The sequence below is a fragment of the Methanobrevibacter sp. genome, assembly GCF_017940815.1.
Taxonomy (GTDB): Archaea; Methanobacteriota; Methanobacteria; order Methanobacteriales; family Methanobacteriaceae; genus Methanocatella.
On sequence record NZ_JAGAXX010000022.1, the window covers coordinates 1 to 53,524 of the forward strand.

The window sequence follows — 53,524 nt, forward strand, 5'->3', positions numbered from 1 at the left end:
ATTTAAGTAATTTACTATTTTTTAACCATTTATTTTCAAATTAAAGAAAAATTAGAACGAATTTTTATCGAAGTGAAATTTCAAGTGTAAAAAAATAAAATTTGAAAGAAGCCTATAAAATTTTACAGACTCATTTTTTTTAGTAAATTTTATATGCCATTCTTTTCATAAATTATTAATGAACTTTTTTAAAGTATAATTTATTTTTTATAGGGGTATTTACTTGAAAAATTATAAAGTTTTGATTATTTTATTGATTGGGTTAATATCAATGTCTGCAGTAACTGCAGCTAATTTTAATGAAAATAGTAATTTAACCCATATGGAAGATGATTCTAGTTATTCTGCTAGTCCATCTGCAATATATGTTGATGATGTCAATGGGGATGATGAAAATGATGGCAGTTCCCAAGATTCATCATTTAAAACATTCCATAAGGCTTTAGATGAAGCTAATGATAATGATACAATTTATTTGTCCGATGGGGTGTACAGTGGATTGGACAATACTAAGATACTCATTGAAAAATCAGTTAATGTTGTCGGGTCAGGCAACACCGCTTTTGATGGATTATATGAAAACTATATTTTTTTAATTAATGGCAATGTGACAGTCACATTTAAAAATATCAAATTCATCAACGCATATAAGACAGAACCCGACATGGACTTGGTTGATGATTATGAACTTGAAGGAATTTATGGATCTGCATTGGATATCAAAAATGCAACCGTTACATTGGATAATTGTTATTTTAAAGATAATATGGTTAACTATGGGGATGACGAAAGTCAATTTTCCTATGGTGGGGCAATAAGCAACTTCGGAGATTTAACAATTTTAAATTCCTATCTTTATGGAAATGCAATAGGTGCCACAACTGACGTTTATGGCTATGGTGGAGCATTGTATAATAAGGGAAAGGTATACATTGATAATTCATCATTCATAAATTGTAGGGGAAGCACTTACAGTTTTGGAGGTTCCATATACAATGACGGCGAGCTTCTTATGAATAACAGTGTCATTTCAAATTCCTATTGTTGGGAAGAATCCAAAGGTGGAGCAATTTTTAACAATGGAAGGTTCATTCTTTTAAATTCAATCATCGAAAATAATACAATTGAAAGGACAAACTACAACTATATTTACGGAAATATCTTTAACTCAGGAACATTCGTAGCAACCGGAAATATTTTCAGAAACAACACAGGATTTTATAAGCAACCTAACTCCCAGTATGTTGGAGGAGCTACAATATACAATGTAGGCAACCTTGACTTGTCATACAATGCATTCATTGACAATATAGGCTTTAATCAGGTTTTCACAGACATTTATCTGAATGGAGGAACTGACGTTAAAATAGATAATAACTGGTGGCAGACTAATGAAAATCCATCCACATTAAATAAGATTAGTCAAGACAAGGCAGCTTCCTGGATAATATGGGATTTAAGTCCTGCATATTCATCTTTAAAGATTAATGACACTATAGATATTCTTGCATCATGGAAATTAAGCAATGGTGAGGAATTCAAAGAGGATATATTGCCTGTATTCAAAATAACCTTATTCACAATTGTTGACGGAAATAATGTCACTCACACTTATCTAACTAATGAAACAATAAAATTCAACTTTAACAACACCAAACAAAATGGTGTTTATCAAGTTACAGCTGTTATGGGTTCATTCACTACAAAAGCAACCATCGACGTTGGAAAATCCCAGTCCCACATCAATTTCAATGTAAATGATGTGACTTACTATAATGAAACAATTCTTTTAGACATTTCATTATTTGATGATTATAACAATCCTATTTCAGACAATGTGACTGTCACATTAAATAATAAAGTGTACTCCGTTGAAATCAAGCAAGGAAAAGGAACAATCAAATTTAACAACACTCTACCTGGAAATTATACTTTAAAATTAACTTATGATGGAAACGGATTATATTCAAAAGCCAGTAACCAGACAGAAATATCCGTAAAAAGAATTCCTGTCAAACTATCAATTGATGAAGTGGGAGATATAAAAACAAGCGATGAGTTAAACTTGACTGTTTGGTTAGATGGAAATGTTGAAGGAATTGCATATCTTTATATGAACGGTGCATTTAAACAAAAAATTTATCTAAACAAGGGAAACTCTTCATTCAAATTCTCTTACTTTGATGAAGGACAATATAACATTACAATAATATTCCCAGAAGACTCAATTCATGAATCTGCAAATGCAAGTGTTTTCGTAAATGTTGGAAAATCATCAGCTTCAATTAAAGTTTCAGCTGTTAATATAACATCAGGCAGTGATGAGACAATAACTATAGAGGTTTCACCGGAAAACTTCAAAAGTGAAGTGATTCTTTGCATTAATGGTGTAAACAATACAGTATTTTTAAAAGATAAGATCAATAACATTACCGTTTCAGGATTGACAAATGGAACTTACAATGTTTCAGTGATATTCAATGGAAATGACAGGTTCTTCAAAACAAATGCTTCAACATCATTCACAGTATCACAATCAAAATCTAGCCTGGACGTTACAATCGATAAGAATAACATGACTGGAACTATTGTGGTTAGTGCAATTCCGAATAAATGTACTGGAATGGTTTATCTCTTTGTAAATCAAAGAAATTATACTGCATATCTCAATAAGGGAAAAGCTAGTTTTAAGGTGGAATTCGATAAGGGAACAAATTATATTTATGCAATATACAATGGTGATTTGTTCTATGCAGGATCAACATGGAATACTTCAATAGGAGAACCTGAAGATATTTTCATCACAGCTAATAATCAAACATGCTATGGATACAATGACTTTAACTATACTGTAATATTATTTGAGGAAAATGGCTATGCTGTGCCGAATAAAAACGTTTCAATTGAGTTTTTAGGAAAAGTCTATTCTGTTGCAACAAATAATCAGGGTATCGCTAGTTTGGCATTAAATCTAAAACCTGGAACTTATGATATTAAATCCACTTATGGGAACAAAACGGTGTCAAATAAAATCACCGTTAAAGAGATTAAGTTCAGTTTAATGTCTGATGATATCGTTTACGGTGAAACTGAAAGTATAAAAGTAATATTTGAAGACAACATTACTGGAAAAATCAAATTTAACTTTTCCGGCAATGAGGTGTTTGTCAAAGAGATTAATGGAAATGAAATATCTCTTGATTTGTCAAGCTTAAATGCAGGCAGTTATGATGTTGAAGCTACATACTTCAATGATTTATTCAATTCCTCCACTGAAAGAACTGCTTTCAATGTTAAAAAGGCAGATGTGTCTCTTGATGTTAGCATAACTGGAATGGAAAAAGGAAAAACTGGTGTCATTTCAGTTTCCTTGCCTAATGCTACTGGAAAAATCATCTTTAAAATCGATGATGACATTCATGAAAAGGTCATTGATGGTCAAACAGTAATACTATCCGTGACTGACTTATCCGAGGGAAGTCATAATCTCTCTATTGTCTATTCAGGAGATGTAAATTTCAATACTGCAAGCTTAAACACTACATTCTCAGTTAAAAGCGTTAAAACAGAAATGTCATTGTCAATTGGAGATGCATCTTATGGCGAATATTTAAAAGTTATTGCAACATTAAACGAAAATGCCACAGGTAATGTCAAATTCAGCATAAATAATAAGATCAATTCAGTTCCAATAAGTGATGGAAAGGCCACTTGGACTTTTAATGGACTGGATGTAGGCAATTATAAAATAACTGCCGTATATGATGGTGATGATACCTTCTTATCAGTTGACAACGAAACTTCATTCAATGTATTGAAGGCAAATTCCACCATTACATTATATGTCAAGGAGGTCTGCTTGGATGAGAATATTAGGATTTACGCATCATTAAGTCCGAATGCAACAGGAACAGTTTCATTTGAAATGCCGGGATATTACACTCCTAGGAATAAAAATGTTGTCAATTCCGCAAGTAGCTGGTACATTTCCCCATTAAAGTACGGACAATATAAGGTCATTGCCAATTACAGCGGTGATAAAAATTACAATCCTTCAAGCACTACTTTCGTTTTGGATGTAAGTCAGCGCAAGTCAATCTTGGATGTTGTAATCAATGATGTATTTGTTGAAAATAGGGTTGTCGTCAATGTTAAGTTGACTTCCGATAAAGGGGAAGGAATAAGTGGCACTGTTGTCTTAAAGCTCAATTCCAAAACATACAACATCAAGGTCACCAACGGTAAAGGCTCATTGAATGTGGGTAAATTCAACATAGGAGAATATTCATATTCAGCCACCTATGATGGAAATGAGGAATACGCTAAAAGCACTGATGACGGTAAATTTAAGGTTGTTGACAGTCTCATAAAAACCGATTTGCTTTATACAAACGTTACAAAACATGTTGGCGGCAGCGAAAAGCTAATCATATCATTGGTCGACTCTAGCGGAAAAGGACTTTCAGGCTATGAAATCAATGTCAATTTGAATAATAAAAATTATGCTCTTGTAAGTGATGAAAACGGTGACGTTTCATTGGACATTAATCTAAAACCAGGAATTTACAAGGCATATGTTAAATTTAATGGTGCAAACAGTTACAACGGAACTGACGCTAATGTCACTATTGAAGTTTTATCCACAATCCAATCAACAGACCTTACAAAATTGTATGGTACCGGAGGACAGTATTTTGCAATATTCTGCGATTCCAATGGAAAAGCGTTGGGAAACACTCCAGTCACATTCACTATAGGATCCAACTCTTACACATTTAACACTGCTCCTAATGGTATCGCCAGGGTAAACATTAACCTTAAGCCTGGAGTTTACACAATTATTGCTAAAAATCCTTCCACCGGTGAGGAGGCCAGGAATAAAATAACTATTTTCGCATATATTATGGGAAATAATGACTTAACTAAATATTTTGGAGCAAATAAGGATTATACTGTACGTATCTATGATGATAATGGTAAGCCTGTTGGTGCTGGCAAGATTGTGATATTCACAATAAACGGCAAAACATATAAAATAAAAACCGACAAGAACGGTTATGCTACATGTAAGATTAATTTAAAACCTAATTCCTATGTGATAACCGCATCCTATAAAGGATTTAAGGTTTCAAATAAGGTTGTCATTAAACCTGTCTTGACCACTAATGTCAAATTTGTTAAGAAAGGAAAAGTACTTAAAGCCAAGGCAAAATTGGTCAATGTTAACGGAAAGGCAGTTAAAGGCAAAAAAATTACTTTCAAATTTAAAGGCAAGAAATATAAAGTCAAAACAAACAAAAAGGGCATTGCAACTTTAAAATTGAAACCTAAACTTAAGGTCGGCACCCATAAGCTTGTTTCAAAATACGGAAAATCAAAGTTTATAAACACAATAAAAATCAAATAATGGAAGTTTTCATTAACTTCTATCTTTTTTTATTTTTTCATGTAGATTTCCTAATTCAACATTTGTTGTTTCTACACTCTTTTTTAAATTTTTAAATTTACCAGTTATAATTTTATTTCATTGCAGTTAAACCATTTAAAATATTAATCGTTTCTTTTATTAAATTCAATGAAAACTTTTATTAATTTTCCACTCTAAATTATATTTATGATTTTCAAACTTAAAAGCAAAGGCCATAAGAATGTGACCTCACTTCACAAGTCCACATTTGAGGTGACAAAGGATGTTGAAATTGGCCCAACTGCGGACTGTATTGTTGGAACTTCTGCAGATAAGTCAATGCTGAACTTTCCTGAGGAGTTTAAGGACAAGATTGCCGATTCAAACACTAAAATAACTGTAATTCTTGATACTGAAAACGGTCATGATGAAATCAACGGATATGGTCATGAGAATTTGACATTGACTCATCCGACAGACATCGTTTGCAGAACCAGTGACTACACCTGCTCACGCACATTGATGATTAATGCCGATAAGGCTGCACGTGATCTTGACAGTGACCTGATTGAGGATTTAAAAAATGAAAAAATCATGGAAGTCACCATAAAATTATGCTAAAAATAGTTAACTTTATATAAGTTGAAAAATATATTCATTAATAACTACTTTTGTTTTATGCGGGGGTGGTCGAGCGGTCAAAGGCGCTAGGTTGAGGGCCTAGTGGGTCAGTCCCTTCGCGGGTTCAAGTCCCGTCCCCCGCACCATTTAATAAAATCTTTTTTTAGAAGTAATTTTTATATTATATTTCTTCCATAACTATTATCATGAATCAAATTGCTCAGAATTTTTTTAAAAGCAAACTTATATTCTTTTTGTTATTGTTCCTGGCATTCATGACAGTGGCAACTGTCAGCGCTGGGGAAAATATCACTGCTGATTCTGATGCCATGGATGTACCATCTTTTGATGATTTGTCATTAAAAATTAATCAAAGTGAGGATACATTGACATTGGATTCAGATTATGAATATAAGAACGGTACAAATAAGGGAATTGTCATCTCAAAACCGATAACAATCGATGGTGCAGGACATACTCTTGACGGTAAGAAATCCTCAAGGATATTCAATATCACTGCAGACAATGTCGTTCTTAAAAACATCAAGTTTGTCAATGGAAACATTTTGGGAAGATACTACAGCTCTAACATTGGTGGGGGAGCCATCTACTGGAGCGGAGCAAACGGTATTCTGGAAAACTGTACTTTCATTAACAATACTGGCAGTGGAGTTGAAGACGATCCATTTGATAAGGAAGAAACAATCGTTAATGAGGACGGATCAATAATGCACATTGTCAGAGTTCGCCCAATGGGTGTCCGCATTAATGAGGGAGGAGCAATTCTCTGGGCTGGTGACAGAGGTACTGTTGCAAACTGTAGCTTTTTTGATAATAGTGTAGGCTATCCAGATGGAGGCGGTGCAATTTGTTGGAGAGGCAATGACGGTAAGGTTATTGACTCCTTATTCATGGATAATGGAGCATGGGCAGGTTCAGCTATTGAATGGAGAGGTGCTAACGGATTAATTGATTCCTCTAAGTTTTACAATTGTGGAATAAGCGATAACGGAATCTTTTGGGACGGTAAAAACGGCACCATAAAACATTCAATCTTATTGTCTCCTGATGGAAGAAGAGTTGTCAACTACTATGGCGGCACTCTGAACGCTAACTATAACTATTGGGGTGATTCAATTGATCAACCAAATCTATACCTAAAACCGGATGATGTCGATTATTGGTATGTATCCACTGAAGACGTAACATCTTTTGATGATTTGGAATTGAATGACTCATTTGTTTTAATAAAAACTGTTGAAAAGCTTTCTAATAAAATTGTATCAAAAGACTTGAATGCCTATTACAAGTCAGGTACCTTCAAAATCAAGGTTTATGATAAATATGGTGATTTGGCCAGATATCAGGACATTACCTTTTTCATTAACAATCATGAGTACTTTGCAATGACTGATTCTGATGGTGTTGCAACCTTAAAAATCAAGGAAAAACCTGGAAAATATACAATATTTTCACAATATGGTGATGCAATTGTCAAGAATAAAATTACTGTGAAAAATGTTTTATTCACTAAAAATATATCCAAAAAGGTAAAAAAATCTGCCAAATTCAAGGTTAAAGTATTGAATTCCAAAGGAAAAGCTTATAAAAACCAAGTTGTCAAAATTCAATTTAAAGGCAAGACCTATAAACTCAAAACAAACAAAAAAGGCATTGCTACATTTAAAGTTCCTAAAAAATTGAAAGTTGGAAAATATGCTATTAAAACAACTTATAAAGGCTTGACAAATTCAAATAAAATTGTAGTTAAAAAATAACTACATTTATCTTCTTTTTTTCAATTAATAATTTATTTATAATATCTAAACCAAAGATTATATTAATAAAATTTTTATGGTGATAATTTATGAAAGCTGTAATTCCAGCAGCAGGTTTCGGAACCAGATTCTTGCCTGCTACTAAAGCACAACCTAAGGAAATGTTGCCTGTTTATGACAAGCCAACTATCCAATATGTTATTGAAGAGGCTGTGGCTTCAGGCATTGATGATATTTTGATTGTAACTGGTAGAAATAAAAGGTCCATTGAAGACCATTTTGACAAATCATTTGAGCTCGAACAAACCTTGCAAAGTGCTGGCAAGGATGACAGATTAAAACAAGTTCGTGCAATCACTGACCTTGCAGACATTTGCTATGTAAGGCAAAAAGAGCAAAAAGGTCTTGGAGATGCAATCTACTGCGCTAAAAAACACGTTGGTGGAGAGCCATTCGCTGTTCTTTTGGGAGATTCAATCACTAAAGGACCTACTCCATGTACTAAACAATTGATGGATGTTTATGAAAAGTATGACGCTTCAGCAATTTCCCTTGAAGCTGTTCCAAGAGAAAAAGTGGAAAGGTATGGAATCATTAAGGGAACTGAAGTTGAAAATAACGTTTACAATATCGAGAAGTTAGTGGAAAAACCATTGGCTCATCAAGCACCTTCCAATCTTGCAATAATGGGTCGTTACGTATTGACTCCGGACATCTTTGATAAGATTGATGAAACAGTTCCAGGTGTGGGAGGAGAAATTCAACTCACTGACGCGCTTCAAAAATTGGATGCAATCTATGGTGTAACCTTTGAGGGCAAAACCTATGATATTGGTAACAGATTTGAATGGTTGAAGACCTCCATTGAGTTTGCAATGGATGATCCTGAATCCAAGGATGATTTAATCGATTACATGAAAGAAATGATTAGAGAAGCTTAATTAAGATTTCATATGCAGAATAGATTAATCAAAAAGACAGGTGATGAAGTTTCCCCATTAGGTTTTGGGGCGATGAGATTGCCTTTAAAAAACGGTAAAATCGATAGGGATAAAGCACGACAGCAAATCTATTATGCAATAGATAATGGGATTAATTTCATTGACACTGCTTACCTATACGGTGACAGCGAGAAGTTTTTGGGTGAAGTCCTTCAGGGGGAGTACAAGGATAAAGTCAAGATATGTACCAAACTCCCTTCAATTAATGTAAGAAAGTATGAAGATATGGAATACTTCTTGAATGAGCAGTTAAAGCGCCTTCAAAGGGATTGCATTGATTATTATCTTATTCATTCAGTTGACCTGAAAACAGTCAATCGACTTCTTAAAAAGGGCTTGATTAAATTCTTAAATAAGGCTAAAAGTGAAGGAAAAATAAAGTATGTTGGGTTTTCCTATCACGGGGTTAAGGAAGAGTTTGATTTGCTGATTGACGGCTATGACTGGGATGTGGTCATGGTTCAGTATAACTACTTTGATGAGAATGTTCAGGCAGGCATTGAGGGAATTGAGTATGCCGCTTCAAAGGGAATGGGCATTTTTGTAATGGAACCTTTGAAGGGAGGAATCCTTGCAGGCAAGATGCCGAAGGATGCTGAAGAGATTTTTAAAAAGGCTGATCCCAACAAGACCACTGCTCAATGGGCTCTGCAATGGGTTTTGAACAATCGTAATGTAAGTTGTGTATTTTCTGGAATGAACTCAATCGAGCAGATTGATGATAATATCGCCATTGCTAATGAAACCACTCCAATGTCAATGTCCTTTGAGGAATTGGAAACAATTGAGCTTGTCAAAAGGGTCATGAAGAACTCATTAAGAATCAATTGTTCCACTTGTGGATATTGCATGCCTTGTCCGAGAGATGTCAATATTCCTGAATGCTTAAAGATTTACAATGAGAAATACTTATTTGAGCATAAGGGTTTGTTCAATGAGTCTTTCATGGATTATTATCAGTATGTCGGCGGAATTATGGGAAAAGCTGGAAATGCAGGCCTTTGTAATGTTGTGGCAAGTGCTTGAGAAAATGCCCTCAAAAACTTGATATTATTTCTGAACTTAAAAAAGTCAAAAAAGAATTTGAAATACCTGGATTTAAGTATATTTTGCCAATTGCTAAATATATAGGCATCCCGGTTTATAATGGAATAGTTAAACTCTTAAATCGTTGATTTGTTTATTTTTGAATTAGTGTATATCATTATATATTTTGAAATCAAAAAATAATACTAGGTGAAAAAATGAAACTTGAAGAATTATTAGCACCATGTCCAAAATGTGGTTCAAAAGATAAAGTGGCTCACAGGAAAATGTTAGACAATCACAGGGCTCACGCAGAAATGGATACTGTAAAATGTGAGGATTGTGGTTACATATTTTTCGTAAATGAGAACATGGACCCTGATGAGAAAAAAGAATTATTAAATGAATTAAATAAGATTTACGGTTAAAATGACATTTCATGTGATGATTATCCCTACTCTTAACTGTCCATCAAACTGCAAATATTGTTGGGGATCTGAAAATAAAAAGGAAATGATGGGCTTGGAAATAATTGACCAAATTGTCGAATGGTTAAGTGATTTTAGAGATGATAAAGTTCATTTCACATTCCATGGTGGGGAACCTTTGCTTGCGGGTTATGACTTCTATAAGTCCGCACTGGAGAAGCTTTCCATTTTAGACAATCTTGAAGGTTTTTCACTTCAAAGTAACATTTGGCTATTGACAGAAGAGCTAATCGACTTATTCTTGGAGTATAATGTCGTTGTAAGTACAAGTATTGACGGGCCAAAGGAAATCAATGATTTTCAAAGGGGAGAAGGTTACTTTGATAAAACCATGGCCAAATTTGAGCTGGCTAAAAGTAAGGGGTTAATCATTAACTTTGTTTTGACTGTTACCGACTATTCAAAAGACTTCTCCGATGAATTGTATGAATTCTTTAAGGGAGAAAAAATGAATCTGAAAATCCATGCTGCACTGCCTTCCCTTAGAGGGGATAATGCAGACCCTTGGGCGCTTGACCAGGAAGAGCATGGTAAGCTGCTCATAGATTGGCTTGACAAGTACCTTTATGATTTGGATAAGTTCACTGTAATGGATTTGGACCATATCTGTAAATCCTCACTAAGGAGAAGAGGAACCCTTTGTACATTTGCAGACTGTATTGGAACAACCTTGGCAGTGGGTTCCGACGGTTCAATCTATCCTTGCTACAGGTTTGTAGGAATGCCTGAATATGTGTTGGGAAATGTTTCCACCAATCCAAGTTTTGATGATTTGAAATCATCTGATGCTTGGTCTAAACTCATGGAATTCAGGGATTATGTGGATGAAAACTGCAAGAAATGCAGATATGTCAAGTACTGTGAAGGAGGATGTCCTTATAATGCCATTGTGGCTTATCAGACTCCTCAGGCTGTTGACCCACAATGCACTGCGTATAAGATGATTTTTGGAGAGGTTTCAAAAAGGATGAACAAGGAATTCGCAAAATCTGCATTTGGAATGGGTGCTCCTGAACCTAGAAAAGAGGGTGAGGCATTCAGCATTATGGATTTGGCTATGAAGCCTTAAATTGTGTGATAATATGATTTGTGATGATTGTAAACATTTGGAGTTAAGAAACAAATATAAGATTGTTTGTAAAGTTCATGAACATCAACTTTTGGATGTTAAGGAATGTATGAATTATGAAAAAATTGAAGAAGAATGATTTTTTTCTTCTTTTTTTTAGTTAATAATTGAAATTATCTCTTTTTTTACACAATAATTTTTTTATATTGTTAATATGAATTTTATCTATTTTTACAGTTAATTTCATCATAAGATGGGATTTGCATTACTTTTTTTGTTATTATTTTTTAGAGGTAATGCCTTTTAGTAATACTTAGTATATAAATGAATTTGAAAAAAGTAATACTTTTATATATTATGACTTTCAAATTATAATATAGTAATACTGAGTATTTAAATAAATTAAAAAAAAGTAATACTTTTTACTATTAAAATAATTATTAAGAAGGTGTGTAATGTGATTGATGAAATTACTGATTTTCTATTCAGCTTGAAAATGACCATTATTTCAGGTATATTTCTATTGATTGCAGTAATTTTTATGATATTTGGAATTAAAACACCTATTTACTTAGATCCCGCATGGGGAGCAGTAATAATAAGTGGTATTCCAATGTTACTTTTAGCAATGACCAGATTGATCCGTGAAAAATGGATTTCATCTGCGCTCTTGATTGCTATTGCAATGGTTGCATCACTATTGATTGGTGAAATATTTGCAGCCGGAGAAGTTGCATGGATTATGGCATTAGGTGCTCTTTTAGAAGACTGGACTGTCGAAAGAGCTAAAAAAGGTTTAAGAAACCTAATTAACTTAACTCCACAGACCGGAAGAAAAATCGTCAACGGTGTTGAAGAGATGGTTCCTGTAGATGAGATTAAACTTGGGGACACTTTAAGGATTCTTCCTGGTGAAAGCGTACCTGTGGATGGTGAAATCATAAGCGGTACAACTTCACTTGACCAATCAATCATGACTGGTGAATCCCTACCTATAGATAAGGAAGTGGGTGATGAGGTATTCTGTGGAACAATGAATATGTACGGTGCTATTGACATTAAGGCTACAAGTCTAGGTGAAAACTCTTCACTTCAAAAATTGATTGACCTTGTTAAGGCTGCTGACGAAAAGCAAGCTCCTACCCAAAGGATTGCAGATAAATGGGCAACCTGGCTGGTTCCTGTTGCATTGATAGTTGCAATTGCTGCATGGTTGGTAACCGGCAATATTGAAAGAGGAGTAACCGTTCTGGTTGTATTCTGCCCATGTGCATTGATACTTGCAACACCTACTGCTATCATGGCTGCAATCGGTCAGGCAACCAAATATGGTGTATTGATCAAATCCGGTGAGGCCTTAGAAACATTAGGTGCACTTAACACTTTAGTGTTCGATAAGACCGGTACTTTGACTTACGGTAATTTAGAGGTTTCTGATGTTATCTCTTTAAATGACGATTTGACAGAATTGGATTTGCTTAAGCTCACAGCATCCTGTGAAAAGTTAAGTGAACACCCATTGGCTAAAGCCGTTGTAAATAATGCAAAAGAACTTGAAGTTGAAATCGAAGAGCCACAAGATTTCAAGATGTATCCTGGAAAAGGAGTATCATGTATGAATTCTTATGGTAAGGTATATGCTGGAAACTCCAAATTTATCAGTGAAAACGGCATTGAATTCAATGTCGATAGCGATTTAGATAAACTTAAAAATGAAGGTAAGGCTTCAATCATCGTTGCATTGAACGGCATGGTTGTTGGTTTGGTCGGTTTGTCTGATGTGATTCGTGAGGATTCAAAGGGAATGATTGAAAACCTTCATGAATTGGGCACTGAAACCATATTGCTCACAGGAGATAACACAGAAACTGCTAATTACTTTGCTTCACAGGTTGGAATAGGCAAGGTTTTCGGTAACTTGCTTCCTGAAGAAAAGCTTTCATGGATTGAAAAGCTTAAAGGGGAAGGCAAAAAGGTATGTATGATTGGTGACGGTGTAAACGATGCGCCTGCACTCAAGACCGCTGACGTCAGTGTTGCAATGGGGTCTGTAGGAAGTGACGTTGCAATCGAGGCAGCTGACATTGCGCTTTTAGGTGACGATATCGGTAAGATTCCATACCTTAAGAAACTTTCAAATTCAACCCTATTCACAATCAAGGCAAATATTGCAATTTCAATGACAATCAATGCAGTGGCGATAATATGTTCTGTTTTAGGACTTTTAAATCCTGTAACTGGAGCTATTGTGCACAATGCAGGTTCCTGTTTGGTGGTTTTAAATGCTGCATTGCTTTATGATAGGCATTTCGACGATTCAATTAAAAAGATCGACACTGAAAATGTGGAACATTCCCACTATCACTTCCACAATGACGGTGAACACACTCACTCTCATGAAGGAATTGAAATAATTGATGAGATTGAAACCGAAAATGGAATCAAGCATATGCACGCACACAAGCATGCATTGAACAGACAAAGTTGTGAACCGTATCACAACTAATATTTTTCTTTTTTTGTAAATTTTTTATTACTTATTTTTTTAAATTATCCAAATTATTATATATTAAAATGAATAATCTTATTTGTAGGTATTAATATGAATGGAAAAATAATTTTAGGGCTTCCAAAGGGAAGTTTGAATAATGTTAAAAGAGGTAATACTTATCAGTTGTTTGTTGATGCCGGTTATGAGGTTAAAGGATACGAACCTGGTGATGAATCTTATGAAATTGAAATTTTAAACGATGAAGATATCGTGGCATTCCTGACCCGTCCACAATCCACACCTGTTGAGCTAAACAGAGGAATGGTTGATATTGCAATTGTTGGTGAGGACTGGATTAAAGAGGAATCTGTTTTAAGAAAAACAAATACCGTAAAGATTGGTGATTTGGATTATGGTAAGACCCGTTTGATTGTTGCTGTTCCTAAAGATTCACCATATGACAATCTATCTGATTTGTTCAGGGCAAACAAGGATAGGAAAACTCCAATATTATGCTTTACTGAATATCCTAACTTGACCAGGAAATTCATCATGGAAAATGAGGTTTATCAAGAGTTATATGGTGATGCAGTGCCGTTCGTGCAGGTTAGAGGTTTGACCGATGGTGACAATGAGATGGTTCAGGTCATCAACTCAGACGGTGCAACTGAAGTCTACATTGCAAAGGGTGCAGACTTGATTGTTGACAACACCCAAACCGGAAGCAGCCTTAAAAAGGCAGGATTGAAGGAAATCGAAACAATATTGCACTCTTCAGCAGGCCTTTATGCGGGAGTTAGCTGCACTGGAGACAAGCTTGAAAAGGCAAAGATGATCTATGAGCAACTGCTTGGTGCAATCACCGCAAAAAGATTCTTTGATGTGAAATTCAACATTGCCAATAATAAGATTGAAGAGGTTTCAAACTATTTGATTGACAATAAGCTATGTGCTGATGAACCTACAATCACTCCGGGTTCCGATTTCTCACAAATCAACGTATTGATTCCTAAGGCGAAATTCCCTGAAATGGTTGATGCAATCAAGGGATTTGACGCAACTTCAATTATAAGAAATGATTTAAAACAATTGATTGAATAATCATTTCTCTCTTTTTTTCTATTTTTTTAATAAATTATCAACCTTGTAGAAACCATGTTAAAATTTAAGTGAATATCGATGTTTTTTGCTTGTTTTTGTTAAAGAAGTGATATTTTCTCTTTGTTTTTGATTTTGACATGTTATTGTTCTTTTTATTTTACACTCGAATTTGTTCTTCGCAAAAAAATTTTTACTAAAATGCTTGGATTTTAATTTTAAGCGATTTTATCCTTTTAATTTTTTTACACATGAAATAATACTTCCAATTCATTGTAAAAACGAATAATAATTTATAAATAGTAGAATGGAGAATAATTATTAATATGTACAGTAAAATAAACTATTCTCCATATTACTATTTGAATTCAAGACATTTAAACCTTTTGGATTTTGGACTTAAGATTGGTGGAAAGACTCGGAAAGAAAAACTATTTAAAATTGGTGAAAATCAAAATAGATTATTGTACTTTGTTGAATTAACATTTAACTATGCAAAATGGATATTTCCAAAGTATTCCTGTGATTATAGCAATCATATTTATAATCAACCACAATTATTCACTATTTTGGCAATGAAAACTTACTTAAAAACAACCTATCGTGAAATAATTGAAATTTTAGATGTTTCTGATAAAATAACCACATATTTGAAACTTAACAAGCTACCACACTACACAACAATTCAGAAATTCTTTATAAGAATGTCGGACACAAAACTGAAAGATTTAAACAATCTAATATTGTTCATGCATCCAATAGATTGTGAATTAGCAGCAATGGATGGAACCGGTCACACAAGTGACTATGCGGATCATTATTACGCAAAAATAAGGGGTAAATGCAGAAAAAGCTACATTAAAAATCATATCGCAATCGATGTCGACACAAGAATGATCCTAAATTACGCAGCAAATCGAGGTCCAAAATACGATACACAATTCGCAATCGCATCAATAAGACAATTAAAACCCTACAAACCACATTACATCCTTGCAGACAGAGCATACGACACAGAAGCAATAAGAAAATGTATAAATGAAGAAGTAGGTGCATTCGACCAAATACCATTAAAAACAAGAGCAAAAACAGGATATTACAGATTGAATAGTGCAACAATCTTCTGGCACGACGTTTACACACGAAGAATGAACGTAGAAAGTGTAATTTATGTAATAAAAAGAAGATTCAACGGAGGGAACTATAGTAGAAGCACAAAACTCCAAAATAAAGAAACAAAACTCAAAGATGTATTATACAACATCTACAGAGCAATTCAAGTATTTTAAATGAGGGTTTCTACAAGGTTAAATTATCATTATTTATCATTAACATTTATAAACTATACTTAACATAAATAGTAATATTATTTTAGTTTATAAGGGGATAAAACATGTTAACTTCTGTTCAAAAGGAAATCTTACAAACATTGATTAATTTATATCAATCCTCTAATGGTAAATCTATTAAGGGCGAAGACATTGCTGAGGTGATGAATAGGAACCCAGGAACAATACGTAACCAGATGCAATCGTTAAGAAGCCTTAGTCTAGTTAAAGGTGTACCTGGACCTAGAGGAGGATATAAACCAACAATTGAAGCTTATCATGCATTAAACATTTCTGTTTCAGACAATGATTCCATAGTCCCAATCTTCAAGAATGGGAAAAAAGTGGAAGACATTTCCGTTGCAAAAATTGAATTCACAAGCGTTCCTCAGCCAGGAGAATGTGAAGCCGCAATCAAGGTATTGGGAAGCATCAAGGACTTGAACTTGGGTGATACCATAAGGATCGGCCCGACTCCAGTGAACAATTTGGGAGTTATAGGAAAGATTGTGGGCCGTGACGATATGGACAATATCCTATTGGTCGACACCACTACCATCAGAAGCATTCCTAAACAGACTGTAGGAGACATTGCAAGCAGGGATGTAATTTCATTTGCTTTGGACTGCTCAGTAAAAGAGGCTGCAAAAAAACTTGTGGATAATGGAATTGATGGTGCTCCTGTAATAAAAGATGGAAAGGTTGTTGGAGTGTTCACACTAACAGACTTGGTCAATGCAATAGCTAATGATAATGAGGACAAGTGTGTTGGAGAATTGATGTCCAAGAATGTTGTCATTGTAAATGAGGATTTAAAGATAGCCAATGCAATTGAGGTTATGCGTAAAAAAGAAATTTCAAGATTGATTATTGCAGATAACAACCAAGTTCTATTGGGAATCGTTACAAGAACCGACTTGATTGAAAGCATAACTAATTTAGAACAATTCCCAGTCAATACAAATTAATTTTTAAGTGATTTAATGAGAGTAAACCAGATTAATGTAGACAATGGTATGAAGATAATTGACTTGATAGATCAGTTTGACCAGTCAGGCGTTTTAGGTGCAGGAAGGGTGGCACGCGCTTGCAATGTCATGGCAGACATGATTCAGGACGAGGACATGAGCGTGTTCATGAGTCTTGGAGGGCCTCTGATACCGGGTGGAATGAGAAATGTTGTCACAAGAATGATTAAAGAGGGACATGTCAATCTGATTATTTCAAGCGGAGCCAACATAACTCATGACCTTGTTGAAGCTTTTGGAGGAGCTCATTATCGCCACGAGGGCAAGGATGATGAGGAACTGAATGAGGAAGGAATCGGAAGAATAGCTGATATCAATGTAGGGTCAGATGATTTCACAGTCTTTGAAACAGAAATTATAAAAATCTATGAAAAGATAGCCTCTGAAAAGCCAATAGTTTCAATTCAGGAACTGCTTTATGAGGTGGGCCTTTTGGTTGATGATGAGAACTCATTTGTGGCTGCCGCTGCAAGAAATAACATTCCAATTTTTGCTCCTGGACTAATCGATTCAATGATGGGTCTTCAGCTATGGATATTCTCACAGGACCATGAATTTGTTGTGGATGCCGTCGCTGATATGCATTATCTCTCAGACATCGTGTTTGAATCCGAAAAGGTCGGTGCAATCCTTTTGGGAGGAGGCCTTACCAAACATTACACATTAGCATCCAATGTTATCAAGGGAGGCCTTGATGCTGCAATTCAGATTACCATGGACAGGCCTGAAGCCGGAAGCTTAGGCGGAGCTCCATTGGAGGAAGCGAAATCCTGGGCAAAAGCCAAATGCGGATCCAACCTTGCAAGTGTTGTTGGAGACGTTACAGTTATATTTCCATTAATCTATGCCGCTGCCTTGGATAAAATTAATGGTGATTAGATGAGTTACATTATTTTAGCAATCTTATTCATATTGTCTGGATTTTTCATGAAATATTCAGATGACTTATTCGATGTTAATAATGATTTGAAGTTTGCCACTATCTGTGGAGTTCTATGCGGAATAGCTTCAGCCGTTGCGGCAATTTATGATGCTGGTGCGGCATATATTTTCATAGCCATACCTATAGGTAATATTCTGGCCCTAAAGGTGGATGGAACTCATCATATAGTCACATTGATAGTATTTATAGTGATTTGCCTCGCATTTGGAATTCCAGAATTGAGCCTTATAGTGCTGTTAATCTGTATCCTTGCGGCATTGGCCGATGAGGTGGGTCATGAGATGGTTTCCAAAGTGACTGAAAACAGGTTCCTTAATCTGTTCTTTGAATACAGGTTTGTGATGAAAATAGTCATTTGTCTGCTTGCAATTACAGGACAATTCAGTATCTGGATATTTGTCTGTTTCCTGCTATTTGAAATATTCTATGTGATTGCAGGAATTTGTTTTGAAAAGTTCAATTAAAAAAAGAGTTAAAAAAAGGAATATAAAATTCCTTTCTATTTTTTATTTATTCTAATTCTACGCCCATTTTACCTGCTACTCTAGCGAGGATAACGGTAACGAGTACTGCAACAATGGTTACAACAATAGCGTATACGAATAAACTTGGTAAAGCATCACCGGTTCCAATAACACTTTCGATTAATTTTTGGATTGCATCGTTCCATGCTAAACCTGCAACGAATGCGAATGCAGTGGTAATTAATCCAAGAATAGTTTCCATGATTAATTTTGTTACTTCAGATGCCATACTTTTCACCTCCATTTAACCTATATGTTCCCTCTACTAAGAACATTTATATATTTATTTTTTGTTATTAAAATAATTTTAGTATTACTCAAGTGATTTGATTAGATTTTCACATGCAAGTTTTGGATTTTCAGATTCGTAAATGCTTCTTCCAACAATTATTGCATTTGAGTATTCCAAGGTCTTCTTGCCGTCTCCGCCTTGCTTTCCAACGCCCGGTGAGATGATATATGCCTCATCTCCAACAATGTTTCTTATGTCTGACAGGCGGTCAAGTCTTGTTGCCGGTGCAACATAGTTTTTGATTCCCATCTCGACTCCCATTTCAGCTATTGCGTCTGCATTCTTTTGCAGAAACATCTTGGCTCCTGGGTGGGACATTTCAGTCAGTAAGAACAGTTCCTTTCCATGTTTGTTTGCCATGTCAAGACATGCCTGAACGCTGTCAGATCCGACGAATCCGTGGCATATTATTGCATCGGCTCCTGCCTTGAAGGTTTCGTCACATATCTTGGAGTTTGTTGCATCGATATCTGCAACCTTGAAGTCGCATATCACTTTGAATCCGAATTTGTCCTTTAATTTATTGATGATTTCAAGACCTTCCGCAAGTGCGAGTGGGTAGCCTATTTTTATTGTGTCAATATAATCCTTAATGGAGTCACACATGTCAATGGCTTCACTTTCACTCATTACATCGAGGGCTAAAATTAAACTATTTTTTACATTCATGGTATCTACTTTGTTATTTATTCTATTAAATTATTAGGTGTGCCTAATTTTTTAGTATTACTTTTTACTATACATTTATATGTAATAAGTGATATAATAAGATTATCAATAAAACTTTATTAAATTTTAATTATAATTTAAATTTTTATTGAGAATTTTATCAATTCGTTTTGATATATTTGGAGGAAAAAATTTATGCATATTATGGAAGGATACTTACCATTAGAATGGTGTATTGTATGGTTCGTTGTAGCAATCATCTTTGTCGCTTATGGTATTTATCAAATCAAAAAAATCGTAGATGAAACCCCTGAATCCAAGGCATTACTCGCTGTGAGTGGGGCTTTCATGTTCATCTTATCATCTTTGAAATTACCTTCTGTTACTGGAAGTTGTTCACACCCTTGTGGTAACGGATTAGGTGCAGCATTATTCGGTCCTGCTGTAACTGCAGTATTAGCAACTATTGTACTTATTTTCCAAGCATTATTACTTGCTCACGGTGGATTAACCACTTTAGGAGCAAACATTGTTTCAATGGGTATCGTTGGACCTGTCGTAGCTTGGATTGTTTACAAAGCTTTTACCAAAGCAGGCATATCATCAACAATTGCAATATTCTTTGCAGCATTTTTAGGTGACTTGTTAACTTACGTTACAACCTCATTCCAATTAGCATTCGCATTCCCTGCACCAACATTCAGTGCAGCATTAACTAACTTCTTAGTTATCTTTGCGGTTACTCAAATCCCATTAGCTGTTGGAGAAGGTATTTTAACAGTAATCATCTGGGACAGATTAAAAGCTTACAAACCAAAATTATTAGATAAACTTGGTGCATTAGCTCCTAATGAAGCATAAGGTGATAAATATGAAAACATCAACATTAATTATTTTAGCTATAGTTTGTATCATTATCTTCATCGCACCATTAGTGATGTTCAGTGGTCATGGAGAAGATGACGGTTACTTTGGTGGATCCGACGATGCAGCAGGGGAAGCTGTAGAAGCATCCGGTTTCCAACCATGGGCTCAGTCTATATGGGAACCACCTAGTGGTGAAATCGAAAGTTTATTATTCGCTCTTCAAGCAGCAATAGGAGCAATCATCATTGGTTACTTCTTCGGTTACTGGAGAGGACAAGGTAAAGAAGAATAAATATTCTTCTTAACTTATTTTTTTTAGTGATTTTTTATGAAATTTGATATGGATTATATTGCTCATCATAATGAGTTGACAGAAACAAATCCTTATTTTAAACTGTTCCTGACAATATTCCTGTTGATTTTAACTTTAGCTCTTGATAATCTATATTTCGACATATTCATTTTTGTAGTGATGTCCATTGTCATTTTGGCAGTGGCCAAGATAAATTTCAGATCATATCTTAAGTTCTTATCAATTCCGATGGCATTTGTAGTCATAACATGTCTGTTCCTGATATTCTTCTTTGGAAATGGAGAAGTCATATACGAAACAGGAATATTTGGCATAGTGGTCACAACTGATTCCCTTCACTATGGGGTCTATACATTCTTTAGAGTTGTTGGATGTTTGCCTTTGCTTGGATTTTTGGCATTGACCACACCAATTGCAAAGATTTTGCATTGTCTGGCCACATTGAAGGTTCCAAGAATTGTAATTGAGATTGCACTTTTGATGTACAATTCAATTTTCATATTCCTAAATGAGATTGACACTATGCAGAAGGCACAGGAAACAAGACTTGGATATCATTCCTATTGGAATTCATTTAAATCTCTAGGAGCACTTGCAAGTACAATTTTTCTACGATCTCTTGATAAGAGTGAAACATTACAGCATTCTCTTGATTCCAGAGGGTACACTGGTGAATTGCCAATTTATGAACCACAAAAAAGGGAGTAATCAATCATGTTAGAAGTTAAAAATATTAAATATTCATATAATGCGGATTATCAGGCATTGAAGGGAGTTAGCTTAAAAGTAGAAAAAGGAGAAATGGTTGCTCTTTTAGGTAAAAACGGTGCTGGAAAGTCAACATTGTTCCTGCATTTGAATGGTATTTACGAACCTGATGAAGGGCAAGTTTTCATTGACGGTGAAGAATTAAAGTATGACAAAAAGTCCCTGCTCAAGTTCAGGCAAAAGGTAGGAATTGTATTTCAAAACCCTGATGACCAGATTTTCGCTCCAACAGTTGAGGAAGATGTAGCATTTGGGCCTTTAAACTTAGGGCTTTCTATGGAAGAGGTCCAAGATCGTGTTGAAGAGGCTCTTGCTCGTGTTGGAATGAACGGTTTTGAGAAAAAGGCACCTCATCACTTGAGTGGAGGTCAAAAGAAAAGAGTTGCTATTGCAGGTATTCTTGCAATGAAACCTGAAATTATGGTTTTGGATGAGCCTACTGCAGGTCTTGACCCACAGGGTGTAACCAATTTAACAAAATTATTAAAAGAACTCAATGATGAAGGAATTACAATCATAATATCAACACATGAAGTTGATTTGGTTCCAGATTATGCTAAAAGAGTATTTGTTTTGGTGGATGGGTTGTTGATTGCTGAAGGAACACCTAAAGATATCTTTTCTCAACCAGAAATTTTAAAGCAAGCTAACCTTGAAGTTCCAATTGTCACTGAACTGTTCCAAAGGCTTGAAGCCGAAGGCATAGATATGGAAGATGACTATCCGTTGACAATTGACGAGGCAAAGGATAAGTTTCTAAAACTTTTAGATAAAAACTAATTTTTTTTTAACTCAAAAATTTTTCATAATTCTATAGCTTAAAGTATTACTCGCAGTAATAAAAAATAATACTTTCTTATTTTTCAACTAAACTTTTATATTTTAAAAAACATATTTTTTCATAAGGTGAATTTACATGAGAATTGGAATTTGTGACACAACTTTCGCTCGTTTTGATATGGCCAGTGCCGCCATAGACGAGCTTAAAAAGAACGCTTATGATTTGAAAATAATCAGGGAAACCGTTCCCGGCGTTAAGGATTTACCTGTAACCGCTAAAATTCTCATTGAAGAGGAAAATTGTGACATTGTGATGGCACTTGGAATGCCTGGACCTATGGAAAAGGACAAGATGTGCGCTCACGAGGCATCAACCGGTTTGATTAATGCACAATTGATGACCAATACGCATATATTGGAAGTTTTCGTTCACGAAGATGAAGAGGAAGACCCTGTGGAGCTTGCAAAGCTTGCAGAAAACAGAGCACGTGAACATGCGCAGAATCTAATCAAAATGATGTATTCCAGAAAGGCAATGAGAAAAGAGGCAGGAATGGGTATGCGTGAAGGAAAAGAGGATGCAGGACCTTTATAAGTGATATAAAATGGAATATGAACTAACTTCAGAAGATAGAAATGCAACATTTGTTGTTCTTCCAGCATATAACGAAGCAACAAGAATACAGCCGGTAATCGAATCCATTGCAGATAAGGGCTATAATATGGTCATTGTCAATGACGGTTCATCAGACAATACCTTGGATGTTATTCTGGATTCCAAAAGGAAATATCCGGATAAGATTCATGTATATTCTTTAATGATAAATCGTGGTGTAGGAATCGCAACACAGACTGGTTTTGATGCAGTATTGAAATATGATCCAAAGTATGTTGTGAGCATGGACTCAGATGGACAGCACTCAGCTGATGACTTGGATAATGTAATAACTCCACTAGTCACTGGCCAAGCTCATGCTGTAATTGGCGTTAGGCCACTTAAGGACATGCCTTTTACCAGAAATTTTGCAAATGCCATCATGAACTTGCTTACAAGAATATTTTATGGAGTTAATGTAAGTGATTCTCAAACTGGTTTTAGGGCAATAACCCAGGATGCATTGAAAAAAATCAAAATCAATGCCAGAGGATATCTCATTTCATCAGAGTTTATTCGTGAAGTCAATGACAAGAATATTCCATTTGCAGAAGTTCCAATTCAAACAATCTACACTCCTGAAACTCAAGCAAAAGGAACTAATGTCAAAGAGGCATTAAAAATTTTAATTCAAATGATAAAACATCAGTTTTAGGTGATTAAATGTTATTATATTCAATATTATTTCCAATAATCTCAATATTAGCTATTCTATGGTTTGTTTATAGATACATGAAGCAAAAACAATCCTTGATAACTGTAATACTATGGACTGTACTTTGGATGTTCGTAATATTGTTTTCAATATTTCCAAAAGCAAGTGAGAGGTTTGCAAGCCTATTCGGTATAACAAGAGGTTTGGATTTCATTATCATTGCAGTATTTTTAGTGTTATTCTACATCATATTCGGATTATTCAATAAAATAGATATTCTAAATGATGAAATCAACAAAATAGTTAAGGAAGTGGCAATCAATAATGAAATATCTCTTGATGATGAAGAGGATGAATAATGATTTACTTTAGAGGATGCACTGCAAGGGAAAAGGAAACCAGCATTCAGGAAGCAACTGAAAAGCTATTGGGCCTTGCAGGTGTTGATTATCATATTTTGGATGAGGAGGCTTGCTGTGGATCAGTGCTCCTCAGAACTGGTTTTTTAAAAGATGCACAGGAACAAATCAAAAGGAACACTGAGTCTTTTAAAGATGAAACCATTTTGGTTTCATGTGCTGGATGCTATAAGACTCTTAAGGAGGATTATGAAGGCTTGGATGTGATTCACATTTCCCAATTATTAAATGATTTGATTGAAAATGGCAGTCTTAACATTTCTAAAAAGGATTTGAATGTCACTTATCACGATTCATGCCATCTGGGCCGTCATATGGAAGTTTTCGATGCCCCTAGAAATGTCATTGAAAGTGTTGCAAATCTGATTGAAATGGAAAACATCAGGGAAAACAGCTTATGTTGTGGAGCTGGAGGTGGGGTGAAATCCGCTTATCCTGAAATTGCTTCACAAATGGCAAGTACAAGAATTGCACAGGCTAAAGACACAGGCTGCAAAACCCTTATTACTGCATGCCCGTTCTGCAAGCTCAACTTGTCAAATGAGGAAATGGAAGTCATTGACTTAACTGAATTTTTAGTGAAATATGGTGATATGGATGAAACCCAGTGAACTTGAAACAATGAGAAAGTCATTCAACACTGTCAAAAGCAGGTCCGATTCCATTAAGGATTCCCCATCCACAAAAAGGCTAAAAAATAGGGTTCAGGAAATCAAAAAAGAATCAATTGAAAATAACGATTACTATTTGAATCAGGCATTGGAGTCATTTAAAAGGAATGATATTGATGTTTTAATGGCTGAAAACGCACAGGATGCATTGGACATTATTGACGAATTGCTTGATGAGTATGATGCAAAAGTTATCGCAAAGGCAAAGTCAAATACGTTGGGTGAAATAAATCTCAAGGGTCATTTGGCAGACAAGGACATTGATGTTGTTGAAACCGATTTGGGGGACAGGATTCTTCAGCTTAAAAGAACAGACAACAAGCCGGTTCATCCAACAGGTCCGGCTTCACATTTGAACGTTTCAAACATAACTGATATAGTCAACGAGTCATTGGACGTTAATGTCAATGCGGTTCCAAGGGAAATCATGGAAGTTGTAAGGGGTGATGTTCTAAATCGCCTAAAAAATGCCAACGTAGGTATAAGTGGAGCCAATGCAATTGCCTCTGAAGAGGGGTCATGTGTAATGGTGCACAATGAGGGCAATATTTCAATAGTTTCACTAAAGGATTTGCATATAATTGTAGCTGGAATCGATAAAATAGTACCTACACTGGAAGACGCAATCTCCCTTGTGAAACTTGAAACAGTATTTGCAACAGGCAACTATGTGACTTCATATATGAATGTAATATCAGGTCCGTCAAAGACAGCGGATATTGAGAAAAAGCTTTTGAAAAACATGTATGGTGCTGAAAGGGTTGTCTTGATTCTATTAGACAACGGAAGGAGTGAAGCAACTGAGGAATGCCTTTACTGTATCGGATGCGGTAACTGTGTTGTTCACTGTCCGGTTTACAATGCGGTCGGAAACGAATTCGGATTCAACAACTATTTGGGTGGCCGTGGAGTTGCAATGTCAAAATTCATCGAGGATGATGAGACCTGCTTTAATTCAGGTCTTTACATGTGCACATTGTGTGGATTATGTACATTAAACTGTCCTTTGACAATACCAACTAATGAAATCCTTGAAAACATGAGGAAATTGTCAACTGAAGTTGGGTTTTACCCTAAGGCACATGGCAAAATCAAGGATAATGTTTCCAGGAACAATTCTCCTTACTAATTTTATTTTTTTTAATTTTTCTCTTTGATTTTCTTAAAACCAATAATATTATAAATAATAAAGAAGTAATATTATTATATTATAAAATTATATTTTATTGGAGGAAATTTATGCTTCTATTAATAAGTCCTATAAATCATGAAGAAGCTCTTGAATCAATCAAAGGTGGAGCAGATATTGTTGATGTGAAAAATCCTAAGGAAGGTTCTTTAGGCGCTAATTTCCCTTGGGTCATTAAAGAAATCAGGGAATTAACTCCTGAAGACAAGCTTGTTAGTGCAACTTTAGGTGATGTGCCTTACAAACCAGGTACAGTTTCACTTGCAGCAATGGGAGCTCACGTTTCCGGAGCAGATTATATTAAAGTTGGATTATACGGAACAAAAAATCATGACGAAGCTGTAGAAGTCATGGAAAACGTTGTAAAAACTGTAAAAGATATTAGTGAAGATACAATTATTGTAGCTGCAGGTTATGCAGACGCTCACCGTGTAGGTGCAGTTGACCCTATGGAAATACCAAAAGTTGCAAAAGACGCTGGATGCGACCTTGCAATGCTTGACACTGCAGTTAAAGACGGTCATACTTTATTCGATTATTTGGATATCGACCAATTGAAAGAATTTGTTGACGAAGCTCACGGATACGGTTTGAAAACCGCACTTGCAGGATCTGTTAAAAAAGACCAATTAAAACCATTACATGACATTGGTTGTGATGTTGTTGGAATCAGAGGAGCTGCTTGTGTAGGTGGAGACAGAAATACTGGTAAAATCCACCACAGTGCTGTAGCTGAGCTCAAAGAATTATGTGATTCATTTTAAATAGGTGTAAATTATGTCATTTTCTAAAAAAGTTCAAGAAGCAAGAATGTCTTATACTTTTGATGATTTTCTCTTAACTCCAAATGCAAGTTATGTAGAACCAAAAGACATAGACACTACAATCGAATTAGGTAAAGGAATTAAATTAAACATCCCAGTCTTAAGTGCCGCTATGGATACAGTTACTGAAGCTGACTTGGCAGTAGCTATGGCACAAGAAGGAGGTGTTGGTGTAATTCACAGAAACATCACACTCGAAAGACAAGTTGAAGAAGTAAGAAAAGTTAAGAATGCTGAAGACTTGACCATCCGTGATGTTGTAACTATTGCTCAAGATTCCACTGTTGCTGAAGCTCAAGACATCATGCGCAATGAGCTTATCAGCGGGTTGCCTGTTGTTGACGGTGATGAAATTCTTGGTATTATCTCAAAAAGGGATATCAGACCATTCTTAAAATCAGAACCAAAAACTGAAATTAAGGATATCATGACTTCCGATGTTGTAACTGTCGAGGAAGGGGTTACTGCTGAAGAGGCATTGAATATCGCATACGACAATAAGGTTGAAAGACTCCCTGTTGTACGTGACGGCAAGTTAGTTGGAATCATTACTATTAAAGACATTTTAAATCAAGCACAATATCCTAATGCTGCTCGTGATAAAAACGGCGACTTTTTGGTTGCTGCAGCATGTGGTCCATTTGATTTGGACCGTGCAATGGCATTGGATCAAGCTGGTGCTGACATTATTTCCATTGACTGTGCTCATGCACACAACATGAACGTAGTCAAATTTACAGAAACCATTAAAGATAATATTGATGCTGAATTATGTGTGGGTAACATTGCAACTGCAGAAGCTGCAGAAGACTTGATTTCCATGGGTGTTGACGCACTTAAAGTGGGTATCGGTCCGGGTTCAATGTGTACCACTCGTATTGTAGCTGGTGTTGGTGTGCCACAATTGACTGCAATTTCAGATGTTGCAGATGCCGCAGCTGACTCAGGCATTCCGGTAATTGCTGACGGAGGTATCAGATACTCTGGAGATGTTGCAAAAGCTATCGGTGCTGGAGCAGATGCAGTAATGCTAGGTAACTTACTTGCAGCTTCCCTTGAAGCTCCAGGTGACATTGTTGTCATGAACGGTAAACAATACAAGAAATACCGTGGAATGGGATCAATGGGTGCAATGACCAGTGAATTTGATGGTGGAGCAGACAGATACTTCCAAGGACAAAAAAGTAAAATGAACCATACTAAATATGTTCCTGAAGGAATCGAAGGTGCTGTTCCATATAAAGGAACCGTTGCAGAAATCCTGTTCCAATTAGTGGGCGGTTTGAAATCATCCATGGGTTACTGTGGTGCTAAGGATATTGCTGCAATGCAAGAAAAAGCAAACTTCGTTAGAATTACAAGCAGTGGAATCAAAGAATCCCACCCACATGACTTGTTAATAACTAATGAAAGTCCTAACTATCCAACTCTTGACTAGTTGGATTCATTTTAATTTTTTTTGATGGGAATTTGAATAATGGCATAGGATTTATAGGTATAACTTTTTTTCTCATCAAAAAATGTATTTTTTCGCTTAAAATGCTAATTTTAAGCAAACCTTTAAATATTAGATTATCTTATATTATATTATTAGATAATTTTATGATTATTTTACATAATCAATGTAAATTCTTTAATTAAATTATTATTATTACGGAGAGAATATAAATGGCAAGAACTAAAAAAGTGGGTATTACAGGAAGGTTCGGTGCAAGATACGGAAGAAAAGCAAAAAGATCTGTAAAGATCATCGAAGAAAACATGAAAAAGAATCATGTTTGTCCTAAATGTGATAGACCTTACGTAAAAAGAGAAGCTGCTGGAATTTGGAAATGCAGAAAATGTGGTGCAGTATTTACTGGTGGAGCATACGTTCCACAAACTCCTATGGCAAAATCTGCAGCACGTAACATCAGAGACATTCGTGTGGAGGAATAGGCCTTGTATAGGTGTCCACGTTGTGGAGCAGAAGTAGATCATAAAAGCTACATGGAAAACAAATGTCCTAAGTGTAGATACAGAATCTTATTTAAAAATGTTCCAGAAACTACTAGAATTATAAAAGCAAGATAAATCATTATCTTCTTTTACTAAATTTTTTATACTATTTTTGATTTAAATGTTAATTTCAACTTCTAGAAAACCTTCTCAAAAAACTAGGAAGTTTTGTAAGAATTTAGCACATGCTACCGGTTCAACCTCTGTCAATAGGGGAAAAATGAACATGCGCGAGCTATTGTTAAAGGCGTTGGAAGTTGACGAGTACAATGTAGCCGTTGTAAATGAGATTAAGGGAAATCCTAGTAGAATTTCTTTTTATTCCAATAAGGGGGAGTTGTTGTTGACAATCCTCATTGGAGCAACCCTTGACAATGAGAAAATGAATATTGCTCCATCAAAATTGAAAGTAGTTTCCGAAGTAGACAATCTTAACGTGTTAAGCGATATTTTGGATTTTGATTTAGTGGATAAGGCTGAAGATAATTATATTTTGATTGCTAAAAGTGATGATTCACAGGCAAGAATTCGATTCATTAACAAATTTGGAGACATGATTAATTTCCAAATCAACGTTAAAAAGATTTTAGAGGTTTCAAATGATTGAAGACACTCCTCTTGAATCTGTTAAAAGTAATATTGTTGTCGAATTCGATAGTGGTGACCAGGCTCAAATTGTATATGATTCCATAATCTTGGAGTTTGAAACCGCCCCTGATTTCAGATCATCAATGACTATTGATTTAGTCGGCTCTAGTATCCATATCAATATTGATGCAGAAGACTCTACATCTTTTAGAGCTTCCGTCAACTCCGCAATCAAGTGGATTAACTTAGCATTGCAAATAAATGATTTGACAATTTAATGTTTATATAATAATTAAAAATTAATTAGGTGATATTATGGAGATTCCTGAAAACATTCAACAACAATTAAATCAGTTTCAACAATTACAACAACAAGCTCAAGCTGTAAGCATGCAGGTTCAAAACGTTGAAGTACAAATTCAAGAAACTGAAAAAGCATTAGAAGAGCTTAAAAAGACTGATGAAAACACTGAAGTATTCAAACAAGCAGGTACTTTACTCATTAAAGTAGAATATGCTGATGCTTTAGCTGACACTGAAGACAAATTAGAAACTCTTCAATTAAGAAAACAAACCATGACCCGTCAAGAAGAAAGAGTCATGAAAAAACTCGAAGAAATGCAAGCAACCATTCAAGCTGCAATGCAAGGTATGGGCCAATAGGCTTAGACCTTTTATCTTTTCTTTTTTTAGATTTTTATGTCAAAACTTAAAGTATTAACTCAAGATGATCTGGCTGAAATTTCCGACAAGTTCGGTGAAATTTTAGAACATGAAGTTTCAAAAGCTTTGCCTAGCAAGGAAATTGAGGATTTGGACTTGGACATCGTTCTCAATTATGAAAATGAGCAATTAGATGTCGATGTCGATGTTGGAGTCATGTTCGATGAGTTATCTGAAATCACACAAGACCAAGTAATGAAAGCTATTGATGAAGCTTATTTAGGCTTTGATTCATTCATTGATGAGAATTACAGAGTTTAATTATTTTTTTTAAATTTTTGAGTAATACTTATATTATATTTTTTATTATATTAAGTAATACTTTTTTATAAAAAAGTATTTATATCATTAGGGCCAACTATTATATAGAGTTTGGAGTAATCTCAATAGCTTAGCAATATTAGGACAAACACGTAATACTATCTTTCAAATTCCCTCTTTCAATTACTTCAAACTTCACCTATTATTTTTTTATCAATTTAACTTTATCAATGTCATTTTATTAAATTTGGAATATTTTTAAGTCGTTAAAATCTTGCGTTTTACGATTTTTAATTTTTATTGGACAAATGTTAATTTTTATATGTTTGATATTATGTCATGTTTAATTATTTGATTAGTTTATTAAAATTTATATATTCAAGTATACTTTAATTTTTATAAATTATAGTAACATTTATATACTATGCAAAATAACTTAATTAATAGAGGTTCATAACGTAATCGTTATCGACTTAAATTGATCATTATTTTTATACTCGAGAGGGGCTGAAAAACACGTATGTTCCTCTCACCTCCTTAAGTTTTAATACTATTTTTTACTAACTATTTAATATGATTAAGAAAATTCCAGTAATAGATTTAAAACAACACCAAGCCGTAAGCGGCAAGTCAGGCATGAGAGACACATATCAACCATTAAAAACAGTTTTTGCATCATCTGCAAATCCAGTTGAAATCGCACAGGGATTGAAGCTTAACGGTGCAGACGAGATGTACATTGCAGACCTTGACTTGATTGAGTCACAGGGCCACAACATAAACGACATCAAGATGGTAAACACAATAATTCCTGTAATATTTGATGGTGGAGTCAAGAACCTTGAAGGGTTCGAATTCTTCCTTGACTATGCATACAAGGTAATCGTTCCGACAGAAACATTGGAAAGCATCGATGAGCTTAGAAAAATATTCGAAAAGTATCCTAAGGAAAGGATTGTAGTGAGCGTTGACACTAAAAACAATGAACTGCTTGCAAAAAACATGGACTTGACATTGTCTGAATTCAGAGACATTCTTGTTGAGCTTGATCCAAATGACATAATCCTTTTGGACATTACTGGTGTCGGTACAGAAAAAGGCTACAATGAATATCTACTTAATGAATTTGCTGATTTAAAAGATAAATTAATTATTGCTGGTGGTTTGAATAAAGAATCTCTAGGTGAGTTGGATTCTTTAGGTATAAAAAGAGTGTTGATAGGAACTAGCCTACATTCTGGTGAAGTTAAACTTCTAGATTAAAACACTTAACACTAAATAAGGGAATATGCATGCAATAACAAATAATGCTATTCCTAAACCTAATTTCGGATTGTTGTCTTCAAGAGATCCAGAAATTATTAATATTAATGCAAAAAATCCAAAAATTACTGGTAAAATATGTGAAAATATTGTTGTTCCCATAACTGCCATTTTTAATCACTACTATAATTTACTTTTTTTAATTATATAAAATTAACTTTATATTTTCTATATTGGGGAAATGATAATCTTTTTTTATAATAACTATAAAATATTAAACCAATGAGAATAGATACGCATCATCACCACAAGAAAGCTGGTGAAAATTTAGCATTTGTATTTTTTATGAATTTGGCGTTTAATATAATAGTGGTTATAGGAGCCCTTGCAACAAACAGTATGGCAATACTTGCGGATTTCATTCATGACGCATCAGACACAATTTCAATTGCAGTCGCATGGATTCTGGAGCATGTTGCCCAAAGAGACTCAACAGACAATTATTCCTATGGATACCAAAGGTTTTCAATTCTTGGTGCAGTAATCATCTCCATTTTCGTAATCATCATGGCATTTGTGATTTTATCTGAGGCAATACCAAGGCTTTTTGCACCTGAAGGTGTCGATGCAGGTAGAATGCTGGTTGTGGCCATTATAGGTATCATTTTCAAATCAATTTCAGTGTACAGGTTGCATGATGGTGAAACATTCAACGAAAGGGCAATCCTGTTCCATCAGCTTGGGGATATTTTTGAATGGGTTGCCATTTTGATATTGAGCCTTGTGTTGATGTTTTGGGACGGTGCACAATACCTTGATCCATTCGTTTCAATTGGAATTGCATTCTGGCTGATATTCAACCTTGGAAGAAACCTCTACAAGTCAGTTGAGGTTTTGCTTCAAAAGACCCCTAACTATTTTGATGTAGATGAGTTCAAGAAATCCATTGAGGGAATTGAAGGCGTGAATGCGGTTGAGGATTTCCATGTATGGTCACTTGACGGAATAGATTCAGTCATGACCGTGAAGGTTGATGTGGACTTCGGCAAGAATGTCGAGGAAATCAAAAAGGAAATTTACGATATTTCAGCGAAGTATCATGTTGTGGACATCACAATCGAACTTAAATAATTAAAGAGGATTATCTATCATGACATTGGTTGCAATAGGTCCCGTTACAAAGGATCTAATCGTCATTGGCGGAGAAAAGTCTTTCAAGGTTGGAGGAGCCACATATTATCAATCCTTCGTATTCGAGGAATTTTTCGGGGATTACTTGGCTATCGTCAATTGTGCGGATGAAAGCCTAATTAATGATTTTCCAAATTTGGACAAGGTCAGGGTAATCAAAAAAGACGACACTCATTTTTTCATTAATGACTATCCCGATAGGGATGACAGGGACACTCGCCTGCAGTTGAGCAATTTTGCAGACATCCCAATCCTGCCGTCTGATTTGGAGGAAATCCTGCCTGATGAGATTGACGGTTTTGTGATAAACCCTCTCAACAGACATGACTTTCCGGCTGAAACGGTTGAATACCTGAAAGGTTTCAATGTTCCCATATTCCTTTCGATACAGGGTTTTTTAAGGATTCCTGACGTTGAAGTAAATGAAAATTACACTCTTAAATTAGAGTACTTTGATGAGTTAAGTGGCATTTTAAACGGTGCCTCTTCAATATTTATGGATGAGTCAGAAGCAAACATCATAGGCATAGACTTTGATGTGGATGAGGTTGTCATAACTGACGGTTCTCATGGGTCAAGAATTGTGGGTGATGGTGAAATCAGGATAGATGCTGTGGGATGTGATAATGTCGTTGACACCACCGGCTGCGGAGACACCTATATGGCATCATACATTACACAAAAATTATTGATGAAATCATCTGAAACTGCCGGAAAATTCGCATCAAGGATTGCCAGTGAAAAAATAGAAAATTTTGGACCATACAATTTAAACAGGTACTTGTAATTTTCATATTTTAATGAATTCTTTTAAACATTAATCATTTCCTATTTTTAAATGATTTAACCTAAATTTACATTGTTTAGAAAACTTTATTAATTAACATGATTATAATTATATATGCATTTTGAATTTTTTTTAAACACTACAAAGGGTCATCATGTTAAATAAATCATCAAATATAATCGAAAAGGAATTTAAAAATTTACGTAAGGAGCTATTGGATTTAACCTTAAGAAATCAACTTCTTAACTTCAAATCAAGAGCTAAAACTATCACTATAGTAAATCAATCCCCTATAAACCTTTATCAGACATTGGTCCTGCAAGAGAACAAGATGTATTTTGTGGCCAACAAGAAGGACAAAAAGGAAGACAAGTCATCCGTATGGGATCATATTCCGTTTGACTTTTCCAAGTTTTCAGAAGGGGATAAGAAATTAGCTACCGATTTGACTCCAAAAGAGCTTCAAAAAAGATTATATTACATAAATAACCAAGCTAAGACAATGCTTCAAGAGCAAGGTTATAACATCTTGTACTTGGCAATTGGATTCTTGCAATGGAAGGACAAATCCAAGCCAAGACAAAAGAACAATGCTCCCTTAGTGTTGATTCCGGTTTCAATGGAAAGGAAAAAGGTTGGTGAGTCATTCAACCTTGAATGGACCGGAGAAGATATTCAAACAAACATTTCACTTAAGGCTAAATTATTGGATGCAGGAATAGAACTTCCCGATTTCGAGTTTAAAAAGTATGGTGAAGTAATCGACCATTACATTGCCAGCGTGAGAAGGGCAGTGTCCAGAATGGACGGTTGGGAAGTGAACAATAATGTGGCTTTAGGTTTCTTTAGTTTTACAAAATTTGTCATGTACAATGACTTGAACCCTGAAGCATGGGAGGATAATGTCGACTTGACCAAAAATGAGTTGATTCAAGCTATTTTCAATCCGGCTAAAAACGATCAGGAATCATTTAAGGAAGAGGATATTGACTCAAGGCTTGAATATCAGAACATGTATCAGGTTCTTGATGCGGATTCATCCCAGATTGCTGCCATTCAGGATGTTAAGGCAGGACGCAATCTTGTTGTGGAAGGTCCTCCTGGAACCGGTAAGTCCCAGACAATTGTGAACTTGATAGCAGAGCTTTTGGCTGAAGGAAAATCCGTATTGTTCGTATCAGAAAAGATGGCAGCATTGGATGTTGTAAAAGACCGTTTGACTGCCGTTGGATTGGGCAAGTTTGTATTGGAATTGCATTCACACAAGACCAGACGTAAGAAATTCCTCAAGGACTTGCAAAAGGCAACTAATGTAAGGGCTCATGAGCCTTTAAACATTGACCAGACAATCAGGAAATTGGAGACATTGCGTCGCCAGCTTGATGACTATTCACAAATCATTCACAAGCCTGTGTTTGCTGTCAACTTGTCAGCATTTCAATTGTACGGTATGAAAGAGTCTGCCGATGACCACTTTGCACGCAAAGACACTTTGATGCCTTTGGTCAGGTTTGAAAGTCCTGAAAGCGTTACCTTAAAAGACTTGGATGACATGAAGATTGCCCTTGAAAACTTGGCTGAGCTATATCAAACCATTTCTAAGGAAAACCCTTGGAGCAAATGCGCTCCAAAAAGCCTCTTGCCGGCTGATTTGAGGGAAATTGAGATGCTTATTAATGATACTCTATTGGCATTGGACAATTTCCTGGTAGAACGTGGAAGGGTGTATGACATTTATGGAATCAAAAAGCCGGACACATTAAACGAATTCCAGAATTCATTGTCCGCTTTTGAAATTATCAAATCCCAAAATGCAGAATTGATTGACGGAAGCATCCTGAAATCAGGTGCATGGGAAGGCAATAATGATGATGCGTTCAGATTAATCCAGGAACTTCAAAAGTATCAGAAGTATTCTGTGGCCCTAACAAAATTCAACCAAAGCATTTTCCAAGCGGATATTGACAGGTTAATCTATGAGTTACAGCATCTTTCAACCAAAAAATTCAGGTTCTTTAACAATAAGCAGCACATTGAATTGGTCGAAAGGTATTATGCAGTTCCTGTAACCGGCAGTGTTGAAGAAATCATTAGGGACTTGCAGGAAGCGAAAGTGGTTATCCAAATCCGTAAAAATCTGGAAGCTAATGATGCTCTGGGAAGAAAATATTTCGGAGGATATTGGCATTTAAACGCTAATGTGGATGACTTGAAGACTATTGCTCGTTGGATGCATGAGTTCACTGCGCTTGTACGTGATGGAACATTTTCACAAAATACAATTGATTTGATGAGTAAGGACCTGTTTGACATAAAGCCTGAACGTGACCTTGCAGAATACATCGATTCAGGTGAGGAATTCGTACGCGTTTTATCAAGGCTCAAGGACAAGTTAAATCCAAGAAGTAAATTAATCTTTAAAAGGGAAACCGGTGATGTGCCATTTGAAGCATGGAAAGAACAGTTGTATAATTGGAGAGGACAACTATCAAGCCTTCACTTATGGTCCCAGTACTTAAGTACAAAGCAAGCATTAAGCGACTCTAACGCTAAAATGTTTGTAAGCTCAATCGAGAAAAGAAACATTAAAAAAGATGACATTGCTGCATTGGTTGAAGGAAACTTTGCAGATTCACTCTTAAACATATTATTTGTTGAAAATCATGAATTGGCAACATTTGTTGGAGAATTGCATGAGAATAGAATTCGCGAATTCAAAGATTTGGACAAGAAAATACTGACTTTGAACCGTAAAAGAATTTACCATAAGTTAAACAGCAACATTCCTAAAATCTTTGGTGGAACAGAAAATCCACAGGCTAAAATATTGGCTGGGGAATTCACACGTAAAAGCGGACACATGCCGGTTAGAAAACTTCTGGAAAAAGCCGGTGGAATGATAAAGCAAATCAAACCTTGTTTCATGATGTCCCCATTGTCCATTGCACAATATCTTGACCCTACAAATGAAGAGTTGCAGTTTGATGTTGTTATTTTTGACGAAGCAAGTCAGGTGAAACCTGAAGATGCATTAGGTGCATTCATGAGAGGTAAGACCGCTGTGGTTATGGGAGACACCCAACAACTGCCTCCAACATCATTTTTCGACCAGATGTCAGATGCCGACAGCGATGAGGAGGAAGCAACCTCTTTAGATATGGAAAGTATCTTGCATTTGTGTAAGTTGTCATTCCCGGTCAAGATGCTAAAATGGCACTACCGTTCACGCCATGAATCCTTGATTACCGTATCAAACAGGGAATTTTATGATGATGACTTATTGGTTTATCCTTCACCTTCACATTCAGACCCAGAACTTGGTTTGAAGTTCCACTATAATCCTAACACCCAATATCTAAGGGGAGCATCCTCTAAAAATCCATTGGAAGCAAAGGATGTTGTGGAAGAAATATTCAATCATTTTGAAAAGTATGGGGATACCAAGAGTTTAGGTGTTGGAACATTTTCCGTTGCACAGAAAAACGCAATATTGGAAGAATTGGAAGTGAAACGTAAGGAACATCCTGAATATGAACCGTTATTCTCAGACAACAAGGAGGAACGTTTCTTTGTTAAAAACCTTGAAACAATCCAAGGGGATGAAAGGGACGTTATATTGATCAGTGTAGGATACGGTTACGACCAGGACGGAAAAATGTCACTCAACTTCGGCCCTCTAAACCAGGACGGTGGGGAAAGAAGATTGAACGTATTGATTACTCGTGCAAGGGAGAAATGTGTTGTATTTTCAAACTTTAAAGCTTATGACATGAACTTGACCGCAAACCCTCCATATGGAGTCAAATCCCTAAAAGAATTTTTGGAATATGCTGAAAACCTGACATTGGGAACAAATGGAATTAACGAATATTCAAAAGAGCCATTTGAAGATGCTATTGCAAGCTTTTTGGAGGAAAACGGTTATACTGTAGACAGACAAATCGGTTGTGCAGGATTTAGAGTAGATTTAGCTATTGTGGATGATGAAGATCCTGGAAAATATATTTTAGGAATAACAACCGATGGAAAAATGTATTCCTCAAGTAAAGTGGCTCGTGATAGGGACAGGTTACGTGAACAAGTGCTTACAGGACTTGGATGGAAATTATATCATTTATGGTCCACTGATTGGTATAGGAATCGTGATTTGGGACGTAAAAAACTGTTGGAATCTGTTGAAAAATCAATCAGAAAAACACGTGAAGAAGAAAAACGCAGGTCCGAAGAAGAGAAAAGATTGGCTGAAAAAAGAAGATTGGAAGCCGAGAAAAAAGCTGAAGAATTGCGTATTGCACGTGAAAAAGAGGAAGCTGAAAGAAAGGCACAGGAAGAAGCGGAATCCGATGAAATTAATCCGGAAGATATTGGTCCGGCAGACTTTGTTGAAGTTGAAAAAGCCGGTGAGGATATTTTAGAAAAACCAATTGATGTTTCTGAACTTGATCCTGATGAATTCTTTAAGGAAGTTGCAGCTGAAGAAGTAAGACATTCCAATGATTCAATTAATGATGACAGCATTCCTCATGAGTCTGAGTTTGTTGAGGTTGAGACTCCTGAGGAAAGTGTTGATTATTCTTCTCAAGAAATGAAATCTGATATTGAAGAAGGTCCGATTAATGAGGATGTTGTTGAATCCTCAGTTGGCGAGACTGTTGAAGAGGTCTCTTCTGCTGGAGAATCAGATGATGCTGAAGTTCATAATGGGGTTGATGAGGAAATTTCTGAATCTGAAGAAAATCCTTCTCAAGATGACGATGCAGAAGTGTGGGAATCAGATGAAGGAGTGGCTCCTGAAGACAATGCTGAAGTTTGGGAGAATGAAAAGGACTATTCCGATGGAGAATCTTCTGAAAAACAGCACAAGTCCATTAAAGAGAGGTTCAAATCATTTATTAATCCGGGACATTCCGAATTGGATGATTCCATAGTTGACGATGATGAAAGTGATGAAAAAGAGTCATTCTTAAGTTCTCTTAGATTCAAAAAGGATTTGGATAATGATTCTGAAGAGTTGGAAGATTCAAATGACTCTGCTGATGAAGAAATCACAGAAAATATTTCTGATAACTCTAAATCAGACAATGTTGAAACTGAAGATGAGTATGTTGATTTAGGTTCTGATGAAGATTATATTATTGTAGACCATAGCAATGATGAAGTAACAGAGGAGATTGGAGAGATTCCTAAGGCCAAATTTAAAAAACAAGTTAAAAAGCCTGTTAAAGAGGAAATGTTCGATGAGCCTGAGGTTGTTGGTGAACCTGTTAAAGAGGAAGTTGCTGATGAACCTCGTAGGGAGGAGTTTGTTGAGCCTGAGGTTGCTAGCGAACCTGTCAGGGACAAGGTAGTCGAAGAACCTATTAAACCTAAAGATGAACCTGATGAGGAAATAGTTGATTTAGGTTCCGATGATGATTATATTTATGTAGATCACAGTCATGATGATGAAAGGGTTTATCCTGAAGATGAGCCAATGGATTTCGGATTTGAAGAGTCTGAACATGACGATAAAATGAATTTGGAGTCTGAAAATAAGGTTGATTCTCAAGATGAAATTCCTAATGAGGAAAGTACTTCTAATGATATTGGTGAAAGAATACGCCACAAACCAAGAAGAAACAGTTTCAAGTCAATGATTTCAGATGTTGTTGGCGGTGAAACTCAACTTCAACCTAAAGAGGTGAAAACCGTCAGAGGAGAATTCATTGATGACGATGATGAGCCATTGCATAAGCCTGCTCCTAGTGATGATAATGTTGTTGAAGCCGAAATCGTAACAGGTGATGATGAATTGAATGTCTTGAATGATGACTTTTCTGATTATTCTAATGATGAAAAGGATTATTGGGATGAAAATGATGAGGAATTGAATATTTTCAATGACACTTTGCCTGATTTGGATAATGAAGATGATGTTTTAAACATTGTTGATAATGCCAAAAAGGATTATCTCGATGATATTTTTGAAGGCGAGGAAGTTCAAAATCGTGTTATGGACAAAGCTCCAGTGGAGGAAAATCGTCCTGACGAAAACATTGAAGTAATCAAAAACAATCCTATTGGAAATGAATTTGAAACTAAAGATGTTGAGGATAATGAACCGGTTATTCAAGATGATGAAAGTGAAGAGATAGTTGAGGAAAAAGTAATTCAAGAAGCTACACGCGATGGCGTTACATATTATCAGGGCTCAAATGATGTTACAAGTAAGCTTAGGAAAAACAATTTCTACTATGACGATGAAAAGCCAAGGTCTGTGAAGGATTCCATTAGGGGAATTAAAAAGGACATGAGATATATCAACAAGTCCCTAAAGGAAATTGAAAACCCTACTAAAATAGATTATGTTTCAGTTGTTGACAGGACTGAAGAGTATAATCCTGCTGACTATTTGAACATGCCTAGCGATGACGATTCCGATAAGATACTTGAAAAAGAGGAAGGATTGACCTTTGCTGAAAAAGAAGAGTTGAGAATTGAAGAAGAATTGAAAATGGAAGTTCTTAAAAAAGAATTGGCAAGTGATGAAGAGGTCATCATTCCTGTTCATGAGCAGTTTAGAAGGGAAGAGCTAAAAGACCAAGCCCTTGAGGACATTATTCAATCAGCAGATGAGGATTACAAGGAAATCGAAAAAGAAAGGTTCAGGCAAAACAATCAACTCAAATCATTCGATAATCATAAGTTGCCTGGCAAAAAAAGTTATGAGGATAATATAGTTAATTATGTTGAATCAACCGACATAGGGTTAGGCTCATCAGATGACTTGTACAATCAGCCAATTGATAAGGTGTCTGATGCCGTCAAGCTAGTGGTTGATATTGAAGGCCCAATCCATGTTAGTGAAGTAACCAAAAGAGTCAAGGACAGTTGCCATATTAAACGTGCAGGATCCAAATTGAAAAAGACAGTCAATTCCGCAATTTCAAATGCTGAAAGCAAAGGGGATATAATTAAAATCGGAGACTTCTTATATGACTCTTCAAACAATGATGTGCTCATAAGAAGAAGAAATAAACCGAATATAGAATTGATTTCAGATGAGGAGATTGCAAAAAGCATAGAATTGGTATTGACTTATAATAAAAACATTACCACAAAGCAGATTCCAAAGGAAACATCACGTAATTTCGGATTCAAGTCAACTTCCAAAAAGACAGCTTCAAGAATCAACAGTGTATTGGATTTGATGATAGCCAATAACAGAGTTAAAATAGTGAATGATTTTGTTGAACTTAAATAGGGAGCGCCATGTCAACCAAAGTTAAATCCCCTGATAATTTGCCGAATAAGCCTGGTGTCTACATTATGCGTGATGAAACCGACACCATTATCTACATAGGTAAGGCGAAAAATCTTATTAAACGGGTTAAATCTTATTTTAGAGAAAAACTTGACAGGCCGAAAACCCAAATATTGATGAGCCATTTCAATAGTTTGGAGTATATTGTAACCAACTCTGAAAAAGAGGCATTAATCCTGGAAGCCACATTAATCAAAAAGCACCGTCCAAGGTACAACGTTCAGCTTAAGGATGATAAAAGGTATCCGTATGTAAAGATTACCAATGAGGAATTTCCAAGGTTGGTAATCACTCGTAATGTGACAAAAAATGGTGTTTATTTTGGGCCGTTCACCGATGTGGGTTCCGTTAAGCAGACTGTCAAATTCCTAAAGTCACTGTTTAAAATAAGGACCTGCCGAAACATGAATGGTCCTTGTTTAAATTCACAGATTGATTTGTGCTATGCTCCATGTGATGGCAGGATAACCAAGGAAGAGTATTCTGAAATAATCAATAAGATAGACTTGTTTTTCCAGGGCAAATATTCAACAATAGTTAAAAATCTCAAAAAGGAAATGATGGATGCTGCATCAAAGGAGGAATTTGAAAAGGCGGCCGTTATAAGGGATCAAATCTCATCCATTGAGGAGATTATGGAAAAGCAGTTTGTTGATTTGGTCGATGATGATTTAGACCAGGATGTGATAGCTATCGCTCCCGGTGAAAATGAGGTTGTGGTTATCATAATGCCTATTAGAAACGGTAAAATCGTGGGGCGTGACGACTTTTTGATGAGTGCCTCTCAATATGATTCCTCATCGGAAATCATGTTTGCCTTTATTCAACAGTATTATGGTTATAATCGTCATATTCCAAAACAGATTCTTTTGGATGAGGACATTGACGATAAGGAATTGCTTGAGGATTGGCTAAGTGATTTAAGGGGAAATAAAGTCAAGATTAAGGTGCCTCAAAAAGGAGTTAAATTAAGGCTTGTTAAAATGGCCAAGAAAAACGCCGAAATCATCAAGCATCAAAAGAAAAAGATGGAAGATGGATTGATAGAGCTTAAAAAATACCTCAAACTTGAAAAATTGCCACGTGTAATCGAGGGATATGATATCAGTAACATTTCCGGTAAGTTTGCCGTAGGCTCAAAAGTGTCCTTTAAAGACGGCAAGCCTGATAAGAAGAAATATAAGCATTTCCGTATGGAAACTCCAGGACCAAATGACTTTGCGATGATGGAGGAATTGCTGACCCGCAGATTGAAAATGGTGGATAGGGATCCCGAGCCTGACCTGATAGTCATTGACGGAGGTAAGGGTCAACTTGGTATGGCTTGTGGTGTATTGGAAAAATTAAATCTAACTCATATTCCTATTATTGGTCTTGCAAAAGAGTTTGAAGAGGTTTTTATTCCAAATTCTTCTCGTCCAATCATTATTCCTAGAAATAATAAGGCTTTATACTTGCTTCAACAAGTTCGTGATGAATCTCATAGGTTTGCAATCACCTACCACAGAAAACTTCGCAGCAAGAATATACAGGCTTCTTCTCTTGATGAAATTGTTGGTGTTGGCAAAAAAAGAAAAATCGCTCTTTTAAAGGAATTTGGTAGCATTGATAATATAAAAAAGGCTTCAATCGAGGAATTGGCAAAAACTGAGGGCATGAATATGAAAACCGCTCAAAATGTCTTTAATTTTTATCACTGAATTTTTATTATTTTTTGTCTAAAAAGCCCTAATTTTCAATTACATTTAAATATAAGTATTTTTATAAAGTTTTTATAACGAAAATTAAAAGGTATATAATTATGGTTAAATGTCCACGATGCGGGTATGAAAATTCGCCCTCATCCGTATATTGTGATAATTGTGCCTATCGCCTAGCAGATGCTGAGGGAAATAGGATAAATAATTCTCAGCGTCAAAGTAGTTGGAACATGGGCTTAGGTAAAAAAATTGTTATTGTATTGGGTATTATTGTCGTAGCGTTTTTATTGTTTTCTTTTGTATATAATAATACTCAGCCGTCTTATCAAGATTCATTAAATGTTATTACTGATGATGGAAGTAATTATCAGACTTCTTCTTATCCTTATAAAGCCGTAATCAAATATGATGGTAGTTGGTACGCCGAAATGGGTGACCCTAATTACCTTGTAAAAGAGTCTGGTTATGGTAACAAATCCTTTGTTCTGGATTGTGCTGCATGGGATAAAATAGCCATTGATGCTCAAAAACAGGATTCTGGTGAAGGAAACTTAACAGTTCAACTTTTAAAAAATGGTGAAGTTGTTGATGAGAAATCAACTGCAAATGCAAGTTCTCATCTCGTGATTAATTATAACTATTAGACCTGATTCATTTTTTCTTCTAATAGTTGGATTAACTCATCTGTTTTATAAAGTCTGATTTCCTCTTCGTCTGGTTTGAATATCTTGAGGAAGTTGATAAGATCATTGCATAATTGGTCATATTGAATACTTAGTGTGTTGTAGTTATTCAGTAGTCCGAATGCTTTTTGTTGGTCTAATTTGGGGTTGTCTATTAAAATTCTTTCCATGTTAGCAAAATGGGTTTCAATCATAATCTTTTCTTCTTCTAATGTGTTTAAGTATTCTTGGATTTTATTTTCACTAGCCATAGTTATCACTTATTTTTATAGTATTATAATTAAAATATAAATAGTTTCGTTGATAAAAATTGGTATGTATTAAAAGGGGCATTAAGAATGATAAAAGTTGAAAATGTTAGTAAAGCTTATGAATTAGATGATGGAACTAAGGTTACTGCGCTTAATGGCGTTAGTTTTGAAGTTAAAGAAGGTGAAATTCTAGGAATCATGGGTAAAAGTGGTTCCGGTAAAACAACACTTTTAAGAGCTTTAAGAGGTGTTGAACACATTGATGACGGTTCCATCAGTGTAGGCAAGGTTAAGGTAACTTCAGAATCATCTCAATTCTATTACAATAATCTAAAAAAGGAAACTGCAATTCATCTTCAAAGATCTTTTGGTTTATGGCCGGATACCGTACGTGAAAACGTGCTTCGTAAATTATATGCCAGAAGATACTTTGATGAAGGAGATACAAATTTTGAAGTGGCTGAAAGTGAATTTGGTGATGAGGCCGATGAATTGTTGGAACTTGTTTCACTCACCCATAAGTCTGGCCATTACGCTTCCGTATTGAGTGGTGGTGAAAAGCAAAGACTTATCATGGCAAGACAACTCGCAAAGCGTCCTAAAGCTTTACTTCTTGATGAACCTGCAACCATGGCATGCCCTAAAACAAAACAAGAAATATTGGATGCAGTTAAAAAGATCAACAAGGAATTGAACATAACAGTTATTGTCGTCTCTCACTTGCCTGATGTACAAAAATACTTGGCAGACAGGGTAATTCTGCTTGAAGATGGTGAAATAGTTGATGAGGGCTCACCTGAAAAGATTTGCGATGAGTTCATGAATGACATGGATGACATTGTAGATATCCAAAATGTCGCAACCGATGATGATGTGATTGATGTTAAGGACGTTTACAAGAGATTCTACTTATTGACTGGTGGAGAAGTGCTTCAAATTGAAGACATCAACTTCAAGGTTCAAAAGGAAAACATTTTAAGCATAATCGGTCCTAGTGGTGCCGGAAAGACTGTCCTTTTAAGGATGCTTGGAGGATTGGACGATCCTGATAAGGGGGAAGTCCTCTATAATGTTGATGGCGAATGGGCAGACATTGACATTCCTGGAATGGACCGTATGAAAATAAGGTCAAAGTTGGGTTTCATGCACCAGGAATTTGCATTGACCCATTATGCAACAGTATTAAGTCAGTTGTCAACAAGATTGGGATATAAAAATCAGGATATTGTCAAGGAGGCTAAAGAGAGAGCTGAAAGACTTGGCCTTAGCGAGGAACTGTTGGATTCATTTTATCAATTGACCGATTTGCCTGAATCCGAAGCGAAAGAACGTTTAAGACAAGTCGGTTTGGATGGAGAAATCCTTAATGACCTTTTCCCAAGATTTCCGGAAACAGAAACCAAGAAAGCCGTTGCTGATATATTTGAAAGCCTTGACTTGGACATGGATATATTATATCGTAAATCATATGAGCTGTCAGGTGGTCAAAAGGTACGTGTAATGCTTGCATTGATTTTAATCTCAAGACCTAAATTCCTGTTATTGGATGAACCGTTCGGTGATTTGGATCCTGTAACCTTAAGGGATGTCACAAACGCTTTAAAAACAATCTCAAAAGATTATGGAATCACCATTGTGATGATTTCACACAACACTGACTTCATTAAGGAATTGTCAAACAGGGCAGTCTTCATGGATGACGGAAAAATAATTGATGACAGTGAAAACATCGATGAGATTGTGGATAACTTCATTGACTTCTGTCATGCTGACTACCTGAAAGGTGATTAGTCATGTTTGATGTGATTACCGTTCCTGTTGACGGGTCCGATTACGGTTACAAGGCGGCTGATGTTGCCATTGAAATAGCTCAGAAATTCAACTCCAAAATTGCTGCAGTTCATGTTTTGGAGGAATTCTCATTCAACAGCTATGATTCCGAGGAGGATTCCGGTGATGCGATATTGGCAAAGATTACCGAAAAGGCAAATGCCGTTGGTGTTGAAGTGACAGAACATTTGCTCACTGCTGACCCTTTGAGAGATATGAAGTTCATCATTGACCAGACTCGCGCTGATTTGGTTGTAATTCATGCTCATGGAGCAAATAACAATAGATTTGTCTCATTTGAGGAAAATGAAGTCTCAGACACTCAAATTGGTTCAGTTTCTGAAAGACTTTTAAGAACCTCTGAGGTTCCGGTATTGTTAGTGAAATAATACCTAAAAACTTATTTTTTCTTTTTTTTATTCATTTAATACTTATTTTTAACTAAACTTTTAAATATGATAAAAAACTTAGTATTCATAACATAAATGTTTATATTATAGGAGATATTTTTATGATTGTAAAAGATTGGTGCTCATTCTGTGGAGAATGTGCTGGAGTTTGTCCAAGAAATTTAATTCAAGTAAGAGAATACTCATTAGTGTTCGATGATGATGACTGTAAAGATTGTGACACATGCATTAAAGCATGTCCAATTGATGCTTTAGAAAAAGAGGACTGATTAATATGATTGAAACTGATGTAATTGTAGTAGGTTCAGGACCTGCAGGATCCAGTGCAGCAAAACACGCTGCATTAGGCGGAGCAAAAGTTATTTTGATGGATAAGAAATCCGAGATTGGATCACCAAAAAGATGTGCAGAAGGAGTTTCAATTGAAGGTTTAGAAAAATTAGGTATTGAACCTTCCCCTCGTTGGGTTACTCAAAAAATTGAAGGAGTAAGAATCCAAACCCCTGACGGAACTGACGTATGGTTAACCGAAGACGAAGTAAAATTGCCTGAAGCAGGTTACATCTTAGAAAGAAAAGTATTCGATAAGCACATGGCAATGGATGCAGCTAGAGCAGGTGCAGAAATCAAAATCAAAACCCTAGTAACTGGTATTGAAAAAATCGATAACGGATACATTGTTGAAACCGAATGCATGGGCGAAAAAATCGACTACAAATGTAAAATCCTAATCGCTGCTGACGGTCCTGAAGGACACGTTGCAAGATGGGCTGGTTTAAGACCTGCTGCTAAAGCTAAAGAAATGGAATCAGGTATCCAATATGAAATGTGTAATGTTGAATTTGAAAAACCTGGAATCATTGAATTCTACTTAGGATCATGCGCACCTGGTGGATACGTATGGATTTTCCCTAAAGGTGACGACATTGCAAACGTAGGTTTAGCAATATTACCTCACAAAGCAGAAAAAACAGCAAAAGAATACTTAGATGATTTTGTTGCAACATCTCCATACTTGAAAAACGCTCAAGCTGTTGAAATGAACGTTGGTGGGGACCCAGTTGGTGGAATGACCAAAAAACTTTATGATGACAATATCATGGTTGTAGGAGACGCTGCAGGACAAGTAAACCCATTAACCGGTGGAGGAATCATCTCCGGTATGACTGGTGGAATGTGTGCAGGTCAAGTCGCAGCTCAAGCTATTAAGGAAGACTGTTCCAAAAAATTCTTAAAACAATATGACAAGATGGCTCATGCAGAGCTCGACCATGAAATCAAAAGATACAAAAAGGTACAAGAATACTTGCTAACATTATCTGATGATGAATTAAACAGTATTGCTCACGCATTTGAAGGAGAAAGCTTTGAGAAAATCTCAACCACTGAAATCGTTCAAAAATTAATCAAAGTATCTCCAAAAGCATTACTCAAATTAGGTAAATTTATCTAGGTGTTAAAATTGATTTTAATTACTGGTGGAGCGGGTTATATTGGTTCACACACCAATAAGGCATTGCATAATGCAGGTTATGACACTGTCGTAGTTGACAATCTCTGCAAAGGTTATGAGAACTTTGTAAAATGGGGAAACTTTGAAGACTATGACTTTGGAAGCAAGGACATAAGAGAAGTTTTTGAAAAGTACGACATTGATGGTGTTATTCACTTTGCAGCCTTTTCATCAGTAGCGGAATCAGTTGAATTTCCTCAAAAATATTTTAAAAACAATTATAAAAATACATTAAATCTTCTACAAGTCATGAGGGAATTCGGTGTGGATAAATTTATTTTATCATCTACTGCTGCGGTTTATGGAAATCCTGAAAAAGTTCCAATCACTGAAGACCAGGATCTTAAACCAATCAATCCTTATGGACACTCTAAGTTCATTACTGAAAAGGCTTTACAAAGGGAAGCTGATAAGGGTGATTTCAATTATGTGTCCTTAAGATACTTTAATGCGGCAGGATGTGATTTTGACGGTGAGATTGGGGAATTGCATGACCCTGAAACTCACTTGATTCCTTTAATTTTAGATGCGGCAATCGGAAAAAGGGACAGCATTTCCATTTTCGGCACCGATTATGACACTCCTGATGGAACCTGTATCCGTGATTACATTCACGTCAATGACCTTGCCGATGCACACATCAAGGCATATGAATACCTATGCAAGGAAAATGAATCAAATATATTCAACCTTGGAAATGGTGAAGGATATTCCGTTCGTGAAGTGATTGACATGTGCAAAAAGGTCACAGGTCGTGACTTTGAAGTCAAGATGGATGAACGCCGTGAAGGCGATCCCGCTATTTTAATTGCCGATTCAACTAAGATTAAGGAAAAACTAGGCTGGACTCCACAATATGATTTGGAGCAAATCGTAGAATCCGCTTGGAATTGGCATGAAAAAATGAATGTGATTTAGGTAATATTCATGAATCCGGAAACTCATGAATCAAAAATTGATGTTCGAATAATAGTAAATGGGTTGGATGTTGCGCAGGTCATATCAAAGGCTGTAAACAATATTCAGCTTGAAAACGATTACAATATTATAGTTTCATCTATAATACCTACAGTTGAAGTCAATATTGTTAAAAAAGTGGCTAATGGTGCCGACATTTTGCTTATTGGTGGATATGGTCATGATGAAACATTTAATATTTTATATAATGAATTAAAAACTGATTTTAACCATATTGGATTATTTGATTATAACAACATTATTATTGAAGACGAGTCAATCGACTATAAACTGGCTGAAAAGGAAATTCTCAACTCAATAATAAAATCAACATTGTCTTATTCTTTAAACTTAATTAATATCCATACTTTAGAAAATAAATTAATGAAAGTAACACATAATTATAATAATTTACTTGATGATTATAATCAACTTATCAAAGAGCAGGATGTTCTAACTCAAGAAAACAAGGAATTGAGAGAGGATATTGATGAAGTAAAAGCTGACTTTTCAGCTTTCAAGTCCCGTTATGATGATATTTATTCAAAGGATATCCTGGAAATTTTTAACTTGAATGATTTGTGGCAGGATGTTTTCCGTCAGGAATTGGAGGATGAGGAAAGGATTGTCATTGCTACAGACAGGTTCAGGCCTGACGACATTATTGTTGGACAGGGTTTTATTGCAGCTCAATCAAAACAAAAAGCTATCGAATGGCTTAACATTGTAAGGACTGCTTTAATATTTGTTGATGACAATAGTGATGATTTGAAAAAGGAATTGTCTAAGGAAGAGGAAGAGAAGCCTCCTGAAGTGATTGATGATTATGAAATTCCTAACAATTTTGAAAATTTTTGGGACTAAAACATTAATTTTATTATATTAGTTAAACAAAAGTATTAGTATACTATTTAGGGGTATAATATATGCAAGGTGAAATGGAAGACAAGTGTGGTATTGTTGGATTTCATTCTAAAGATGAATCTAAGGATGTTGCATCATTAGTTTATTATTGTTTGTATGCTTTACAGCACAGAGGTCAAGAGTCAGCAGGTATGGCTACTTTTAATACTAATGTTGGTTTAAGCCATCATTGTGGAATGGGTTTAATCACTGATGTATTTGATAACGATTTAATTCAAAATTTACCTGGACATATGGCTATTGGGCATGTAAGATATTCAACAACTGGCCAATCAAGATTAGAAAATTCACAACCTTTTGTGACTGATTTTGGTGACGGATTTATTGCAATGGCTCATAATGGGGATATTGTAAACTCCGATGAACTTAGAAATGAACTCATAAATGAAGGATTTTACTTTAAATCCGATTCCGATTCTGAAGTGATTTGTTATTTGCTTAAAAAAGAGCATTATGACAATAAAAAGGATATTTTGGATGCTATTGAAGCTGTATGTGATAGGCTTGTAGGATCATACGCATTGACAATATTGGTTGATGGTGAATTATATGGTGTAAGAGATCCTATGGGAATCAAACCTCTCGCTATTGCAAAAAGAGATGATGACTATATCTTAGCTTCAGAAACAGTTGCTTTTGATGTAATCAACGCAAAATATGTAAGGGATGTAGTGCCTGGAGAGGTAGTTTACTTTAAAAATGATGAAATCAATTCACACATGTTAGAAAGTGCAGGAAAATGCAAGCTTTCACATTGTATGTTTGAATACGTTTACTTTGCAAGACCTGACAGTACAATTGACGGCATTAACGTTTATGAAACCAGGGTGAATATAGGTAAGCAATTGCATGAATTATATCCTATCGATGCTGATGTAGTCATTCCAGTGCCTGATTCATCAATTCCTGCAGCTATTGGATACTCAAGAGCTTCCGGAATACCTTATGGTGAAGGATTAATTAAAAACAGGTATGTTGGAAGGACATTTATCATGCCTACCCAGGAAGAAAGGGAATTGGCAGTTAGACTTAAATTGAATCCTATTAAGGATGCCATCAAGGGCAAAAAGATTATTTTAATTGACGACAGTATTGTAAGAGGAACCACCTCAAAACAATTATTGGATCTTGTTAAGGAAGCTGAACCTGCTGAAATTCACTTCTTGGTAGGTTGTCCTCCTGTTATGGCTCCTTGTTATTATGGTGTAGCTATGGCTACCAAAAAAGAGTTGATTGCAGCTAATTACACTGTTGAAGAAATTCAAGAGCAACTTGAGATTGACACTTTAGGTTACATTACCTTGCCTGCTTTGGTAAAGGCTATCGGAATGCCTAAGGAAAACCTGTGTCTCGGTTGTTTAAACGAAGAGTACCCAACTGAAATTCCTGATGGACTTGAAGCTGAAACTTATTACAAACCTTAGATATATATGGTTGAATTATTAGCTCCTGCGGGAAATTTCATCTCACTGCGTGCCGTTTTAGAGAACGGTGCCGATGCGGTTTACTTTGGCCTTGATGACTATAACATGAGGGCCAACGCTAAAAACTTCTCATTAAGCGACTTGAGTGAGGTTTCCAAAATCGCCAAGGATTATGGGGCTAAAACCTATTTATGTACTAATATTATTTTAAATGAAAGATTAGCTGATGAGCTAAATTCTAATTTGGAGTCAATTTCATCATCAGAAATTGACGGTCTTATTTTATCAGATATCGGATTGATTGAGGATACCGTTTCACATGGCCTTGAAGCGCACATTAGCGTTCAGGAAAATGTCACTAATTCCTTTACTCTTAAAACCCTTAAGAAGTTAGGTGCCAAAAGGGCAATACTGTCCCGTGAATTGTCCCTAAGGGAAATCACTGAGATAACTGAAAAGTCTCCTATTGAAACTGAGGTTTTCGTTCATGGTGCAATATGCATGGCGATTTCAGGACGTTGCTTTTTAAGCTATGGATTGTATGGACGCAGTGCAAATTGTGGGGATTGTCTGCAGCCTTGCCGCAAGAACTGGACATTGACATATGAGGAAGGTGAAGACAATGTGGTCAACTTCTCCGATGTTGAGGATGAGTCATTCATTGTCACCGGAAGTGATGACGGAAGTTACAGAACCAACTTTTTCTCACCGAAGGACATGTGCATGATTGAATACATTCCTGAACTAATGAAAAGTGGTGTTGCATCATTCAAGATTGAGGGAAGAGCAAGAAGTCCCGATTATGGTGCAATGGTTACTGGAATCTATCGTGAGGCCATTGATGATTATGTCAGGGATCCATTGAACTATACTGTTAAGGACGAGTGGATGGATGAGCTTACAAGTGTTTTCAACAGAGGATTTGACACAAATTTCTATTTCAACACTCCATTCGAGACAAGTGAGGACAACCAGTCAAAATACATCAAAAAAGATATTGGACAGGTTGTCAATTATTATAATAAGGTTAAGGCCGCTGAACTTAGGATATGGGATGACCTTAAAATTGGAGATAAGATTATAATTCAGGGTCAAACCACAGGATCCATCACTCATACAATCGATTCCATGCAGATTGAAGGTGAATCTGTTGACAGTGTTGGGAAGGGATGTAATGTTGCAATAGCGATGCCTTTTAAAGTACGTGAGAATGATTTTGTTTACAAACTAGTTGAGAGGAATATCAATGATTAAGAAAATAGCTATTTATGGAAAAGGTGGAATTGGAAAAAGTACTACTGTAGCTAACTTGTCTGCCGTATGGGGCAGTGATGATTTGAACTGCTTGGTTATAGGTTGTGACCCAAAAGCGGACACTACACGTACTCTATATGGAAAAAGAATTCCAACTGTTGTTAATACATTGAAGGACAACAGGAATCCTGAAAAAGAAGATTTGGTATTCACTGGTTTTAAGGATATTCAATGTGTTGAAAGCGGAGGTCCGGAGCCTGGTGTTGGATGTGCCGGACGTGGTGTCATTGTGGCCATGAAACGCCTTGAAAAACTTGGCATTTTTGACGATGATCTCGATGTCGTTGTATATGATGTGTTAGGTGATGTTGTATGTGGCGGTTTTTCTGTGCCTTTACGTGAAAAGTATGCTGATGAGGTTTTGATTGTCACTTCAGGTGAATATATGGCATTGTATGCAGCAAATAATATTGTTAAGGGTGTTAAAAAGCTTAAGGGCAATTTGAGCGGTATAGTTTGCAACTGCCGTAATGTGGATAATGAGGAGCAAATTGTTGCAGACTTTGCAGAAAAGATAGGTACTCATGTTATTGGTACTATTCATAGAAGCAATTTGATTCAAGATGCTGAATTAGATGCAAAAACCGTTGTAGAAAAGTACCCTGAAAGTGATGAAGCACAAGAATACAGAGACCTTGCTTCAAGCATTATGGCTAATGAAAAGATATCAACTCCAGAACCTATGGATGATGAGGAATTTGAAAAATTCTTCAAGTCATACTTATGAAAATGTACTACTCAACTGACTATAACTCTCCATTGGGAGAAATGAGGATTGTAAGTGATGGGGAATCCCTGTCTGGCATCTGGTTTTTAAACCAGAAGAATTTCCTGTCCTCAATTGAGGGGGAGCTAATGGAAAATGGCGACCTCACTATTTTTGAAAAGGTCATCAATTGGCTTGATGCTTATTTTGATGGCAAAAATCCCGAAATCGATTTTGAACTTAATCCTGAAGGCACTGAATTCAGAAAAAAGGTATGGGCAATATTGTCTGAGATTCCATACGGGGAGACAATGACTTATGGTGAAATTGCATCAATGATTTCTCCAACAATGTCTGCCCAGGCTGTCGGAGGGGCGGTAGGTGCAAATCCCATATCAATTGTCATTCCATGCCATAGGGTGCTCGGCAAGAACGGTCAGCTGACAGGCTATGCTGCCGGGGTTGATAAAAAAATCGAATTGTTGAACTTAGAGAAAATAATTTTTAAAAATAATGAATGATTCTTTATTTTTTCAATATTTGCTTTTTAAATATTAAATTTTTGAAAATGAACAATGTTTATTTTTTTGTATATCGAATAAATTGTAATATATTTCATACAATAAGGAACATGATTAAAATTAGTAATTTAAATTGTATACAATTAGTATTATATATTGTTTTTATTGATTTTTTCGTAAATTTTATATATCTTGTGTAACTTATTTATTACTGTATTAAATATATTATATATTTAATTCCTATCAAAAAATTATGTAAAAATTATTAATTGG

50 protein-coding genes, 1 tRNA gene and 1 pseudogene are annotated in these 53,524 nt (G+C 35.7%); 48 read left to right on the top strand and 4 right to left on the bottom strand.

Annotated features, from left to right (window positions below; all coding sequences use genetic code 11):
- The first annotated feature begins 223 nt into the window (after window positions 1-223).
- The 15 genes and pseudogenes from ILA26_RS03100 (at window position 224) to ILA26_RS03170 (ending at window position 18,742) form a co-directional block, all read left to right on the top strand.
- Window positions 224-5,407, top strand: a complete 5,184-nt coding sequence (locus tag ILA26_RS03100) for an Ig-like domain repeat protein (protein WP_292893962.1) — start codon at window positions 224-226, stop codon at window positions 5,405-5,407.
- A gap of 207 nt (window positions 5,408-5,614) precedes the next feature.
- Window positions 5,615-6,028: a DUF371 domain-containing protein gene (locus tag ILA26_RS03105; RefSeq protein ID WP_292893964.1), complete on the top strand. Its 414-nt coding sequence runs from the start codon at window positions 5,615-5,617 to the stop codon at window positions 6,026-6,028.
- A gap of 59 nt (window positions 6,029-6,087) precedes the next feature.
- Window positions 6,088-6,174, top strand: a tRNA-Leu gene (locus tag ILA26_RS03110).
- A gap of 129 nt (window positions 6,175-6,303) precedes the next feature.
- The gene (locus tag ILA26_RS03115; RefSeq protein ID WP_292893966.1) at window positions 6,304-7,806 is read left to right on the top strand and encodes a hypothetical protein; all 1,503 of its coding nucleotides are present in this window, start codon (window positions 6,304-6,306) and stop codon (window positions 7,804-7,806) included.
- An 89-nt stretch (window positions 7,807-7,895) separates the two neighbouring features.
- Window positions 7,896-8,747, top strand: coding sequence for a UTP--glucose-1-phosphate uridylyltransferase GalU (gene galU / locus ILA26_RS03120; RefSeq protein ID WP_292893968.1), 852 nt, complete (start codon window positions 7,896-7,898; stop codon window positions 8,745-8,747).
- Between the two features lie 12 nt (window positions 8,748-8,759).
- Window positions 8,760-9,982 (top strand): annotated as a pseudogene (locus ILA26_RS03125) (aldo/keto reductase).
- Between the two features lie 69 nt (window positions 9,983-10,051).
- Window positions 10,052-10,261, top strand: a complete 210-nt coding sequence (locus ILA26_RS03130; RefSeq protein ID WP_292893972.1) for a TIGR04165 family Cys-rich peptide — start codon at window positions 10,052-10,054, stop codon at window positions 10,259-10,261.
- A gap of 1 nt (window position 10,262) precedes the next feature.
- Window positions 10,263-11,390: a TIGR04083 family peptide-modifying radical SAM enzyme gene (locus ILA26_RS03135; protein WP_366514876.1), complete on the top strand. Its 1,128-nt coding sequence runs from the start codon at window positions 10,263-10,265 to the stop codon at window positions 11,388-11,390.
- Between the two features lie 13 nt (window positions 11,391-11,403).
- Window positions 11,404-11,529 carry a hypothetical protein gene (locus tag ILA26_RS03140; RefSeq protein WP_292893975.1) on the top strand — a complete coding sequence of 42 codons (126 nt, stop codon included), beginning with the start codon at window positions 11,404-11,406 and terminating at the stop codon, window positions 11,527-11,529.
- Between the two features lie 318 nt (window positions 11,530-11,847).
- Window positions 11,848-13,896 (top strand): cation-translocating P-type ATPase, encoded by a 2,049-nt coding sequence (locus ILA26_RS03145; RefSeq protein WP_292893977.1) that lies wholly within the window; start codon window positions 11,848-11,850, stop codon window positions 13,894-13,896.
- 96 nt (window positions 13,897-13,992) lie between these two features.
- Window positions 13,993-14,982 carry an ATP phosphoribosyltransferase gene (locus ILA26_RS03150; RefSeq protein WP_292893978.1) on the top strand — a complete coding sequence of 330 codons (990 nt, stop codon included), beginning with the start codon at window positions 13,993-13,995 and terminating at the stop codon, window positions 14,980-14,982.
- A 701-nt stretch (window positions 14,983-15,683) separates the two neighbouring features.
- Window positions 15,684-16,268, top strand: a complete 585-nt coding sequence (locus tag ILA26_RS03155) for a transposase (protein ID WP_292893979.1) — start codon at window positions 15,684-15,686, stop codon at window positions 16,266-16,268.
- A gap of 104 nt (window positions 16,269-16,372) precedes the next feature.
- Entirely contained in the window at window positions 16,373-17,275 is a 903-nt protein-coding gene (locus ILA26_RS03160; protein WP_292893982.1) for a CBS domain-containing protein, read from the top strand.
- A 15-nt stretch (window positions 17,276-17,290) separates the two neighbouring features.
- Window positions 17,291-18,214: a deoxyhypusine synthase gene (locus ILA26_RS03165; RefSeq protein WP_292893984.1), complete on the top strand. Its 924-nt coding sequence runs from the start codon at window positions 17,291-17,293 to the stop codon at window positions 18,212-18,214.
- Entirely contained in the window at window positions 18,215-18,742 is a 528-nt protein-coding gene (locus ILA26_RS03170) for a hypothetical protein (RefSeq protein ID WP_292893986.1), read from the top strand. It begins immediately after the preceding gene.
- A 46-nt stretch (window positions 18,743-18,788) separates the two neighbouring features.
- Here ILA26_RS03170 and ILA26_RS03175 read toward each other — a convergent pair whose 3' ends face one another.
- The gene (locus ILA26_RS03175; RefSeq protein ID WP_292893988.1) at window positions 18,789-19,031 is read right to left on the bottom strand and encodes a DUF5654 family protein; all 243 of its coding nucleotides are present in this window, start codon (window positions 19,029-19,031) and stop codon (window positions 18,789-18,791) included.
- 84 nt (window positions 19,032-19,115) lie between these two features.
- Window positions 19,116-19,763 (bottom strand): orotidine-5'-phosphate decarboxylase, encoded by a 648-nt coding sequence (gene pyrF / locus ILA26_RS03180; protein WP_292893990.1) that lies wholly within the window; start codon window positions 19,761-19,763, stop codon window positions 19,116-19,118.
- A gap of 195 nt (window positions 19,764-19,958) precedes the next feature.
- Between pyrF and cbiM the strand changes: the two genes are divergently transcribed.
- From cbiM to ILA26_RS03270, 18 genes are all read left to right on the top strand, one after another.
- On the top strand, window positions 19,959-20,624 hold the full coding sequence (gene cbiM / locus ILA26_RS03185; RefSeq protein ID WP_292893992.1) for a cobalt ECF transporter S component CbiM: 666 nt from the start codon (window positions 19,959-19,961) through the stop codon (window positions 20,622-20,624).
- 10 nt (window positions 20,625-20,634) lie between these two features.
- Complete coding sequence (locus ILA26_RS03190) at window positions 20,635-20,922, top strand: energy-coupling factor ABC transporter substrate-binding protein (RefSeq protein ID WP_292893994.1); 288 nt, start codon at window positions 20,635-20,637, stop codon at window positions 20,920-20,922.
- A 36-nt stretch (window positions 20,923-20,958) separates the two neighbouring features.
- Window positions 20,959-21,651: a cobalt ECF transporter T component CbiQ gene (gene cbiQ, locus ILA26_RS03195; protein ID WP_292893996.1), complete on the top strand. Its 693-nt coding sequence runs from the start codon at window positions 20,959-20,961 to the stop codon at window positions 21,649-21,651.
- A 6-nt stretch (window positions 21,652-21,657) separates the two neighbouring features.
- A complete protein-coding gene (locus tag ILA26_RS03200; RefSeq protein ID WP_292893998.1) occupies window positions 21,658-22,491 on the top strand; it encodes an ATP-binding cassette domain-containing protein in 834 nt (277 codons plus the stop codon).
- A 136-nt stretch (window positions 22,492-22,627) separates the two neighbouring features.
- Entirely contained in the window at window positions 22,628-23,086 is a 459-nt protein-coding gene (gene ribC, locus ILA26_RS03205; protein ID WP_292894000.1) for a riboflavin synthase, read from the top strand.
- Between the two features lie 10 nt (window positions 23,087-23,096).
- Window positions 23,097-23,801: a glycosyltransferase family 2 protein gene (locus ILA26_RS03210; RefSeq protein ID WP_292894002.1), complete on the top strand. Its 705-nt coding sequence runs from the start codon at window positions 23,097-23,099 to the stop codon at window positions 23,799-23,801.
- A gap of 8 nt (window positions 23,802-23,809) precedes the next feature.
- Window positions 23,810-24,160: a DUF2304 domain-containing protein gene (locus ILA26_RS03215; protein ID WP_292894004.1), complete on the top strand. Its 351-nt coding sequence runs from the start codon at window positions 23,810-23,812 to the stop codon at window positions 24,158-24,160.
- Window positions 24,160-24,831 carry a (Fe-S)-binding protein gene (locus tag ILA26_RS03220; RefSeq protein WP_292894006.1) on the top strand — a complete coding sequence of 224 codons (672 nt, stop codon included), beginning with the start codon at window positions 24,160-24,162 and terminating at the stop codon, window positions 24,829-24,831. Before ILA26_RS03215 ends, ILA26_RS03220 begins: the two co-directional genes overlap by 1 nt.
- A complete protein-coding gene (locus tag ILA26_RS03225; protein WP_292894008.1) occupies window positions 24,818-26,020 on the top strand; it encodes an LUD domain-containing protein in 1,203 nt (400 codons plus the stop codon). The genes ILA26_RS03220 and ILA26_RS03225 overlap by 14 nt, the downstream gene beginning before the upstream one ends.
- A gap of 110 nt (window positions 26,021-26,130) precedes the next feature.
- On the top strand, window positions 26,131-26,844 hold the full coding sequence (locus ILA26_RS03230) for a (5-formylfuran-3-yl)methyl phosphate synthase (RefSeq protein WP_292894010.1): 714 nt from the start codon (window positions 26,131-26,133) through the stop codon (window positions 26,842-26,844).
- Between the two features lie 13 nt (window positions 26,845-26,857).
- Entirely contained in the window at window positions 26,858-28,342 is a 1,485-nt protein-coding gene (gene guaB / locus ILA26_RS03235; protein WP_292894012.1) for an IMP dehydrogenase, read from the top strand.
- Window positions 28,343-28,572: 230 nt separating this feature from the next.
- Complete coding sequence (gene rpl37A / locus ILA26_RS03240; protein WP_292894014.1) at window positions 28,573-28,842, top strand: 50S ribosomal protein L37Ae; 270 nt, start codon at window positions 28,573-28,575, stop codon at window positions 28,840-28,842.
- Between the two features lie 3 nt (window positions 28,843-28,845).
- Entirely contained in the window at window positions 28,846-28,977 is a 132-nt protein-coding gene (locus ILA26_RS03245) for a DNA-directed RNA polymerase subunit P (RefSeq protein ID WP_082706360.1), read from the top strand.
- Window positions 28,978-29,023: 46 nt separating this feature from the next.
- On the top strand, window positions 29,024-29,509 hold the full coding sequence (locus tag ILA26_RS03250) for a ribonucleotide-diphosphate reductase subunit beta (protein ID WP_292894016.1): 486 nt from the start codon (window positions 29,024-29,026) through the stop codon (window positions 29,507-29,509).
- Window positions 29,502-29,768: a KEOPS complex subunit Pcc1 gene (locus ILA26_RS03255; protein WP_292894018.1), complete on the top strand. Its 267-nt coding sequence runs from the start codon at window positions 29,502-29,504 to the stop codon at window positions 29,766-29,768. Before ILA26_RS03250 ends, ILA26_RS03255 begins: the two co-directional genes overlap by 8 nt.
- 37 nt (window positions 29,769-29,805) lie before the next feature.
- A complete protein-coding gene (locus ILA26_RS03260) occupies window positions 29,806-30,153 on the top strand; it encodes a prefoldin subunit beta (RefSeq protein WP_292894020.1) in 348 nt (115 codons plus the stop codon).
- Between the two features lie 36 nt (window positions 30,154-30,189).
- Window positions 30,190-30,474 (top strand): DUF3194 domain-containing protein, encoded by a 285-nt coding sequence (locus ILA26_RS03265; RefSeq protein WP_292894022.1) that lies wholly within the window; start codon window positions 30,190-30,192, stop codon window positions 30,472-30,474.
- 573 nt (window positions 30,475-31,047) lie between these two features.
- Window positions 31,048-31,737: a HisA/HisF family protein gene (locus tag ILA26_RS03270; RefSeq protein WP_292894024.1), complete on the top strand. Its 690-nt coding sequence runs from the start codon at window positions 31,048-31,050 to the stop codon at window positions 31,735-31,737.
- Here ILA26_RS03270 and ILA26_RS03275 read toward each other — a convergent pair.
- A complete protein-coding gene (locus ILA26_RS03275; RefSeq protein ID WP_292894025.1) occupies window positions 31,729-31,908 on the bottom strand; it encodes a hypothetical protein in 180 nt (59 codons plus the stop codon). The two genes, ILA26_RS03270 and ILA26_RS03275, sit on opposite strands and share 9 nt — an antisense overlap.
- A gap of 111 nt (window positions 31,909-32,019) precedes the next feature.
- Between ILA26_RS03275 and ILA26_RS03280 the strand changes: the two genes are divergently transcribed.
- The 5 genes from ILA26_RS03280 to ILA26_RS03300 all read left to right on the top strand — a co-directional run bounded on the left by ILA26_RS03280 (window position 32,020) and on the right by ILA26_RS03300 (window position 43,362).
- Window positions 32,020-32,868 carry a cation diffusion facilitator family transporter gene (locus ILA26_RS03280; protein ID WP_292894027.1) on the top strand — a complete coding sequence of 283 codons (849 nt, stop codon included), beginning with the start codon at window positions 32,020-32,022 and terminating at the stop codon, window positions 32,866-32,868.
- Between the two features lie 19 nt (window positions 32,869-32,887).
- Complete coding sequence (locus ILA26_RS03285; RefSeq protein ID WP_292894029.1) at window positions 32,888-33,715, top strand: PfkB family carbohydrate kinase; 828 nt, start codon at window positions 32,888-32,890, stop codon at window positions 33,713-33,715.
- Window positions 33,716-33,869: 154 nt separating this feature from the next.
- Entirely contained in the window at window positions 33,870-40,958 is a 7,089-nt protein-coding gene (locus ILA26_RS03290; protein WP_292894031.1) for a DUF3320 domain-containing protein, read from the top strand.
- An 8-nt stretch (window positions 40,959-40,966) separates the two neighbouring features.
- The gene (uvrC, locus tag ILA26_RS03295) at window positions 40,967-42,718 is read left to right on the top strand and encodes an excinuclease ABC subunit UvrC (RefSeq protein ID WP_292894033.1); all 1,752 of its coding nucleotides are present in this window, start codon (window positions 40,967-40,969) and stop codon (window positions 42,716-42,718) included.
- A gap of 101 nt (window positions 42,719-42,819) precedes the next feature.
- Window positions 42,820-43,362, top strand: coding sequence for a zinc ribbon domain-containing protein (locus ILA26_RS03300; RefSeq protein ID WP_292894035.1), 543 nt, complete (start codon window positions 42,820-42,822; stop codon window positions 43,360-43,362).
- On the opposite strand, the gene ILA26_RS03305 is transcribed toward ILA26_RS03300, so the two are convergent.
- Entirely contained in the window at window positions 43,359-43,652 is a 294-nt protein-coding gene (locus ILA26_RS03305) for a hypothetical protein (RefSeq protein ID WP_292894037.1), read from the bottom strand. The genes ILA26_RS03300 and ILA26_RS03305 overlap by 4 nt on opposite strands.
- Before the next feature lie 87 nt (window positions 43,653-43,739).
- Here ILA26_RS03305 and ILA26_RS03310 point away from each other — a divergent pair, with 87 nt between their 5' ends.
- From ILA26_RS03310 to ILA26_RS03355, 10 genes are all read left to right on the top strand, one after another.
- Window positions 43,740-45,443, top strand: coding sequence for an ATP-binding cassette domain-containing protein (locus tag ILA26_RS03310; protein WP_292894039.1), 1,704 nt, complete (start codon window positions 43,740-43,742; stop codon window positions 45,441-45,443).
- 2 nt (window positions 45,444-45,445) lie between these two features.
- Window positions 45,446-45,871, top strand: coding sequence for a universal stress protein (locus ILA26_RS03315; RefSeq protein ID WP_292894041.1), 426 nt, complete (start codon window positions 45,446-45,448; stop codon window positions 45,869-45,871).
- Between the two features lie 122 nt (window positions 45,872-45,993).
- The gene (locus ILA26_RS03320) at window positions 45,994-46,161 is read left to right on the top strand and encodes a 4Fe-4S binding protein (RefSeq protein ID WP_292894042.1); all 168 of its coding nucleotides are present in this window, start codon (window positions 45,994-45,996) and stop codon (window positions 46,159-46,161) included.
- 5 nt (window positions 46,162-46,166) lie between these two features.
- Complete coding sequence (locus ILA26_RS03325; RefSeq protein WP_292894043.1) at window positions 46,167-47,345, top strand: NAD(P)/FAD-dependent oxidoreductase; 1,179 nt, start codon at window positions 46,167-46,169, stop codon at window positions 47,343-47,345.
- Window positions 47,346-47,354: 9 nt separating this feature from the next.
- A complete protein-coding gene (galE, locus tag ILA26_RS03330) occupies window positions 47,355-48,323 on the top strand; it encodes a UDP-glucose 4-epimerase GalE (protein ID WP_292894045.1) in 969 nt (322 codons plus the stop codon).
- A gap of 9 nt (window positions 48,324-48,332) precedes the next feature.
- Window positions 48,333-49,226: a hypothetical protein gene (locus tag ILA26_RS03335; protein ID WP_292894047.1), complete on the top strand. Its 894-nt coding sequence runs from the start codon at window positions 48,333-48,335 to the stop codon at window positions 49,224-49,226.
- A gap of 62 nt (window positions 49,227-49,288) precedes the next feature.
- Complete coding sequence (gene purF / locus ILA26_RS03340) at window positions 49,289-50,710, top strand: amidophosphoribosyltransferase (protein WP_292894049.1); 1,422 nt, start codon at window positions 49,289-49,291, stop codon at window positions 50,708-50,710.
- 6 nt (window positions 50,711-50,716) lie between these two features.
- Window positions 50,717-51,964: a peptidase U32 family protein gene (locus ILA26_RS03345; RefSeq protein WP_292894051.1), complete on the top strand. Its 1,248-nt coding sequence runs from the start codon at window positions 50,717-50,719 to the stop codon at window positions 51,962-51,964.
- A complete protein-coding gene (cfbC, locus tag ILA26_RS03350) occupies window positions 51,957-52,751 on the top strand; it encodes a Ni-sirohydrochlorin a,c-diamide reductive cyclase ATP-dependent reductase subunit (protein WP_292894053.1) in 795 nt (264 codons plus the stop codon). The genes ILA26_RS03345 and cfbC overlap by 8 nt, the downstream gene beginning before the upstream one ends.
- A 2-nt stretch (window positions 52,752-52,753) precedes the next feature.
- Window positions 52,754-53,251 carry a methylated-DNA--[protein]-cysteine S-methyltransferase gene (locus ILA26_RS03355; protein WP_366514877.1) on the top strand — a complete coding sequence of 166 codons (498 nt, stop codon included), beginning with the start codon at window positions 52,754-52,756 and terminating at the stop codon, window positions 53,249-53,251.
- Window positions 53,252-53,524: the final 273 nt, after the last annotated feature.

Excerpts from the sequence above, each read along its gene's own strand:
- ILA26_RS03105 (WP_292893964.1), top strand. The coding sequence starts at position 5,615 with ATGATTTTCAAACTTAAAAGCAAAGGCCATAAGAATGTGACCTCACTT.
- ILA26_RS03115 (WP_292893966.1), top strand. The coding sequence starts at position 6,304 with ATGACAGTGGCAACTGTCAGCGCTGGGGAAAATATCACTGCTGATTCT.
- galU (WP_292893968.1), top strand. The coding sequence starts at position 7,896 with ATGAAAGCTGTAATTCCAGCAGCAGGTTTCGGAACCAGATTCTTGCCT.
- ILA26_RS03130 (WP_292893972.1), top strand. The coding sequence starts at position 10,052 with ATGAAACTTGAAGAATTATTAGCACCATGTCCAAAATGTGGTTCAAAA.
- ILA26_RS03135 (WP_366514876.1), top strand. The coding sequence starts at position 10,263 with ATGACATTTCATGTGATGATTATCCCTACTCTTAACTGTCCATCAAAC.
- ILA26_RS03140 (WP_292893975.1), top strand. The coding sequence starts at position 11,404 with ATGATTTGTGATGATTGTAAACATTTGGAGTTAAGAAACAAATATAAG.
- ILA26_RS03150 (WP_292893978.1), top strand. The coding sequence starts at position 13,993 with ATGAATGGAAAAATAATTTTAGGGCTTCCAAAGGGAAGTTTGAATAAT.
- ILA26_RS03155 (WP_292893979.1), top strand. The coding sequence starts at position 15,684 with ATGTCGGACACAAAACTGAAAGATTTAAACAATCTAATATTGTTCATG.
- ILA26_RS03160 (WP_292893982.1), top strand. The coding sequence starts at position 16,373 with ATGTTAACTTCTGTTCAAAAGGAAATCTTACAAACATTGATTAATTTA.
- ILA26_RS03165 (WP_292893984.1), top strand. The coding sequence starts at position 17,291 with ATGAGAGTAAACCAGATTAATGTAGACAATGGTATGAAGATAATTGAC.
- ILA26_RS03170 (WP_292893986.1), top strand. The coding sequence starts at position 18,215 with ATGAGTTACATTATTTTAGCAATCTTATTCATATTGTCTGGATTTTTC.
- ILA26_RS03175 (WP_292893988.1), bottom strand. The coding sequence starts at position 19,031 with ATGGCATCTGAAGTAACAAAATTAATCATGGAAACTATTCTTGGATTA.
- pyrF (WP_292893990.1), bottom strand. The coding sequence starts at position 19,763 with ATGAATGTAAAAAATAGTTTAATTTTAGCCCTCGATGTAATGAGTGAA.
- cbiM (WP_292893992.1), top strand. The coding sequence starts at position 19,959 with ATGCATATTATGGAAGGATACTTACCATTAGAATGGTGTATTGTATGG.
- ILA26_RS03190 (WP_292893994.1), top strand. The coding sequence starts at position 20,635 with ATGAAAACATCAACATTAATTATTTTAGCTATAGTTTGTATCATTATC.
- cbiQ (WP_292893996.1), top strand. The coding sequence starts at position 20,959 with ATGAAATTTGATATGGATTATATTGCTCATCATAATGAGTTGACAGAA.
- ILA26_RS03200 (WP_292893998.1), top strand. The coding sequence starts at position 21,658 with ATGTTAGAAGTTAAAAATATTAAATATTCATATAATGCGGATTATCAG.
- ribC (WP_292894000.1), top strand. The coding sequence starts at position 22,628 with ATGAGAATTGGAATTTGTGACACAACTTTCGCTCGTTTTGATATGGCC.
- ILA26_RS03210 (WP_292894002.1), top strand. The coding sequence starts at position 23,097 with ATGGAATATGAACTAACTTCAGAAGATAGAAATGCAACATTTGTTGTT.
- ILA26_RS03215 (WP_292894004.1), top strand. The coding sequence starts at position 23,810 with ATGTTATTATATTCAATATTATTTCCAATAATCTCAATATTAGCTATT.
- ILA26_RS03220 (WP_292894006.1), top strand. The coding sequence starts at position 24,160 with ATGATTTACTTTAGAGGATGCACTGCAAGGGAAAAGGAAACCAGCATT.
- ILA26_RS03225 (WP_292894008.1), top strand. The coding sequence starts at position 24,818 with ATGAAACCCAGTGAACTTGAAACAATGAGAAAGTCATTCAACACTGTC.
- ILA26_RS03230 (WP_292894010.1), top strand. The coding sequence starts at position 26,131 with ATGCTTCTATTAATAAGTCCTATAAATCATGAAGAAGCTCTTGAATCA.
- guaB (WP_292894012.1), top strand. The coding sequence starts at position 26,858 with ATGTCATTTTCTAAAAAAGTTCAAGAAGCAAGAATGTCTTATACTTTT.
- rpl37A (WP_292894014.1), top strand. The coding sequence starts at position 28,573 with ATGGCAAGAACTAAAAAAGTGGGTATTACAGGAAGGTTCGGTGCAAGA.
- ILA26_RS03250 (WP_292894016.1), top strand. The coding sequence starts at position 29,024 with ATGTTAATTTCAACTTCTAGAAAACCTTCTCAAAAAACTAGGAAGTTT.
- ILA26_RS03255 (WP_292894018.1), top strand. The coding sequence starts at position 29,502 with ATGATTGAAGACACTCCTCTTGAATCTGTTAAAAGTAATATTGTTGTC.
- ILA26_RS03260 (WP_292894020.1), top strand. The coding sequence starts at position 29,806 with ATGGAGATTCCTGAAAACATTCAACAACAATTAAATCAGTTTCAACAA.
- ILA26_RS03265 (WP_292894022.1), top strand. The coding sequence starts at position 30,190 with ATGTCAAAACTTAAAGTATTAACTCAAGATGATCTGGCTGAAATTTCC.
- ILA26_RS03270 (WP_292894024.1), top strand. The coding sequence starts at position 31,048 with ATGATTAAGAAAATTCCAGTAATAGATTTAAAACAACACCAAGCCGTA.
- ILA26_RS03275 (WP_292894025.1), bottom strand. The coding sequence starts at position 31,908 with ATGGCAGTTATGGGAACAACAATATTTTCACATATTTTACCAGTAATT.
- ILA26_RS03280 (WP_292894027.1), top strand. The coding sequence starts at position 32,020 with ATGAGAATAGATACGCATCATCACCACAAGAAAGCTGGTGAAAATTTA.
- ILA26_RS03285 (WP_292894029.1), top strand. The coding sequence starts at position 32,888 with ATGACATTGGTTGCAATAGGTCCCGTTACAAAGGATCTAATCGTCATT.
- ILA26_RS03290 (WP_292894031.1), top strand. The coding sequence starts at position 33,870 with ATGTTAAATAAATCATCAAATATAATCGAAAAGGAATTTAAAAATTTA.
- uvrC (WP_292894033.1), top strand. The coding sequence starts at position 40,967 with ATGTCAACCAAAGTTAAATCCCCTGATAATTTGCCGAATAAGCCTGGT.
- ILA26_RS03300 (WP_292894035.1), top strand. The coding sequence starts at position 42,820 with ATGGTTAAATGTCCACGATGCGGGTATGAAAATTCGCCCTCATCCGTA.
- ILA26_RS03305 (WP_292894037.1), bottom strand. The coding sequence starts at position 43,652 with ATGGCTAGTGAAAATAAAATCCAAGAATACTTAAACACATTAGAAGAA.
- ILA26_RS03310 (WP_292894039.1), top strand. The coding sequence starts at position 43,740 with ATGATAAAAGTTGAAAATGTTAGTAAAGCTTATGAATTAGATGATGGA.
- ILA26_RS03315 (WP_292894041.1), top strand. The coding sequence starts at position 45,446 with ATGTTTGATGTGATTACCGTTCCTGTTGACGGGTCCGATTACGGTTAC.
- ILA26_RS03320 (WP_292894042.1), top strand. The coding sequence starts at position 45,994 with ATGATTGTAAAAGATTGGTGCTCATTCTGTGGAGAATGTGCTGGAGTT.
- ILA26_RS03325 (WP_292894043.1), top strand. The coding sequence starts at position 46,167 with ATGATTGAAACTGATGTAATTGTAGTAGGTTCAGGACCTGCAGGATCC.
- ILA26_RS03335 (WP_292894047.1), top strand. The coding sequence starts at position 48,333 with ATGAATCCGGAAACTCATGAATCAAAAATTGATGTTCGAATAATAGTA.
- purF (WP_292894049.1), top strand. The coding sequence starts at position 49,289 with ATGCAAGGTGAAATGGAAGACAAGTGTGGTATTGTTGGATTTCATTCT.
- ILA26_RS03345 (WP_292894051.1), top strand. The coding sequence starts at position 50,717 with ATGGTTGAATTATTAGCTCCTGCGGGAAATTTCATCTCACTGCGTGCC.
- cfbC (WP_292894053.1), top strand. The coding sequence starts at position 51,957 with ATGATTAAGAAAATAGCTATTTATGGAAAAGGTGGAATTGGAAAAAGT.
- ILA26_RS03355 (WP_366514877.1), top strand. The coding sequence starts at position 52,754 with ATGTACTACTCAACTGACTATAACTCTCCATTGGGAGAAATGAGGATT.